This window comes from Pseudomonas sp. 7P_10.2_Bac1 (genome assembly GCF_025465935.1).
In the GTDB taxonomy this organism is placed as follows: Bacteria; Pseudomonadota; Gammaproteobacteria; order Pseudomonadales; family Pseudomonadaceae; genus Aquipseudomonas.
Genome location: NZ_JANLNV010000020.1, coordinates 57,672 through 105,986 on the forward strand (window position 1 = coordinate 57,672; position 48,315 = coordinate 105,986).

Below are 48,315 nucleotides of genomic sequence, written 5' to 3' on the forward strand. Positions count from 1 at the left end.
ACCCGACCCTGACCTTTCTTGAAGAAAGCGAACTGATTGAAGGTGACGCCGAAGGCGGTAAAAAGCGCTATCGCGTGACCGAGGCCGGTCGCCAGTCTTTGCTGGACCAGGCCATTGCGCTGGACGGCGTACGGATGCGCATCGACGTCAGCAAGCGCTCGCTGCGCGGCCATGATCGGCCTGCCGAAATTCACGAGGCGGTGCACAACTTGCGCCATGCCTTGCAGATGCATCACGGTCGTTGGAACCCGGCAGAAATTGCCCGCGTGCGCGACCTGCTCAACAGCACCGCCAAAGCCATCGTCGATGGCCCTGTTACTGCCCAGCCTGCACAGGAGAACGCTGAATGAATACCGCTAATCCCCAGACCATTCACCGCGTCATGCATGAAATCAAACGTCGTAAACTGCAGGTGCTGCGCGTGGTCGACCTGACCCCGCGCATGCGCCGCATCACCGTGGGCGGGCCAGAGCTGGCAGGTTTCATCAGCCTGGGCAGCGATGACCACGTGAAGCTGTTTTTCCCGCAGAGCGCTGACGAACTCAATGCACTGGAAAACACCGAGCTGAGCGCCGGGATCAAAGACAAAGTCATGCCGCCGATGCGCGACTACACCCCGCGCCGCTACAACCTGGACACCCTTGAACTGGACCTGGACTTTGTCTTGCACGGTGACGGCCCAGCTTGCACCTGGGCTGCGCAAGTGGAACCTGGTCAGAGCCTGCACATCGGCGGGCCGCGCGGCTCGATGATCGTGCCGGACATCTTCGACAGCTACCTGTTGATCGGCGACGAAACCGCCCTGCCGGCCATTGCTCGGCGCCTGGACGAACTGCCGGCCAATCGCAAGGTGCTGGTGGTGGTTGAAGTTGAAAATGCCCAGGAAGAGCAGCCGCTGACCAGCGCCGCGTCGGTCGAGGTGATCTGGGTGCACCGCGATGCGCCGACAGAAGATCTGCTGAAAACCGTTGAAGGCTTGAGCATCCCGAGCGGCGAGCTGTACACGTGGGTCGCCACCGAAAGCGCGCTGTCACGCAAAGTGCGTCGCGTCTTGCTCGACACTCACAACCTGAACGAAGAGTTCGTCAAAGCCGTCGGCTACTGGCGCCTGGACGACAGCCCGCAAGAGTAATCTCTCCCCCTGCCCAGGAGCGAGCGTGCCTCGTGATCTTTTAAACGATCAAAAGCTCGCTCCTACGCAATAGAGGATCGGCCGCGCCAGCGGTCAATCCCTACCACCACCAACGCCACTGCAACAAACCCCGCCAGAATCCCCAACGCGTTCACAAATGTCTGCGCATAGCCCAGCATGTAGACATTGATAAACGGGTACGGGTAAACCCCGAGCAAGTGCCCGCGCCACAGCAGGTAGGCGAAGTACACAATCGGGTACAACGCCCACACACCGATATGGCTGAAGCGCAAGGCGCCCTTGGGCACACAAAACCACCAGTACAGCGTGAACAGCACGGGCATGACGTCGTGCAGCAGCTCATTGGCCAGCCATTGCAGGCCCTGGGGTTGCCATAGGTTACGCAGCAACAGGCTGTACGCTGCGCCCACCACAATAATGCTGACGCCGATGCCACTCGTTACCCACGGCTGCAAGAAAAACGCCCTGCCCTTTGAAGGACGCGTATCAGCGGCATAAGTGAGTACGGTGGCGGCCAGGGTATTGGTCAGCACCGTGAAAAAACTGAAGTAATTCATCAGCCCGCCCATCAGGCTCGCGCCCGATGTCCAGCGGGCGATCAACACCAGGTCGAGCTGAATCGCCAACCCACTCCAGCCCAGAATGGCCATCAACGCGAACAGCCGTTGTTTGTGCGCCGCACTCATAGGCGAATCAAATCTGCCGCTTGGTGCGGGCGTATTTCACATAGAGCTTCTCGACCTTTTCCCGCGCCCAGGGTGTTTTGCGCAAGAACGTGAGGCTCGACTTGATGCTGGGATCGCTTTTGAAACAGCGAATATCAATGCGCTCGGCCAGCCCTTCCCACTCGTAATGCGCCACCAGCGCATTGAGGATCTGTTCCAGCGTCACGCCGTGCAAGGGGTTGTTGTTGGGTTCAGTCATGCCGAGCCTTTTTAAGCAGAAGTAGGAAAGCCGCGCACCTTAGCCGAGCCCCTGCCCGGGGGGAAGTCATTTGGCACATGCCAAGTCTAGCCTCGGCAAAGCACTTGCAGAAAAGTTCCGCTTGGCGCAATTAAATGCGATGTTATATTGTAACGATACAAGTCGTTATCCAGAGCGCTCAGCGCCACGCTTTTCATCACCCTTGCCAAGGAACCTGCAATGTCCTCCCCTGCTTTACCTCGACAACTGCGGCGTCTGCGTTTGACACCACTCGCCACCGCCCTGCTTATAGCCTCCCCCGCCTATGCCCTGGAACTGCAACCGCAAGTCATTACCGGCAACCCGCTGGGCAGCAGCCAACTGGCGTCCCCGACCACGGTTTTAGAAGGCGATGACCTCACGCTGCAACAGCAAGGCAGCCTAGGTGAAACCCTGAACAAGCAGCCGGGCGTGTCGTCGTCCTATTTCGGCCCAGGCGCCAGCCGCCCGATCATTCGCGGCCTGGACGGCGACCGGATTCGCATCCTGCGCAACGGCGTAGGTGCGCTGGACGCCTCGTCGCTGTCCTACGACCACGCGGTGCCACTTGACCCGGTCAACGTTGAGCGCGTCGAAATCGTGCGCGGCCCGGCAGCCCTGCTTTATGGCGGCAACGCCATCGGCGGCGTGGTCAATACGTTCGACAACCGCATCCCGACCGAAGCCATCAACGGCATTCAGGGCGCAGGCGAACTGCGTTATGGCGGTGCCGACACCACGCGCAGCAGCGCCGGCAAACTGGAAGCCGGTGACGGCACTTTTGCCTTGCACCTGGACGCCAACGCCCGCACGTTCAGCGACCTGAAAATCCCGGGTTACGCTCGCGATCGCCACGCGCCGCAAGACGAGGATGACAGCGATCAGAAGAAAGGCCGCCTGAGCAACAGCAGTGGCCGACAGGACGGTGGTGCGGTAGGCGGTTCCTACACCTGGGACGACGGTTACGCAGGCTTTTCCTACAGCAACTACGACGCCAATTACGGCTCGCCTGCCGAAGACGACGTCCGTATCCGCATGAAGCAGGACCACTACGCCTTCGCTTCGGAAATACGCAACCTCCAAGGCCCGTTCAGCTCGCTCAAACTCAATGCCGGCTACACCGATTACGAACACCGCGAAATCGAAGACGGCGAAGTCGGTACCACCTTCAAGAACAAAGGCTACGAGGCACGCATTGAAGCCCGTCACGTACCAATTGGCCCGCTCAACGGGGTGATTGGCGCGCAAGTGAATCGCAATGAATTCTCCGCCCTCGGCGAAGAAGCCTTTGTGCCGCAGACCGACACCACCAGCGGCGCGCTGTTTATTCTCGAAGAGTTGCAAGCCACGGATCGCCTCAAGCTCAGCCTGGGCGGGCGCCTGGAACACACCGTGGTCGACCCGGATGCCAAGGGCAATGAACGCTTCGAAGCGGCTGAAGGCTCCAAGCGTTTCACTGCTGGCAGCCTGTCTTCAGGCGCGGTCTATACCCTGACACCCGTCTGGTCACTGGCCGCGACGCTAGGCTACACCGAGCGTGCACCGACCTTCTACGAGCTGTATGCCAACGGCGCGCACGTCGCCACCGGCACTTACGAGCTGGGTAACCCTAACCTGTCAAAAGAAAAAGCCGTGTCCAGCGACCTGGCCCTGCGCTTTAACAATGGCACCCACAACGGCAGCGTCGGCGTGTTCTACAGCCGCTTCTCCAACTACATCGGTTTGCTGGGCACGGGCCGCACCCTGAACGACGAAGGCGAGCCGGATGCCGACGGAATCCCGGAATACACCTACTCGGGTGTTCGCGCTCGCTTCGTGGGCTTTGAAGCCAAGGATCACTGGAAGCTGGGCGAAGGCGCCTTCGGCAAATTTGCACTGGAGCTGTCGGGCGACTACACCCGTGCCACCAACCTCGACACCGGCGAAGCATTGCCACGCATTGCACCGTTGCGCCTGAGCAGCGGCTTGCTGTGGGAGCTGGATCGCTGGCAAGCGCGCATCGATGTCGAACACGCCAGCAATCAGGGCCGCGTACCGGATAACGAGTCGGGCACCAATGGCTACACCACCCTGGGCGCCAGCGCTGGCTACCACTTCAATGTCGGCGGCAGCCAGTGGCTGGCCTTCGTCAAAGGTGACAACCTGACCAACCAGACCGTGCGTTATGCCAGCTCGATTCTGCGCGACATCGCCCCGGCGCCGGGGCGTGGTGTTGAAGTAGGCCTGCGCACGACGTTCTAACCCATAACCCTGCTCGCTCCTACACGTGGAATGTTTTATTCAGCCAGCGCGCGAAGTTCGCTCAACGGGATAAATGCTCTTTGCGCCCGAATTTGATCCGAAATTCATGGCTCTGTAGGAGCGAGCTTGCCTCGCGATCTTTTAAAGATCAAAAAATCGCGAGACAAGCTGGCTCCTACAGTTTTTTTCAAATCGATTCCCGCCCCCATTTCCCCGCAAACGCCGTCGAACATGAGGCAAAAAGCCTCTGAGACGAACAGTCGCAGCACACTGTTGCACAATCCGAAATGATCCATGTCAATTAAAGTGCTGTTTCTAAACGTTTCATCGCTTTATCATTTCCGCACCAAGGGCTGAAACGTTTCACTCATCCCTTTCAATATCGAAGTGTGAGTCCTGCCTACAAAGACAGCGCTACCCACGCCACCGCCATACCAAAAAGACCTTCATCTCGACCTATGTCCACACTCCTGACTTTGCGCAAAGACAGCGCGCGATTGCCTATCGCCGGGCAAAAAGCTCTTACCTTGATCGGTGGTATTACCGCCTTGGGTTTGGCCAGCTTCGTACAAGCCGCACCGGCTTTTGACAGCGACTCAAAATGGATGCTCGGCGACTGGGGCGGCACCCGGACCGCGCTTGAGAAACAAGGCTATAGCTTCTCGCTCGACTACGTGGGGGAAATGGGATCGAACCTGCACGGCGGCTACGATCACGACCGCACGGCACGCTACAGCGACCAATTCGGCCTCGGCACACACCTGGATTTGCAGAAGATCCTGGGCTGGAACGACGCTGAACTCCAACTGACGATCACCCAGCGCGATGGCAACAACATCAGCAATGACCGGATCAACGACCCCAGGGTTGGCGGTTTCACCTCAGCGCAGGAAGTCTGGGGGCGCGGCCAGACCACCCGCCTGACACAGATGTGGTATCAGCAGAAATTCTTCGACCAGAAACTCGATATCAAAGTCGGCCGTTTTGGCCAGGGTGAAGACTTCAACAGCTTCCCTTGCGACTTCCAGAACCTGGCCTTCTGCGGCTCGCAGGTCGGGAACTGGGCAGGCAGCATTTGGTACAACTGGCCGGTCAGCCAATGGGCGCTGCGGGTCAAATACCACCTCACGCCGCAGCTGTATGCGCAGGTCGGCGCTTACGAGCAAAACCCATCCAACCTCGATCGCGGCAACGGCTTCAAGCTCAGCGGCAGTGGCACGCAAGGGGCAGTGTTGCCCGTTGAATTGGTGTGGACGCCGAAACTCAACGGCCTGCCCGGCGAGTACCGCGCGGGTTATTACTACAGCAGCGCCAAAGCCACCGACGTCTATAAAGACGCCAATGGCCAGCCGGCAGTGTTGAGCGGCGAAGCATATCGCAGCAGCTCCAGCAAACAGGGTCTGTGGCTGGGCGTGCAACAGCAACTCACCAGTCGCGCCAGCGATCAGTCCCGTGGCTTGAATGTCTTCGCCAACGCCACGCTGCACGACAAGAAAACCAACGCCATCGACAACTACGTCCAGGCCGGCGTTGTGTACAAAGGCGCCTTTGACGCGCGCCCCAAAGACGACATCGGCCTGGCGGTGGCCCGCGTTCACGTCAACCCGGCCTACCGCAAAAACGCCGAAGCGACTAACCAGGCCCGTGGCGTTTACGACGCCAGCAACCTGGACTACCTGCCGCCTCAGCACACTGAGTACAGCGCCGAATTGTATTACGGCGTGCACGTGACTGACTGGCTGACCGTGCGCCCCAACCTGCAATACATCCGCCATCCGGGCGGCGTTTACACCGTGGATAACGCCCTGATCGGCGGTTTGAAAATTCAAAGTTCGTTCTAAAGAACCAGCGGCAAGTCGATAGACGCACGTCTGCAGCTTGCCGCTCGCAACTAAACCTTGTTTTACGGAGAACCTCACTATGAGCACTGACAGTGCTTTGAGTCGAAGCCGCTTGCTCCCGACATTGCTCGGTGTCTTGCTGGTGTTAATGGGCCTGGCCTTGTTGGTCGGGGGGATCAAGCTGCTGATGCTCGGTGGCTCGCTGTATTACCTGCTGGCCGGTATCGGCTTCGGACTGTCGGGCGTGCTGTTGATCGCAGGGCGTCGGGCTGCACTGGCGTTGTACGCGCTGGTGCTGTTCGCCAGCACCGTCTGGGCGCTGGTAGAAGTCGGCCTGGACTGGTGGCAACTGGTACCGCGACTGGCACTGTGGTTTGCCATCGGTATCGTTCTGCTGCTGCCATGGTTGCGTCGCCCACTGTTGCGCGGTGAGTCGGCACCTGTGGCCACAGGCGCATTGAGCGTGGCCGTAGTACTGGCCGGTGTTGCTGCGCTAGCCAGCCAGTTCACTCACCCTGGCGATATCAAAGGCGAACTGGGTCGCGACGCTGTGCCGGGCATGGCCAACACTGCACCCGACATGCCCGAAGGCGATTGGCAATCCTATGGCCGCAGCGGCTATGGCGATCGTTACTCGCCACTCAAAGACATCACCCCACAAAATGCTCATAAACTGGTGCCGGCCTGGACCATGCGCACGGGTGACATGCCAGGGCCTAATGACCCGGGCGAAACCACTGCCGAAAACACCCCGCTGAAAGTCAACGGCATGCTCTACGTGTGCACGCCGCACAGCCAGGTGATCGCGCTTGACCCAGACAGCGGCAAGGAAATCTGGCGCTACGATCCGAAGATCAGCACGCAAAATGCTGCCAACTTCAAAGGCTGGGCACACATGACCTGCCGCGGCGTGAGCTATCACGACGAAAACGCCTACGCCAAGACTGACGCTCAACAAAGCCCGGCAGAACCTGCTGCGGCCACAGCGAGCAATTCGTGCCCGCGTCGCCTGTTCCTGCCCACTGCTGATACCCGCCTGATCGCCATCAACGCCGACACCGGTAAAGTCTGCGAAGAGTTCGGTGACCACGGTTCGGTCGACCTGCGCCACAACATCGGCAGCTTCACTCCGGGCGGCTACTACTCCACGTCGCCACCAGCCGTGACCAAAGACCTAGTGGTGATTGGCGGCCACGTCACCGACAACGAGTCCACTGACGAGCCATCCGGCGTGATCCGTGCGTACGACGTGCGTACCGGCAAACTGGTCTGGAACTGGGACAGCGGCAACCCTGAAGACACCACGCCGGTGGCTGATGGCAAAACCTACACCCGTAACTCGCCTAACATGTGGTCGATGTTCGCAGTCGACGAAAACCTCGGCATGCTCTACCTGCCGATGGGCAACCAGATGCCCGACCAATATGGCGGCGACCGTACCGAAGACTCCGAGCGTTACAGCGCAGGCGTCACCGCTCTGGACATCACCACCGGTAAAGTCCGCTGGTATCGTCAGTTCACCCACCACGACCTGTGGGACATGGACGTGGGCGGTCAACCGACCCTCATGGACCTGAAAACCGCTGACGGCGTGAAACCTGCGCTGCTGGCTTCCACCAAGCAAGGCAGCATCTACGTTGTTGACCGTCGCACAGGCGAAGACATCGTACCGATCCGTGAAATCCCGGCACCGGGCGGCGCTGTCGCTGGCGACCACACCTCGCCAACCCAGCCGCGTTCGGATCTGAACCTGATTCCACCGCAACTGACCGAGCGCGACATGTGGGGCGTGACCCCGTTCGACCAGATGCTGTGCCGCATCAACTTCAAATCCCTGCGTTACGAGGGCATGTACACGCCGCCGTCGCTGCAAGGTTCGATCGTGTACCCAGGCAACTTCGGCGTGTTTGACTGGGGCGGCATCTCGGTTGACCCAGTGCGCCAGATCGCCTTCCTGAACCCGAGCTACATGGCGTTCACCTCCAAGCTGGTGCCGCAGGCGGAAGTTGCCGCCATGGGCCCGCGTAAAGGCGAAACCTCCGGCGTGCAACCGAACAAGGGCGCACCTTATGGTGTGATCCTGGAACCGCTGCTGTCGCCGGTTGGCCTGCCTTGCCAGGCACCTTCGTGGGGTTACGTGGCGGCGGTCGACCTGACCAACAACAACGTGATCTGGAAACACAAGAACGGCACCGTGCGTGACAGCTCGCCAGTACCGATCCCGTTGCCAATGGGCGTTCCAAGCCTGGGCGGGACCGTGACCACTGCTGGTGGCGTAGCCTTCCTGAGCGGCACCCTGGACCAATACCTGCGTGCCTACGACGTGAACAACGGTAAAGTCCTATGGGAAGGTCGCCTGCCAGCAGGCGGTCAAGCCACCCCAATGACCTACGCAGGCAAGGATGGCACCCAATACGTAGTCGTCATGGCCGGCGGTCATGGTGGTCTGGGCACCCAAAAAGGTGACTACATCATGGCCTTCAAACTGGCCAAGTAAGCTTCAAAGCCAGTTGCAAGAAAGGCGGCTATCGCAAGATAGCCGCCTTTTTTTGTGCCTGCGCTACACCGTTCCTGCACAGGGACTACGCGGTAGTGCGCAACTGGTCCAACCAGGTTTCGAATGCCCGTGCGTCCAGCGGGCGGCTGATCAGGTAGCCTTGCGCCGTGTCGCACTGCCAGCGCTTGAGCAGGTCGAGGCTGTGCGGGTATTCCACTCCTTCTGCCACGACTTTAAGCCCCAGGTTGTGGCTCATCTCGATGGTCGAACGCACGATCACCGCATCATCGCTGGCTTCATCGAGGTTACGCACAAAGGACTGGTCTATTTTCAGCTCCTGGACCGGTAGCCGTTTAAGGTGAGCGAGTGAGGAATACCCTGTCCCGAAGTCGTCCACCGATAAGCTGATGCCGCAGTCACGCAGCCCGTTGAGTACCGTGAGCGAGTGCTCGGGGTCGTGCATCACGGCACTCTCGGTGATCTCGAAAGTCAGTTGCTGCGCCGAGACCTGATACTGCGCCAGCAGGCCTTGAACCTTGGTTGCCAGGCAATCGCCACGCAGATCATCAGCCGAGATGTTGATCGACAGTTGCAGGTGCAGACCGCGCTGGTTCCACTCGGCAATCTGGCGGATGCTCTCTTCAATCACCCAGTCGGTCAGCACATTCATGCTCCCGGAACGCTCGGCCAACGGGATGAACTCCGCCGGTGAAACCAACCCCAGCACCGGATGTTGCCAACGCAGCAACGCTTCGGCCTGGCTCACTTGCCCGGTGCGCAGATCCAGTTTGGGCTGGTAATGAATAAACAGTTCGCCGTCGCTGGCCGCATGGCGCAAGTCGCGAATCAATTGGATTTGACGCTGATGGGCCAGGTCGCGGTCCTGCTGATAGATCTGCAGGTAGCCGGGTGATGCGGCGGCATCGCTGCGCGCAATCGCGGCTCGAGCCATCAGGTCTTCAGCGGTCTGGCCATGGCTTGGGTACACCGAGATGCCCATGCAGATGTCCAGTTGCACGTCATGCCCGTCGATGCTCAACGGTTGGCTCAATACCCCGTACAAGCGGTCCGCCATTGCGACCCCGGCATCGACCTGAGTGTTTTCCAGCAGCAGCAAAAATTCGTTGCCGGCGATACGCGCGGCCGTGCTGCTTTCCGGCAGCGTTTCCAAGAGAACATGGCTGGTCTTGAGCATGATCAATTCCAGCCCTTGCGGGCCGGAGCTTTCGTTGATCAGGCGGTAGTTTTCGATACCCAGGTAGATCAGCACCACGCTACGCCGGGCCATGATTGCACTGCCCAGCCGTTCCATGGCCAACGCCCGATTGGGCAGGCCGGTGAGCGGGTCGTGTAACGCGTTATGCGCCAATTGTTGTTCGCGTTCAGCGATGCCGTTTTGCATCGCATTGAATGCCCGCGCCAAAAACCCCAGCTCGTCGCGGCGCTTAAGCTCTACCGGCGTGGAATAGTCACCGCGGCCGATGCGCTGCGCCGCTTCGGCCAGCACGCTGACCGGGCGAGACACTTCACGCGCCAGCCACAAGGCACCGAGTAGCGAAGCCAGCAGGGCCGCAAGGGAGATCCATAAAAACTTGCGATCCAGTGAGTTGAAGGCCTGCAACGTTTGGTCCAGCGGGCTCTGCAACAACGCCATGACCTGGCCATTGGCTGGGTCACCAGAGTTGGCCATCTGCAACAGCTGCCCCAAAAAGCGCTTGCCGCCGAATTCACTGAAGTGCATCAGAGGCCCCGGCGGATGATCACGCAAAAACGTGACAATACTCTCATCCATTTCCTGCGGCTGGGTGCTGGCCAACGGCCCGGAATGGCCGTTCTTCACCGCTAGAAACGACACCTCAAGGTTGCTCAGGGTACGCAGTTCCTGGGCAAACACTTCGTTCATCGGCATCGCCGATACCACTCGTACCACCGGCAACGGTGCCAACATCACGGCTTGTACCATCATGTACGGGCACTCATCGAGTACCCCGATCAGCTTGGTCTGTGAGTCCCGCCGTGCCTGGCCCAAGGCTTGGGCATAGGGAAAGATTTCGCCTGGCGGCAGGCTCTTCAAGGTACTGCTGATGATCTTGCCTTGCAGATCGAGCACAAACAGGTCACTGCCGCGCAGGCTGGGCTCAAAGGCTTCCAGCGCGTGTTCAATGGTCTGCGGGCGGCCATCGATCACGGCATCGCGAAACTCCGCGTCATTGGTCAACCAGTTCAGGCCGTACTGAATACGGCGGGCACGAAAGTCGATAAAACGCTCGAACACCCGCGTACCGTTTTTCAGTTGATCTTCGGCCTGATCGCTGGCGGCCGTGACGGTGGCGGCCTTCACCGCGAAGTACACAGTGCCGATCACGACCAGCAAAAGCAGCATCAGCACGACACTGATATGAGCCTGGAAGCTATTGCGCAATTTCATCGGCGAGCCTCAATCCATTGACGATGTGCAGCCTGTGTGACGATTCCCTGAGGCATGCGGGCACTCTCTGTCTTCAACTAAAAGTCAAAGAACTGACTTTTAGCTGAGCTTTGATTTTTTTCCACCACAGGTGCCATGGCTTAGAAGATCGCCTAATAAATACGGGGCGTCTAGCGTCAAGTTGTTGGCGACAAAGGCTTAGCATTTTAGCTGCCGGTCACCACACATCACGAGGCCGGAAAGAGCGGGGTCCTTGGCCTATGGTTGGTAGTTAGCTGATTTTCGTGGTGAACAAAACTTCACCATTGAAACCTCTATCACCGTGCCCCATCTAAAGCACATACCCCATTGCGCAGGTGCCCCATGAGCGACCAGCAAGAATTTGCGGACAACGTTACCGAGTACACCGATATAGAGCACAACGAGACAACATCAACCGTTCACAAGGGTGGGACCGAACTGGCCCTGCCGGGGCAGAATCTGCCCGACAAGGTTTACATCATTCCGATTCACAATCGGCCGTTCTTCCCGGCACAAGTGCTGCCGGTCATCGTCAATGAAGAACCCTGGGCCGAAACCCTCGACTTGGTCAGCAAGTCGCCTCATCACTCCCTGGCGCTGTTTTTTGTCGACACGCCCACTGATGACCCCCGCCATTTTGATACCACCAGCCTGCCGGAGTACGGCACTCTGGTGAAAGTGCACCACGCCAGCCGCGAAAACGGCAAATTGCAATTTGTGGCACAGGGCCTGAGCCGTGTACGCATCAGCATGTGGCTCAAGCATCACCGCCCGCCGTACCTGGTAGAGGTCGAGTATCCGCAGGAAGTCAACCAGCCCACCGACGAGGTGAAGGCTTACGGTATGGCGCTGATCAATGCGATCAAAGAGCTGCTGCCGCTCAACCCCCTGTACAGCGAAGAGCTGAAAAACTACCTCAACCGCTTCAGCCCCAACGATCCATCACCGCTCACCGACTTTGCGGCCGCCCTGACCTCGGCCACCGGTAACGAACTGCAAGAAGTGCTTGATTGCGTGCCCATCCTCAAGCGCATGGAAAAAGTCCTGCCGATGCTGCGCAAGGAAGTCGAGGTTGCGCGTCTGCAAAAAGAAATTTCCGCCGAAGTTAACCTCAAGATCGGCGAGCATCAGCGCGAATTCTTCCTCAAGGAACAACTCAAGGTCATCCAGCAGGAACTGGGGCTGACCAAGGATGATCGCAGTGCCGATATCGAGCAATTCCAGCAACGACTGGAAGGCAAGACCCTGCCCGTCCAGGCCCGCAAACGGATTGACGAAGAAATAAACAAACTGTCTATTCTCGAGACCGGTTCACCGGAGTATGCGGTGACCCGCAACTACCTCGACTGGGCCAGTTCCGTGCCTTGGGGCGTGTATGGCCAGGACAAACTGGACCTTAAACACGCGCGCAAAGTGCTCGACGCTCACCACGCCGGGCTGGATGACATCAAAGACCGCATCCTCGAGTTTCTCGCTGTGGGCGCCTACAAAGGCTCGGTCAGTGGCTCGATCGTCTTGCTGGTCGGCCCGCCGGGTGTGGGTAAAACCAGTGTCGGCAAGTCCATTGCCGAGTCGTTGGGCCGTCCGTTCTATCGCTTCAGCGTGGGCGGCATGCGCGATGAAGCCGAGATCAAGGGCCATCGCCGCACCTACATCGGCGCCCAGCCGGGCAAGCTTGTGCAGGCGCTCAAGGACGTTGAAGTGATGAACCCGGTCATCATGCTCGACGAGATCGACAAAATGGGCCAAAGCTTCCAGGGCGACCCTGCTTCGGCCCTGTTGGAAACCCTGGACCCCGAGCAAAACGTCGACTTCCTGGACCACTACCTGGACCTGCGCCTGGATCTGTCCAAAGTACTGTTTGTGTGCACCGCCAACACCCTGGACTCGATCCCAGGCCCGCTGCTCGACCGGATGGAAGTGATCCGCCTCTCGGGTTACATCACCGAAGAGAAAGTGGCGATTGCCAAGCGTCACCTGTGGCCTAAACAGCTGGAGAAAGCCGGCGTCGACAAGGCTCGCCTGAGCATCACAGACAGCGCACTGCGGTTGCTTATCGATGGCTACGCCCGTGAAGCGGGTGTGCGTCAGCTCGAAAAATATCTCGGCAAACTGGTACGCAAGGCCGTGATCAAGCTGCTCGACAAGCCGGATGCGGTGATCAAGATCGGCCCCAAAGACCTCGAAGCCTCGCTGGGCACGCCGGTGTTCCGTAACGAGCAAGTCATCAGCGGCGTGGGCGTGATCACCGGCCTGGCGTGGACCAGCATGGGGGGTGCAACGTTGCCGATCGAGGCTACGCGCATCCACACGCTTAACCGCGGCTTCAAGCTGACCGGGCAACTGGGTGAAGTGATGAAGGAGTCGGCTGAAATCGCCTACAGCTACATCAGCTCGCACCTCAAGCAGTTTGGCGGCGATCCGCGCTTCTTTGACGAAGCCTTCGTGCACTTGCACGTGCCGGAAGGCGCTACCCCCAAAGACGGTCCGAGCGCCGGGGTGACCATGGCCAGCGCCCTGTTGTCACTGGCGCGCAATCAAGCACCGAAAAAAGGGATTGCCATGACCGGGGAACTGACCCTGACCGGCTATGTCCTGCCGATTGGTGGTGTGCGGGAGAAAGTCATTGCGGCCCGTCGGCAGAAAATTCATGAATTGATCCTGCCCGAGGCAAACCGCGGCAACTTCGAGGAATTGCCGGACTACTTGAAAGAAGGCCTGACCGTGCATTTTGCCAAACGCTTTACTGACGTGGCCAAAGTGCTGTTCTGACAAGCCATCGCTAACGCCGGGGCAAGGGGTCAGGCGGGGCATGGCCTCCCTTTGCAACCGGCGACAACGATCATACGAACAGCTGCTGCAGTTGGCTCGGGTTTACACGATTAAACACCTGTAATTTATGACAGTAGACACGCGTGTAATTCCCATCGTTAATAGAGCCCTAGCCGACAGGTATTATCGTTGGAGACCTGCTATATGCCACTTCATCATCCTTCGTATCAAAATCCAGATGTTCTTTGGCGCACCATCAAGAGTTCGACCGTGTTCAACCCTAGAACCAGTGGTGAACTCAAGGCAGAGGTCCTCGATAGAAGCTCGTTTGTGGCCCAGGAAATGACCTTCGCCAGCAGCCACAAAAAAATCATCGTGACCGCTGAATATGATGATTTTGGCTCCAAGGCGTATCGCGCAATTTCTCTGACCCTGGACATCAACATCCAATCGGGGATTTACCTGTTCAAAAAAGGTGAGCCCGGGCCGATTCTGGGAATGTCTTACATCGAATATGTCGAAGTCGATGGGCGCGAGATGTATCACTTGAATCAGGCCAGTGTCGGGACACTGCACCTCAGCGTCATGGAAAGCTGCTACAGCGCACGGCTGTTTACGTTTGAGGGCCTCGACCATAAGGGCGAAGCACTCGAGATGTGCGGCGATTTTATAATCTGCCCTCCGCACGCCAGCTTTTAACGCGAGGCGCCCGGGCAACGACAAAATCGCGCAGCGGCCATCCTGGGTTATGCTGCGCTCTTGTCCTTGTCCGACCGGAGCCTGCAATGTCCCTCGCACGTTTTGTCCCTCTGCTCAGCCTTGGCTTGCTGGCAGCCTGTGCGCACCAACCCGCGCAAAACGTCACTGTAGAAGCACAAAGCGAATGCCCGATACACCTGCATGTCGGCCAAAACCTGATGCTGTCGCTGCCCAGCAACCCCACCACCGGTTACCGTTGGGCGATTCAAGACTCGGCAGGCGGCGTACTGCGCAGCCTTGGCCCCGAGGTTTACAACAGCAGCGATGACGGCCAGTTGCTCGGCAGTGGCGGCCATTCGACCTGGCGCTTTGAGGCCTTTGCGGCCGGCACAGGGCGTTTGCGCCTGACCTCTCAGCAGCCTTGGGAGCCCGAAGCCGAACCTGCGGACACCTTCGATTGCCCTATCACCGTCAACTGACCTTGGGCGACTGATCAGACAGACCGCGCATCCCGGCGCCAACTTGGCTAAAATGCGGCCCCCTTTTTAACTATCCAGCGCCGGAACTGTCGTGAGCAAAGAACCTGACCGTATTTTCGCCCAGCCCCTGGCCCAGGTGCCGGACTTCGCCTTTAACGAAGACGTGGTGCGGGTGTTCCCGGACATGATCAAGCGCTCGGTGCCGGGCTACCCGACGATTGTCGAAAACCTTGGCGTGCTCGCCGCCCAATTCGCACAGCCCAACAGCGTGCTGTACGACCTGGGCAGCTCACTGGGCGCGGTGACCCAGGCCTTGCGCCGCCATGTACGTGCCGAAGGCTGCAAGGTCATTGCCGTGGACAACTCCACGGCGATGGTCGAGCGCTGCCGAGAATACCTCAATGCCCAGGACTCGATGTTCCAGGAGTTGCTGCCGGTCGAGGTGATTGAAGGCGACATTCTGGCCCTGGAGTTCCAGCCTGCCTCCGTCGTGGCGCTGAACTTCACCCTGCAATTTATCGCCCCAGACCAGCGCCTGGCCCTGCTCAGCCGTATTCGTCAATCGTTGCTGCCGGGCGGTGCAATGATCCTTTCGGAAAAACTGCGCTTCAGTGATCCTCAAGAGCACGCGTTGCTGACTGATCTGCACATTGCCTTCAAGCGTGCCAACGGTTACAGCGACCTCGAAATTGCGCAAAAGCGCAGCGCCATCGAAAACGTCATGAAGCCCGACAGCCTCGAAGAACACCGTGAGCGCCTGCTGGCAGCCGGGTTCTCGAGAGTCGTGCCGTGGTTCCAGTGTCTTAACTTTGCCTCGTTGATTGCCTTGCCATGATTGATCTTTCCCCTCTTGCCCGCCGTTTGGCCGGGACGCCTTTAGCTGAATGGGCCAACACCCTGCAGGCGCAACTCGACGTCAAAATGGAGAAAGGCCACGGCGACCTGGAGCGCTGGCAAAGCGCGCTGGACGCCTTGCCCAACGTCCTGCCGACCGAGATTGACCTGCTCAACGGCCTGACCCTGGACACCCAGTGCGACGACGCCACCCGCGCGCAGATGCGCGAGGCCCTGCTGGGTCTCTCGCCGTGGCGCAAAGGCCCGTTTGATTTGTTCGGCGTGCATGTCGACACCGAATGGCATTCGGACTGGAAATGGTCGCGGGTGGCGCCGCACATCGACCTCAAGGGCAAGCGCATCCTCGATGTTGGCTGCGGCAACGGTTACTACATGTGGCGCATGCTCGGCGCCGGTGCCCACAGCGTGATTGGCGTAGACCCGAACTGGTTGTTTTTCTGCCAGTTCCAGGCGGTTCAACGCTTTCTGCGACAAGAGGCTGCCTGGCACCTGCCCTTCCCGTTTGAAGATCTGCCGCCGAACCTGGAAGGCTTCGACACCGTGTTTTCCATGGGCGTGTTTTACCACCGCCGCTCACCCATCGAGCATTTGCTGGCACTCAAGGACTGCCTGGTCAAAGGCGGCGAACTGGTTTTGGAAACGCTGGTGATCGACGGTGATGTGAACCAGGTGCTGGTGCCCGAAGACCGCTACGCGCAGATGCGCAACGTGTGGTTCCTGCCCTCGATTGCGGCCCTGGAACGCTGGTTGCGCCGTGCGGGCTTCAACGATGTGCGCTGCGTTGACGTGAGCATCACCACGGTCGAAGAACAACGGGCGACCGAGTGGATGAAGTACCAATCGTTGAGCGATTACCTGGACCCGAACGACCACAGCAAAACCATCGAAGGTTTGCCCGCGCCGATGCGCGCCGTGATCGTCGCCAAAAAATAAGAGATCCTCTGTAGGAGCGAGCTTGCCTCGCGAGCTTTTAAGATCAAAAGATCGCGAGGCAAGCTCGCTCCTACAGGGTAGGCGGATTATTTGGCCCGGCGGGCCTTGAAGAACTCGCTGAGGATGGCGCCGCACTCATCGGCCAACACCCCGCCTTCAAACACCACCCGGTGGTTCAAAAAGCTCTGGGTGAAGAATTGCCCCTGGCTCTGCACAATTCCGGCCTTGGGTTCCAGCGCGCCGAACACCACCCGCGACACCCGCGAATGCACAATCAAACCCGCGCACATGCTGCACGGCTCCAGCGTCACGTACAGCGTGCTGCCCGGCAGACGGTAGTTGCTGGCAGCCGTGGCTGCGGCGCGGATCGCCACCATCTCGGCGTGGGCGCTGGGGTCGCTGCCGCTGATGGGGCAGTTGAAACCGCGCCCGATGATTTCACCGTTCTGCACCAGCACCGCGCCCACCGGCACCTCACCCAAGGCCGCGCCTTGCGCCGCCAGTATTAGCGCTTCACGCATAAAGTCCTGATCGCGGCTGCGATCAATAATCTGGGGTTGACGCCCTTGTCGCATCAGGAAACCTCAATAGCGGCCATCAGGCCGGTTTCCATGTGGTCAATCACATGGCAGTGGAACATCCACACGCCGGGATTATCCGCCACCAACGCCACACGGGCACGCTCGTTTTTACCCAACAGGTAAGTGTCGGTGAAATACGGGGTAATCTTTTTACGATTGGACGCCAGCACTTTGAAGCTCATGCCATGCAGGTGAATCGGGTGCTGATACTGGGTCATGTTCTTGAACTCGAACACGTAACTCTCGCCCAGCTTGAGCTTGGCAATCGGGCGGTCAGCGCAGGTCTTGTCCTTGATGTCCCAGGCCACACCATTGATCTGCCACAGGCTCGGCGGCTGATCGGAGCCCAGATTCTCGGACACACTACCGACCCACTCAAAGTTGAAGTTGACCTTCTCGGCGTTCTCTACATCAGGCTCGGCAATCGGATTGGCCGGCAGCGCTGGTGGCCATTCACCGGGTGCGTCGTTGTTGGCCACTGACAACAGCGTGCCCAAGCGTACCGGCCCGTCGCGCAACGACAGCTCTTCACCTGCGGGCGGTGCCTTGATCGCCAGGCAAATGCGCATGCCCGGCCCCAGCCAATAATCCTTGCCCAGTGGTCGTGGCTTGATAGGGTTGCCATCCAGTGCATAGATTTGCGCCTCAACGCCCGGAATATTCAGGCGGTAGGTCAAGGTGTTGTCGAGGTTGAGAATGCGCACGCGGGTAATCTGCCCGGCAGGCAGTTCAATGGTCGGTACATGGGAGCCATTGATCGTCGACAACCGCCCGACCGTACCGCCGCGTGCGGCTTCGCGGGTAATGCTGAAGGGCAGAAAATTGCCCTCTTCATCCACGTGCCAGTTTTTAATGCTCAGCGTGCGCTCGTGTTTGAAGCCTGTAGGTTCGCGCTCTTCGACGATCAGCGGGCCGACCAGGCCACGGCCCAGCTCTTCGCTGCTGTTGACATGGGGGTGGTACCAATAGCTGCCGGCATCGGGCACGCGGAATTTGTAGTCAAAGTATTCGCCGGGCAGAACCGGCAATTGTGAGACGTAAGGCACACCGTCCATCTCCAGCGGCAGGCGGATACCGTGCCAGTGGATCGTGGTTGCGACGGGCAGATGGTTGATAAAGCGCACCCGCAGCCATTCGCCTTGGCGCACGCGTAACTCGGTGCCCGGCGCTGAAGGACCAAAAGCCCAGGCTTCGGTCGGGTGGCCAGGCACCAGTTCGACGTCCAGAGGCGCAGCAATCAACTCATAATCGTGACCGGCCTGCTCATCGGCCATCTTGCCCAACCAGTAACGCGAAGCGCCCCCAGCACCAACACCCACCACTACCAGGCCGGCTAAACCACCGAGTATTTGTCGACGGGTAAAGGACATGGAATTAACTACCTCTCGTATCCGGCGCGAGCGCCAGGCTCGCAAAAAAGCGAATACGATACACCTGCAAATGCGAAACCGTAAGCGCGGGGTGACCGCAGGAGCCCTCACCCTAGCCCTCTCCCAGAGGGAGAGGGGACTTACCGCGTTAATCAACGACCTCAGCAATAGAGCCAATTGCGGATTCAGCTGACGCGTTTGAGGTCACCGCACATCTGCAATTTCCCCCAATCTGTCCCCTCTCCCAGAGAGAGAGAGAGGACTTACCGCGTTAATCAACGACCTCAGCAATAGAGCCAGTTGCGGATTCAGCTGACGCGTTTAAGGTCACCGCACATCTGCAATTTCCCCCAATCTGTCCCCTCTCCCTCCGGGAGAGGGCTAGGGTGAGGGGCTTTTGATCTTAAACCCCTACCAAATGCACCACGCCTCCCGCCAGCGTCATCAACCCCGGCACTCCGGCCTGACGCAACGCCTGCGGCTGAATGCGCGAGGCATCGTTGAGCTCAACGCGGATACGGGTCAGCGCCACTCGTTGTTCAGACTTGAGGTTAGCAGCGCCCCCCAGCGCCGCGATCACCGCCGCGTCCAACGTGGACACCTCCTGAGCTGGCGCATCAGGAACCAAGTCCGGGGTCAGTGCCTTCCAAAACGCCTGCTGCAATTTTGCAAACATGTTCAGTTCTCCAACACCAATGATTGAGCGACGTTGACCGATTGCGACGACTGTAAGGCCGCACGCACCTGTTCAGCACTTTCCAGCCCCAGTACGTGCTGCGCCAAACTCTGGCAGGCCTTGTACTCCAGTTCGCGCACCCGCGCTTTGATGGTCGGGATCAACGGCACACTCACCGATAGCTCATCAACGCCCAACCCGACCAGCATCGGCACCGCCAGTGACTCGGAGGCCAGCGCGCCGCATACGCCCACCCATTTGCCGTGAGCATGCGCGGCCTTGACGGTGCTGGCGATCAGGCGCAATACCGCCGGGTGAAAACTGTCGGCCTGGCTGGCCAGGCGCGGGTGGTCGCGGTCCATCGCCAAGGTGTATTGGGTCAAGTCGTTGGTGCCAATCGAGAAGAAGTCGACTTCTGGGGCAAACAGGTCAGCCATCAGCGCCGCCGCCGGGACTTCAATCATGATCCCGAGCTTGGGCAACCGGGTGATGCCCAGACGCTGCGCCTGTTCTTCAAGCAACTGACGAGCCAGGCGCAGTTCCGACACTTGTGTGACCATCGGCAACATGATGTGCAAACGGGTCAGGTCGGCACTGGCCAAAATTGCGCTGAATTGCTCACGCAGCAGTTCCGGGCGCTCCAGGCACAAACGAACCCCGCGCATGCCCAGGAAAGGGTTGGCCTCGTGTTCCATGGGTACATAGGCCAGCGGTTTGTCGCCGCCGACATCCAGCGTGCGCACCACCAGGTTGTATTCAGTACCGACCGCCCGGGCTATGGCCGTGTAGGTGGCGACCTGTTCGTCGTGGCTCGGCGCACTGTTACGTTCCAGGTACAGGAACTCGGAGCGCAGCAAGCCCACGCCTTCTCCACCCAGTGCCATACCCTGCTCGGCTTCGGCCAGCGAGGCAATGTTGGCAGACACTTCGATATGGCGCCCGTCACGGGTGTCCGCACGCAGTTGCGCGTTCTCCAGATCCCGAGCCTGACGCACACGCTGTTGCTCATGCTGGGCGGTGAGGGCTTCAACCTCCGCCGCACTCGGGCGAACCTGCAACACGCCCTGTTCCGCATCCAGCAATACCGGTGTGCCGTTGGCCAGCGTCAGCACGCTTGCCGGCAAACCGCACATGGCGGGCAAGCCCAGGGCCCGCGCCAAAATCGCCACATGGCTGGTAGCGCCACCGCCCACCGTGGCAAAACCGACCACTTTGGCTTTATCGAGCCCAGCCGTTTGCGAAGGGCTTAGCTGGTCAGCGATCAGGATGGCATTGTCCGGCAATGCCTGGATCGAATCCTCAACCCGCAAAATCAATTTGAGTACGCGCAGCCCGACGTCGGCCAGGTCTTGCGCCCTTTCTGCCAGAAACGCATTGCCCAGATTGCGGAACACGTTTTCGTGGGTCTCAACCGCGGCCGCCCAGGAAAAAGCTGCGCTTTTACCGGACGTCAGCAGGGTGTACGCCTGCTCCAGCAGACTCGGGTCTTGCAGCAGTTCACGATGAGCACTGAAGATTTGCGCCTGCGGCCCGTCGCCCAAATCACTGCCCAGCCTGTCCAGCGCGGCATCGGCTTCAAGCAAGGCCCGTTGCAGTTGCGCCCGCTCGAACGCTTCGCCAGCGCCAAATTGCGGATAGTTCAGGGCTTGCTCGGCGATTTGCACCACATGGCCAAACACCGCCCCAGAAGATGCGCACACTCCGCGCAACATGCCGTCATCGGCCACGGCCAACTCTGCAGCGTGCACAGGAGCCGGTGCTGGAGCCGGTTCGGCAAGCGCTGGCGCAACCGGCGTCACGGCTTCGCCGCAGCCAGCCAGCAGCAGTTCGGTCAAGACGCCAATGGCCTGTTCGGCATCCGCGCCGGTTGCACTGACTTGCACCACATCGGCGTAGGTGGTTTGCAGGGTCATGATCGCCACCAGCGATTTGGCGTTGATACGCTGACCCTCTTTATGCAGCTCAATCGTTGCGTCAAAGCCCTTGGCCGCCTGTGCAAAGACAGCAGCCGGACGGGCATGCAGGCCGTTCGGGTTGGGCAGCGCAATGGCCGCCGAGAGCAGCGTCTCACCTGAATTGGCCGCCTCAGATACGGCGGTTTGCGGGGCAGCCGCCCCCAGGCGCAGCACCGCTTGGCCGCTGTCTACCAGCCCTTCATTGCCCGCTAGTGCAGTAAAGCTTTCGCCGCTGATCACCAGCATCAACGTCAGCAAGCTGCGCGCATGTTGGGCGACGTAGTCGGCATCAAACTCGATCAGTGCTTGGCCCGCCGAGACCTGCTGGCCTTCCTCGACCAGGGCGGTGAAGCCCTTGCCGCCAAGGTTCACCGTGTCCAGGCCAATGTGCAGCAACACTTGCACACCGTTGGCATCGGTAATGCTGACGGCATGCCCGGTGTTCTGCAGGTTGCTGATCACACCGGCCAGCGGCGCGCAGAGCACCTGCGACGTCGGGTCGATGCACAGCCCGTCGCCCATCAAACGGCTGGAGAACACCGGGTCAGGCACCTGCTCGAGCGGCATCAGGACACCCGATAACGGCGCCAGCAGTTCCAGTTGTTGGGATGTAACCATGACTTCACCTGCAGTTGATTCGGTTAAATGCCGATGGAGCGCGAGCCCCCGCAGCGTCGCTTATTTCCACCAGTACTCGATTTGCACACCGGCGTTGGAACCATGCAGCGCCGAGCCGTAGGCGCCGCTGTCAGACAGCGCCGAGCCTGCATCAAATTCATTGGCTGCACGCTGCGCGGCTTCGTTCCAGGTCGCATAGGTGTAATACACGCGGATCTCCGGTCGCGCCCAAAAGCTTGGACCATTGGGTGACCAGGTGGGCGCGAAGGTGAACTTGCTCAGCTTGCGCGTGCCGTCTGCGGCCCGGACCTGATCATGGCCAAACTCGGTCACCAGCTTGAACTGCTCGGTGATCGCGTAGGTCGGTCGAACGCCCAGCGAGAGCCACTCCTGGTTGCCGCCATCCGGACGGAAATCCTTTTGATACAGCGCCTCGAACTGGCCACCGAAACGCGGTGTAACTTGCCAGTCGAAGAACTCCACGATCCGGTAACGCTTGCTGCTGCTGTCCAGGTGCGTGTCACCGGTGTAACCCAGCCCCGTGCCGGAACCTTCTCCGTATTGAAAAGCCAGCTTGTTCTTGCCGCCCAAAAACTCGCTTTGCACATGCTGCGCGGTGATCGCCCAGCCGCTGTGGGCATCGGTACGTTCCGGCTTTTCCAGGTAGCTCAGCCCAAACTCCAATTGCCCGCCCGGGTTGGTGTTGAACCCAGAAACGTTGAAGTCGTGACGCGTCACGTAGTCTTCCTGGTACAGGTTGTCTTTGCGCGACAGCGCGTAGCTGTACTTGAGGCCGCCAATCAAAACGTCTTCGATACCCGCGCCGGTAGCGCTCTGGTTCCAGTAGTAAAAGTCGGAAATATGTATGTCGTTACGTTTGTAGTAACGCCGCCCAGCCCATACCGATCCACCATTGAGGCTGGGCAGGTTAGACCACTGCGCGTACAACTGCGGCAAGCGTGCCGAGCCGTTATCGCCCTGAAACGTCAGTTGGCGGTTGTACTGGTTGTACAACGAGGCCATGCCATCAACGCTGAGGACCGAGCCATCATCAAAGTTGTATACATCCTGTCGCAACTCCAATTCGGCGTACTGCTCGCATTCATTCCCCAGCCGATACTTGGCCTCGGCACCCGGTAACTTGAAGCACGATTGCGTGCCACCGTTCAACGAGTTGCCAACACCGCTACGCATATAACCGGCGAATTCCAGGGCACTGGCCGAAAACGGCACTGACAGGCACAAGCAAGCGGTAAAAATGCTGCGATTGAGTGTTGTGTTCATGAGAGGGCCTTTTATTTTTATTTTTGGGTGTGAAGCGGTCTATTTTTTGTAGGAGCGAGCTTGCCTCGCGATCTTTTAAAAGATCTAAAGCTCGCTCCTACAGGGTTATTAGGTTGTCAGGTGCACGGCAAACGACTCGTAAGGGCGCAAGGTGATGCGCTGGCTACGTGTCGGGTTGTCGGGGTAGTTGCTGATCAACAGGCGCTGCGACATGCCTTCGCTGATCACGCCTTCTGGCAGTTCCAGCTCGCATTCCGTGGCGTAGAAGTTGTTGAGTACCAGCACACTTTCGCCCTCGCCCTGGCGCAGATACGCCCAGACTTGCGGATGCTCGGCCAGCAACTTGCGGTATTCACCGTGCGACAGCAGCGGTTCTTCACGGCGCAATGCAATCAGGCGGCGGTAGTGATGCAGCACTGAATCCGGGTCATTCATTTGGGCCTGGACGTTGATCTGCGCGGCGTTGTCCGGGATACCGATCCACGGCTCTGCCGTGCTGAAACCGGCATTGGCCTGCTGGTTCCATTGCATCGGCGTGCGGCTGTTGTCCCGCGATTTCTGCAAAATCGCCGCCATGCAGTCTTCATGGGACACACCGGCTTCGCGTTTGAGGCGATAGATGTTCAGGGTTTCGACATCGCGGTATTGCTCGATATGCTCGAAGCCCGGGTTGGTCATGCCGATTTCTTCGCCCTGATACACATACGGTGTGCCTTGCAGGCAATGCAGTGCAGTGGCGAGCATCTTCGCAGAGGCCACGCGCCATTCACCGTCATTACCAAAGCGCGACACGGCACGTGGCTGGTCGTGGTTACACCAGAACAAGGCGTTCCAGCCGCCCCCGGCCTGCATGCCGACCTGCCAGTCAGACAGGATGCCCTTGAGCGCCAGGAAGTCGAAGTCAGCACGTACCCACTTCTGCATGTTCGGGTAATCAACTTTCAAGTGATGGAAGTTGAAGGTCATCGACAGCTCTTTGCTCTCTGGCCGCGAATAGCGGATGCAGTGCTCAAGGCTGGTAGAGGACATTTCGCCAACGCTGACCAGATCGTGCCCGGCGAAGACTTCGCGGTGCATCTCTTGCAGGTACTCATGCACGTTGGGGCCGTCGGTGTAGAAGCGCCGGCCATCGGTGTCGTCCTGCGGGAAATCCGCGGGCTTGGAGATCAGGTTGATCACGTCCAGACGGAAACCACCCACGCCCTTGTCACGCCAGAAGCCCATCAGTTTGTAGACTTCGGCGCGGACCTTGGGGTTGTCCCAGTTCAGGTCGGCCTGGGTGTGGTCAAACAGGTGCAGGTAGTACTGGCCGGTTTGCGCTTCGTATTCCCAGGCCGAACCGCCGAACTTGGACTCCCAGTTGTTCGGCTGGTCACGCCAGATATAAAAGTCGCGATACGGGTTGTCGAGGCTGCTGCGCGCCTGCTGGAACCACTCATGCTCGATGGACGTGTGGTTGACCACGATGTCGAGCATCAGCTTGATCCCGCGTGCCTTGGCTTCGCTGATCAGCAACTCGCAGTCGGCCATGCTGCCGTAGCTCGGATCGATGGCGTAGTAGTCGCTGATGTCATAGCCATTGTCGCGCTGGGGCGAGCGCAAGAAAGGCGTCAGCCACAGGTAATCCACGCCCAGCCATTGCAGGTAATCGAGTTTGTCGACCACGCCCAGCAAGTCACCGGTGGCGTTGCCCGCGTGGCTGTGAAAACTTTTTGGGTAGATCTGATAGATCACCGAACGCTGCCAGTCTTGCATGAGAGGTTCCTTGCATAATCTTTGTAAAAAGGGCCGCTTCGCAGCCCATCGCAGCCTTCGGCAGCGATTACAGAACGAGGGTCAGGCCACGCGGTAGCCAGGACGGATGATTTTCAGGCTCAGTGCGCAGGTCAGGACAAAGGGCACGATGATCGCGACCAGCATGCCCACCACGAACATCGGGATGTACTGCGGGATGATCGAGATAAAACCCGGCAAGCCGCCGACGCCGATGGCCGAGGCCTGGACCTTGTTCAGCGAGAGGAAGATGCTGCCCAGCGCCGAACCGATCAGAGCGGCGTAGAACGGAAACTTGTAGCGCAGGTTGACCCCGAACATCGCCGGTTCAGTGATGCCGAAATAGGCCGACACTGCCGAGGTAGAGGCCATGCTGCGTTCGCGCACATTGCGACTCATGTAGAACACGCCCAGCGCCGCGCTGCCCTGGGCCAGGTTGGACATCACGATCATCGGCCAGATAAACGTGCCGCCCTGGGTCGAGATCAACTGCAGATCAACCGCAAGGAACATGTGGTGCATGCCGGTGATCACCAGCGGTGCATACAGCAGGCCGAAAATCATGCCGCCCAGCACGGGTGCCAGGTCAAACAACATGACCACGCCTTCGGTAATCAGGATGCCCAAGTGGCGGGTGACCGGACCAATGATCGCCAGCGCCAGCACCCCGGTGATGACGATGGTGGTGATGGGCACCACCAGCAATTGAATGGCATTGGGCACCCGTGCCCGCAGCCATTTCTCGATCACGCTCATCACGTAGGCAGCCAGCAAGATCGGCAGGATCTGCCCCTGATAGCCCACCTTCTCGATTTGGAACACGCCCAGAATGTTGAAGTACGGCAGGGTCTGGCCGTCCAGCCCGGCCACGGCCTTGCCGTAGTTCCAGGCGTTGAGCAGATCGGGATGCACCAGCATCAGGCCAAGCACGATGCCGAGGATTTCGCTGCCGCCAAAACGCTTGGCCGCCGACCAGCCGACCAACGCCGGCAAGAACACGAACGAAGTGTTGGCCATCAGGTTGATCAGGCTCCACACACCGTCCAGCGACGGGTAGGCATCCAGCAGGGTTTTACCGGCAATGAACATGCCCTTGGCGCCGAGCAGGTTGTTAACCCCCATCAGCAGGCCGGCAATGATCAGCGCAGGCAGGATCGGCATGAAGACATCGGAGAACACCCGCACCAGACGCTGCATGGCGTTTGCCTTGTCGGCGCCCTTTTGCTTGACGTCAGCAATGGTCGAGGCGGCGAGACCGGTCTGCTCGCGCAAGGCGGCGTAGACCTTCTCGACGTCGCCGGGACCAATGACCACTTGGTACAGGCCGCCGGTAAAGAAAGAACCTTTGACCAGGTCTATCTGATTGAGGGTTGCGCTATCGACCAGGCTGGGGTCTTTAAGCGCGAGGCGCAGGCGTGTGACGCAGTGCGCGGCTTGTTCCAGGTTGTCGACACCACCAAGGCATTGCAGCAACTCACTGGCAATCTTCGAATAATCGTGGCTCATGCGTTGTCTTCCGCAGGGAATTTTTATTATGGGCGTCGTTGTGGCAGCACGCTGAGGCGAAAAATACTCGTCTGTACGAGTTAAAGCAACAACTGGTACAGACGAGTTCAAAAAAAATGTGTGGCCTCTGCTTTACTGTGCATCTGTCAGCAAATACAGCCATCAGTCGCGTCCGATAAATGCGCTTGAAAGATCCCAAAACATTGCCGTGACCACAGAGCTTGCGCTGCTCCCCCCCTGCCCTTAAGGTTCGGGGCCTGAACACCTACGGCATAGAGCCATCGTTATGACTAAATACAGCCAGATCTACACTGATCTGCTTGCCAACATCACCACTGAGCGCCTGGCGCGCGGTGCGCGCTTGCCGTCCGAAACCGAGTTGATGACCCGTTACGATGCGAGCCGTGGCACCGTGCGCAAGGCGATTGAACAGCTTCAAGAACGCGGTTTTGCACAAAAAATCCATGGCAAGGGCACATTTGTGCTGTCATCGAGCCCGATCGAGTTCCAATTGGGCGGCATCGTCAGTTTCCAGGAAACCTACCCCAGCCTGGGCAATGACGTCAGCACTGAAGTGGTCACGTTCGAACACTTCCCGTTGGAAGGTGCGCTGAGCGACAAGATCGAGGCCGAAGAAGGCAGCCTGATCACCCGCGTCAAACGGGTGCGGCGCATTGATGGCAAACGGGTGATCCTGGACATTAACTGCTTCGTCAGCGAACTGATTCCGGGGCTCACGCCCGAGATAGCGCAACACTCGATCTACGCATTTATCGAGCAAACCCTGAACCTGCAAATCAGCTTTGCCCAGCGCACCATCGAAGCGGTGCCGCGCAGCAAGGACGACCAGTTGCACCTGGACCTGGACGGCCAAAGCCATGTGATTGTGGTGAGCAACCAGACCTTCCTGCAGGACGGCAGGCAATTCGAGTACACCGAGTCGCGGCACACTCTGGACAAGTTTTACTTCTCGGACATTGCCCGGCGCTAAACGTGTAGGAGCGAGCTTGCCTCGCGATCTTTTAAGCAGTCAAAAGATCGCGAGACAAGCTCGTTCCTGCCGTTGGCCGTACTCAGTGCTGAATGCCTGCATGCGTGCGACTGGATCGCCTCGGTTAACCTGCGCGCGGCGTTACTCACAGTTACCCTTCTTCACATTTGCTTACCACAGGCGCCGGTAGAGATCGCAGTATCATCCTGATACCTGATCACCGAGAGCTTTATTCATGCCCACTGCCGCCTCCAAACGCTGGCTGATTCTGATCGCCGTGATGCTGGCCTTTGTGCCCATCGTGATTGATATGACGATTCTGCATATTGCCGTGCCGTCGCTGACGCTGGCGTTGGGCGCGTCGGGGGCTCAGGTCTTGTGGATCATCGATATCTACCCGCTGCTGATGGCCGGTTTGCTGGTGCCCATGGGCACCTTGGCCGATCGGGTCGGGCATCGCCGCATCCTGCTGTACGGCCTGGGCGTGTTCTGGGTGGCCTCGTTGCTCGCGGCGTTCGCCCCCACGGCGGGCATGCTGATCGGCGCGCGGGTGCTGCTGGCGCTGGGCGGTGCGATGATCATGCCGTGTGTGCTTGGCATCATTCGTCGTACGTTCGAAGACGAAAAGGAGCGCGGGTTGGCCCTCGGCCTGTGGGGCACCGTCGGCGCTGCGGGTGCAGCGGTGGGGCCGCTGATCGGGGGCGCGTTGCTTGAGCACTTCTGGTGGGGTTCGGTGTTTTTGATCAACGTCCCGATCATGGCGGTGGTTATCCCGGTGGCGTTCGTGCTGTTGCCCCGGGTCGAGCAGACCACACCCGGCAAGTGGGCCATCGGCCAGGCACTGGTACTCATCGCCGGGATCATCGGCGTCGTTTACGGCATCAAGGCCAGTATTGGTGCGACGCATTCGTTGCTGCTCGCCATGCTGGTGCTGGCTGCAGGGCTGGGGCTGCTGGTGCTGTTCTCTCGCCAGCAACTGCGCTCTGCAACGCCGATGCTGGACCTGTCACTGTTCGCTCACCCGGCGCTGCTGGGCGGGATGATCATGGCCTTGTTGACCATCGGCGCGCTGGCGGGTGTGGAATTGACCTTGGCGATGGAACTGCAGTACGTGCTGGACAAGACGCCGCTGCAGGCGGGGATCTTCATGATTCCGATCATGGCTGGCGCCGCACTGGGCGGCCCGGTGGCCGGTTATCTGTCCAACCGCTTTGGCCTGCGCGCAGTCGCCAGCCTGTCACTGGCCACTTCGGCCGGGGCGCTGGTATTTCTGGCATTTGCCGAGTTCAACGCGCCCGGCTTTGCAGTGCCCGCCGTGCTGGCGGTACTGGGCGTAGCGCTGAGTATTGGCCTGACCGCGTCGTCGATTGCCATCATGGGTTCTGTGGACGCCAGCAAAGGCGGCGCGGCAGGCTCGCTAGAGGCGACGGCTTACGAACTGGGCACGGGCCTGGGCATCACCCTGTTCGGGGTGTTCATGTCCAAAGTGTTTGGCAGCACCCTGTCGCTGCCCAATGAGTTGGCGCCAGCACTTGCCGAACGGGCCACCAGATCCATCGGCGACAGTTACGTGGTGGCCGGGCAACTGCCTGCCGCGCAGGGCAATGCCTTGATTGAAGCGGCCAAGCTGGCGTTTTCAAGTACCCACTCGGTCCTGCTCACCACATCAGCCGTTGCGATCGCCCTGTTGGCGGTGGTGGTGTTTGTTCTTTTCGGACGGCAACGCCAGCAGGTATAGGACCATCGCCGTGGGGTAGTTACAAAAAAGTGCGTACTTGTGGGCTTTTGGCGGCAGCCATAGATTGCACGCCTCAACTCTTGGAGCCCTATAGCATGCGTACGTTGATTATTCTTGCCCACCCCAACCTCGACAAATCGGTGGTTAACCACACCTGGCTCAAAGCCCTCGAAGCCAGTGATCTGCAGATCACAGTGCACCGCCTGTATGAAGCCTATCCCAACGGTGGCCCGCTGGATGTCGAGGCCGAACAGGCGCGGGTCCGTGAGCATGACGCCATTGTCTGGCAGTTCCCGTTTTACTGGTTCAGCACCCCACCACTGCTCAAGCAATGGCAAGACGAGGTCCTGACCCACGACTTCGCTTACGGGCATAGCGAAGGGCAACGCCAATTGGCCGGCAAACCCATTGGCATGGCGATTTCTGCCGGCATCAAGCAAGAGGACTACATGGCCAGCGGGCGCTACCACTACAGTCTGGATGAATTGCTGCGGCCGCTGGACGTCACCATTCGCTACATCGATGCGGTGCCGGTAAAACCGTGGGTGTTTTACGGCGCCGAATACGACATTGATCTACCACAACTGGAGGCAAACGCTCAGGGTTACGTAAGCTACTTGCGCCAATTGGCTCACGCGGCCTGAGTTCAGGCCTCAGACACCTCCTCCGGTACCCCAGCAGACACCGGATGCCCGGCGTGCAACGCGCCCCACTGACACATGGCATCAATGATCGGCTGCAAGGTACGCCCATGTTCTGTCACCCGGTACACCACCTTGGGCACCTTGCCCGGGAACGCCTCCCGGCTGATCAGATGATCATCGAGCAACTCCTTGAGTTGCTCGGTGAGCACCTTTGACGACAAGGGTTGCATCAGGCGCAACAACTCGCCGGTGCGCTTGGGCCCTTCCATGAGGTGGCAAAGGATCGCGCACTTCCAGCGCCCACCGATGGCCTGAATGGTTGCATCGATTGGAAAGTTGAACACCCTGTTGGTCATCGCCTGCGTCTCCGGATAAGGCTGAAAATCGCTCGTTTTTACCGCAATGCAGAAAAATACGCGTCTGAAATTGAAATCGTCGGACGGCATTATTCCTGACTTTTCCCGCCCCCTGATCAATCGCATAAAAAGTTGTACAAATTAATTGACTTGTACAACACACTCCCTATTCTTTGAAAAGCTGTACAAATTAATCAGCATGTACAAGAAAAGAAGGGGGTTCCATGCTCGACATCGGCACACTCAGGATCAGCCCTTCACTCAGGCCGTATGATCTTTTGGGGCGAAGCGACCCGCGCACACTGACCCTGCCCAAGGTCCTGGCCTATCAGGGGAAGCGAAGTGTCTGACTTCCTGCGATCCTTCGCCACCCGCTTTGCAGCCCTGGATGCCAGTAATTTGTACAAGCTCAACGAGCTGTACAGCCATGATATTCACTTCAGTGATCCTCTTCATGAAGTCCACGGCCTGGCCGCCCTGCAAGAGTACTTTACAGAGCTGTACGCCAACGTCAGCGAACTGGGTTTTACCTTTCATGGTTTCGACCAAATTAAAGAGGGCAGCGGCTACCTGCGCTGGACCCTGCACTATCGTCATCCTCGCCTGCGGCGCGGCCAACTGATACAGGTCGAAGGCTGTTCATACCTGCTGTGGCACGAGCAGGTGTACAGGCATCGCGATTACTTCGATGCGGGCGCTCTGCTCTATGAGCATCTGCCGTTAATGGGGCGGGCGATTGGCTGGTTGAAAGGGAGGCTGGCATGAAACGCATCTGGCTCACCGGCGCCAGCAGCGGTATCGGCGCCGCCCTCGCACACATCCTATTGAACCAAGGGCATTGCGTGGCCGTGAGTGCGCGCAATGCCCAGGCTCTTGAGCGCTTGAAGACCACATTCGCGCAACAGGTTCTTCTGTTGCCCGGCGACCTGACGGACCCGGCTCAGGTTCGGGCAATGGGCGAACACATCGAGCAGGCCTGGGGCCATCTGGATCAGGTCATTCTGAACGCCGGCACCTGCGAATACGTGGATGCCAGCCGTTTCGAAGCCGACATGATTGAACGCGTAATGCGCACCAATGTGTTTTCCGCGGCCTATTGTGTGGAAGCTGCCCTGCCACTGTTGCGCAAGGCGCGACGCCCGCACCTGGTGGCCGTGTGCAGCTCGGTCACCTACCTGCCGCTACCGCGATCCGAGGCTTATGGCGCGTCCAAGGCGGCCATGCGTTATCTGTTCCAATCGCTGCGCCTCGACGTGGCGCACGAGGGGATCGACGTCACGCTGGTCAGCCCGGGCTTCGTCGATACGCCGCTCACCCGACAAAATGATTTTCCGATGCCGATGCGCTGGCCTGTGGACAAGGCGGCCGCCTACATAGCCGGACGGCTGGAAAAACGACCGCTGGAAATCGCCTTCCCCGGCCCATTCATTGCTGCTCTGCGCCTGTTAGCAGCACTGCCTCAACGCCTGCAGTGGGCGCTGGGCAAACGCTTGGCGCGTCCCGCCACAGAAGAATCGTCATGAAAATAGCCATCATCGGTAGCGGTATCTCCGGCCTGACCTGCGCCTACCTGCTCAATCGCCAGCACGACGTCCATGTGTTCGAGGCCAGTGACTGGATCGGCGGCCACACCCATACGGTTGACGTTGAAGTGAAGGGCAAACACTTTGCCATTGATACGGGTTTTATCGTTTTCAACGACTGGACGTATCCCAACTTCATTCGCCTGCTGGATCAACTCGGCGTGAGCTCCAAGCCCACCGAAATGAGTTTCTCGGTTCAGGATCTGGACAGTGGCACGCAATACAACGGCAACACCCTCAACACACTGTTTGCCCAGCGGCGCAACCTCTTGTCTCCCGGTTTCTGGGGCATGTTGCGCGACATCCTGCGTTTCAACCGCGAAGTCGTGCGTGACCTGCAGCAAGCGCGCATAGCCGCTGACACCACCCTGGGAGACTACCTGCGGCAACAGCGCTACGGTCAGCGTTTTATCGACCATTACATTGTTCCGATGGGGGCGGCGATCTGGTCGATGTCGCTGGCCGATATGCAGCGTTTTCCTCTTCAGTTCTTCGTACGGTTTTTTAAAAATCACGGTCTCCTGTCGACCACCCATCGACCGCAGTGGCGCGTGATCAACGGTGGCTCACGCAGCTACATCGCGCCGCTATGCGCCAGCTTTGCCGAACGTATTCGCCTCAATTGCCCTGTGCAACGAGTGGAACGGGACACAGCCGGCGTCACCCTGCACAGCGCCGCCGGCCAGGAGCGCTTTGATGCGGTGGTGTTCGCCTGCCACAGCGATCAGGCATTACGCCTGCTGGCGACACCCAGCCCAGCTGAAACAGAAATCCTCGGTGCGCTGCGCTATGCCGATAACGACGTCGTACTGCACACCGACACCCGTGTACTGCCGAGCCGCCGTCTGGCGTGGGCGAGCTGGAATTACCGTCTGGGCGGTTCGACCCAACAACCGGCTGCCCTGACCTACAACATGAATATTCTGCAGGGACTGCAAAGCGACACCACGTTCTGCGTCAGCCTGAACCAGAGCGCAGCCATTGATCCGAGCAAAATCCTCAATCGCTTCCGCTACGCCCACCCGCAATACAGCCTGGATGGGCTGGCGGCACAAGCACGCTGGCAAGAATTGCACGGCGCTCAAAACAGCTATTACTGCGGCGCCTATTGGGCCAACGGTTTCCATGAGGACGGTGTAGTGAGCGCCTTGCGCGTCGCCGCGGCCTTCGGAGAACAGCTATGAACAGCGCGCTCTACAGCGGCTGGGTCAGTCATCGGCGGCTGTTGCCGCGCGTCCATGGGTTTCGCTATCGCATGGGCATGCTGTACCTGGACCTTGCCGAACAAGCGCAGGTGCTGGGCCTGTCGTGGTTGGCCGGGCGTTCGCGCTGGGGCGCTTTTACCTTCCGCGAAACAGACTACTTGCCCCACGCCACGCGCCAGGGCGTGATGCTCAGTGATGCCGTACGCCAGCTTGTCGAGCAGGCCTTGGGGCACGCCCCGCAAGGGCGCATCTGCCTGCTCACCCAGCCACGTACCTGGGGGTTGTCGTTCAATCCGATCAGCCTGTTCTACTGTTATGAAACCGACGGCCGCCTGGCCGCCATTCTCTGCGAAGTCACCAATACCCCGTGGCGAGAGCGCTACCACTACGTGCTGCCGACCCACGCCAGCGGTGAGTCACGCCACCGGGTGGCCAAGAGCTTTCACGTCTCGCCCTTCCTGCCGCGCGACCTGGAATACCGCATGCGGTTCTCTGCGCCCGGGCAAACGTTGAACGTGACCATGCAGGACTGGCAGGGCGAGCAAAAAATCTTTGAGGCAGGCATGGGCTTGAAGCGCACCGAACTGACGCGCCAGAGCCTGCATCGCCATCTTCTGGCGTTCCCCTGGATTACCGGCAAGACCGTACTCGCCATTTACTGGCAGGCCCTGCGCCTGCTGATCAAGCGCATACCACTGTTTTCCCATCAAGCCGCCCACGGTGAACATCGCACCGCCACTCTGGAATCTCGCCATGACCAACCCTAGTCTGAACCCCACCAGTACCTGTGACACTGCTGCCAACGGACTAGGCGCCCGACTGCTTAAAAAAGGCGTCCTGCGCAAGCTCGCGCAACTGCGCCATGGGCATTTGCTGGTCACCGTGGACGGCGAAACGCTGAGCTTCGGCCAGGCAAGCGCTGAGCTTCAAGGCAAGATCGAGGTGCACCATGCCGCCTTCTGGCCCATGGTCGCCCTCAATGGCTCAATTGGCGCAGGCGAGGCCTATATTCATGGGTATTGGAGCAGCCCCGACCTGACAGCGGTGATCCGCCTTTTCGTTGCCAACCTCGACGTTCTGGACGAAATGGAGCGCGGCCTGGCACTGATACGCCGCCCTGTGGCAAAAGCCCTGCACTGGCTCAACCGCAACACGCGCGAAGGTTCGCAACGCAACATTTCTGCGCATTACGATTTGGGCAACGCGCTGTTCGAAAAACTCCTGGACCCGACCATGATGTATTCGGCGGCGATGTTCCGTTCTGCCAGCGATAGCCTTGAACAGGCCCAACTGAACAAACTGGAATGCATCTGCCAAAAACTCGATCTACAACCCGGCGACCACCTGCTGGAGATCGGCACGGGCTGGGGCAGCATGGCGCTGTATGCGGCCACCCACTATGGCTGCAAAGTCACCACCACGACCCTGTCCCATGAGCAGTTTGCCTACACCCGACGCCGTATCGAGGAGCTGGGGCTGCAAAACCGCGTCACCCTGTTGTTGCAGGACTACCGCGACCTGAGCGGCCAATACGACAAGCTCGTGTCCATCGAGATGATTGAAGCGGTCGGCCATCGCTTTTTACCCACCTACTTCAAGCAGTGTGCACACCTGCTGAAAGACCACGGGCTGATGCTCTTACAAGCCATCACCATCCGCGACCAGCGCTATGAACAGGCCAAAAAATCCGTTGATTTCATCCAGCGCTACATTTTCCCGGGAGGCGCTTTGCCTTCGGTCAGCGCCATGCTCAACATTATCGGTCGCGACACCGACCTGAACCTTCATCACATGGAAGACTTCGGCCTGGATTACGCGCGCACGCTGCGCCTGTGGCACGAAAACCTGCGCAGCAACCAGCACAGCCTCGAAGCACTGGGCTACGACCAGACGTTCTATCGCCTCTGGGAGTTTTACCTGTGCTATTGCGAGGGCGGCTTCCTGGAACGCAGTATCGGTACTGCGCATCTACTGCTCGCCAAACCGGGGGCAAGACCGCAGCCATTCGGGTTATCAGCCTGAACGGGCGAGGACGACTGCTTCTCAACGCCGGGCTGTTCGAACTCGGCTGGTTCGCCTGCGTCTTTGGCGCGCAACGCCCCTGGCTGTTGCTGATTGCCATTGCCTGCCTGGCCCTACACCTGCTGTGGGTTGCAACGGCCTATGATGAGTGGCGCGGCCTGCTGCGGGTGGCCGTCTGCGGTTGGGTTCTGGACAGCGCGTTGCTGCATCTGGGCGTCTTCAGTTTTGCCGCAAGCAACGTTGTTCTACCCCTGTGGCTGGCATTGATTTGGCTGCTGTTCGCCAGCACGCTGCCTTACAGCCTGAACTGGACAAAACGACCCTGGTGGGTGGGCAGCCTGCTGGGCGCTGTGGGTGGGCCTTTGTCTTACTGGGGAGGCGCAAAGCTGGCAGGCGTGGGCCTGCCGCTCGGTGTTGCCCCCAGTCTTGTATTGCTCGCAGTCATTTGGGCGATGCTGATCCCTGCGCTGCATGGGCTGGCTGGAGCGCGGGCTCGTTGACTGAAGGCTGCTTGCGGAAGAACAACGTGACCTGACCTACCTCTACGCCGAATTTGGACATGAACGAGCGATTAATCATCGTGTCTTTGTCTATCAGGTACATCCAGTCGTCTAACTGAACTTCATACTCCTTGCCATCCACCGGAAGGTTCAGCACATAGTTCCAGCGCAGTGCATTGCCTGACACCTCGCCCAGCGCCTCACCCACTACATCACCCGCCGTTCCGCGCCATTGGCCTGGGCCTGCGGGGGTTAGCGTCCATACCCGCTTCTGCTTCGTACCATCGCTGTAAGTAAATGATTCGTCGAGGATCAACTGGTTGCCTTCAGATTTGCCGTTGATCTCCACGTGGAAGCGTTTGACCACCTCGCCTGAGCGCTTTTGGAACATACCCCACGCTTCAGTCCGGCCCTCGAAGAACTGACGCAACTCAAGCGTAGGCGTCTCCTGGCTATAGGTGTGCACATCGACCCGGCTGCAACTCGCAAGCCCAATGCATAGCAACAGTATCCATTTCTTCAACATGACCATTTCCTCAGAGTGGGCTTAAATGTTGGGCGCTTCACCATCTGCGGGAGCAGGCTTGCTCGCGATTGGATCAACGCGGTTCAACAGCGATACCGAGTCGTTTGCAACGCGAGCAAGCCCGCTCGCCCAGAAGATTTGAGCCATAGGCAGAAAATTTACACGCTCCATTTCAAGGCTTGGCTTCGCCCAGCAATTGGGCGCGCAGCTCGGGGTTGCGTGTTCGAGGGTCCAGCCAGATCGCAAAGAAAGCTTTGGCGAACGCCTCATCCTTCACCTCATGCTGCAACTTGTCGCCGACGTAAAAGCGCACGCCCTCGCCAGGCGTATACACACCGGTGATGCGGTCTCCCGGGCGCACATCGACGAATGCCTGCTGCATCTCCTGTGTCCAGCGAGCCATCAATTCTGGACTCAATGAATTGAGTGACAGACGACGAATTTCTTTGAGACTCGCCGCGACCAGATCGTCGCGGCTAATCGCGCGACTGTAGGTCAGCTCCAGCGCGAAAGGCTGGTGTGCCGTTAGCGGATCACCGGAAATCGGGCGAGGGCTCCAGAACTGAGCGTTGTAAATGGAAAAACCGAACATGCGCATCTCCCCACTGCCCGACAGACGAGCATTGGGCAAAGCCTCCCGCCAATCAGCCAAAAGCACTGCACTCTGGAGCATCAAAGCAAAACAGATAACGCACCGGGTCAAACGGCCTATCAACATCGCCATGCAAGACCTCCAGATAGTTACGGGATGCCTACAAAAGTTATACGAAATTTACACCTTGTACAGCTTTTGTCTGAAGAGAGGGAAGATCAAAAGATCGCGAGGCAAGCTCACTCCTACAAAGACGCGCAGTGCGCAGAAAGGCAAAAGCCCGCAGTTACGCGGGCTTTTGGGTCCAGCCTCTAAAGGGGCTATGCCGTGGCAGGGTGCTGAGTCATCCGGCCGGCGATGTAGACCATTAGAACAGCGACCGTCATGATTGCAGTGGCGAGCCACATTGAGCTATGCAATCCGACGTTGTTAACCGCGATGCTTCCGGCTAACGACCCCAAACCAATCGAGAGTTGGAACACGCTGGTGTTCATCGCTTGGGCGGCTTCCGCGGCATGTTGTGTGGCACTGAAGAGCCACAACTGGGTACCTACTGGCGCCATACCCCACGACACGGCCCACACTAACAACGCTATGCCCGCCAAAAAAGGGCTGGTGGCGAATACTGCAATACTCGCCAGAGACAGCACGAAGATCCATACAGTCGCCACGACAGTATTATGCAAGTTACGACCTGCTAGCGCCCCGCCGACGAAATTTCCGATCACGGTTGCAACACCATATGCCAATAGCAGCCCGCTAACGATCGCCGTCCCCAGATGTGTGATCTGCTCAAGGTAGGGAGTGACAAAGGTATAGCCGGCGTACTGTCCTGCCACAATGCAGATAACCGTTATAAAGATGGCGCGAATTCTGGCGCTCTTCAGCAAGCTAAAGAAGTCACGAATCAACACGCTCTCATTCATTTTGAGCGAGGGCAGGAAGATTAACTGGAGGACGAAGCACAGCACAGCAAGAACACTCGCGCCCAGAAAGGCTTGCCGCCAGTCAGAATGCGCACCGATGTAAGAACCTGCGGGAACCGCTATCACTGAGCCTATAGAGATGCCTGCAAACACTAGCGAGGATGCCGCGTGAACCTTTTCAACGGGGACGAGTTTTGCCGCTGCGGTGATCGAAATCGCCCAAAAGCCGCCAATACCTATGCCCAGAAGGGCTCGGGCCAGAAGTAGCATGGTGAAATCTTGCGCCTTCCAGGACAGCACGCTTGAAACGATGAGTAACGCAGTCAAACCTAGAAGCACTCGTTTGCGGTCGGCTCGGCCTATGGCGATAGCTGTAACGGGCGCCGCGAGGAACCCCAAAATGGCGGTGGCAGTTACCGCTAAACCGGCGGTCCCCTCGGATATGCCTAGATCACGAGAAATACCTGGCAGCAAACCGACAGGCAGGAACTCAGTAACCACTAGGGAAAGTGCTCCCAGAGCAATGGCCAGAACGCCCAACCACGAATGAGTTGTGGGTTCTTGGATGTCGTTTTGCATACCCATTCCCCCCTTTTACTTGATCAGGTTGTAGCGAGGTGCAGGGGCCCCGACCTGGGTCGCCGCGAACAAGTTCGAACGCGCAGTATCGAACGAGTACCAAAGGCCGGCGTCTGCAACAGATGGCCACGTTACTAACTCTTGCGCCTCAAGCCCGGCCAAAGCCGCATCGACACAGTGCTCCACCGTCATCACGCGTTCAGAACTCAGCGCTGACAAAGGAATACCCGATACGCCTTCTGTCCAGATCTCGGTGTCAGTCGCTGCAGGAAGCACGACCTGTACTTTTATATCGGTCCCGGCAAATTCCTCTTGCAGGCCTCGGCTGAAGGCCAACACATAGGCTTTGGTGCCGCTGTAAACCGCGCTTATAGGAAGAGACTGCACGGCAAGGACCGAGGCAATGTTGATAAGAACGCCCTCTTTTCGCGCCCTGAAACCTTCCAGGGCTGCATGTGCCAATCGGGTCAGCGCCGTGATATTCACGTTGATCTGCGATAGCGAATCTTCCAGTGACGACTCAGCTATCGTGCGAAGGCGAGCAAAACCCGCATTATTGACCAGAAGTTGGATGCCAGGATCGCTAACCAGTCGCTCTTCAACCTTGGCAACGTCGGACTCTTTAGCAAGATCGGCGACCAAAGGCTCTACCCTGACGCCGTACTGGGCCGTGAGCTTTTCGGAAAGAGTTGCGAGGCGATCGCCACGACGAGCGACCAAGACAAGATCATAGCCACGAGCAGCAAGACGATCAGCGTAGCCAGCACCGATCCCAGACGATGCTCCTGTCACAACAGCAGTTTTCGAAGAACGCATAGAACTCTCCAAATACAAAGGTTTTGTACTCAACCTAATAATTGAGTGCTCAAGCTTATGGCGGATAATTTGCCCTTGTCAATAGTGCAGTACTCAAGCATTCTTAATTCATGACAGAATTTGTGAACATCTCAGAAAGCGACGAAGGCACTTCCAAAAAGGAAAAGTCGCCCTTCGAAACACTTGCCTGCACGAACACAGCGGTAAGACGTGCCGCTCGACGTCTTGGCAATCTCTATGACGAGGCCCTGGCCTCTTTGGGCTTGAAAGCCACTCAGGTGGCTTTGTTGTCAGAAATCGAGCGAATGTTCACGGCCGCGGGTGGACAATCCCCTGCCTTGCAAGACTTGGCGTTGAACATGGCGGTGCAAATATCAGCATTGACACATGCCTTGCGCCCTCTGATTCGCGATGGACTGATAGAACTGCAGGGAGATGAGGCTGACAAGCGTGTAAAACGTGCAGTATTGACCAAGACCGGCAGCGAACGACTTCATCAGGCAATCGTCCACTGGGCAATCGTCAATAATCGCGTTGATGAAATCTTGGGCAAAGAAGCAGCTGCACAGCTTAGGGCACTGGCCGATTTCGTGGCTTCGGATGAGTTTCTGACAGCCTATGGAGTGAAACCTGCCGATTCATTCACCCATGATCTGGACTGATGCTCTTAAGCTGGCGCAGCGATCATGGATCCTGACATATGGTTCAAAGCATCCCATCTCTTGTAGTACAAGTTGCGGACTTGGCGAGACGAAAATTTAGCCAGACCGTAAAAGGCAAAAGCCCGCAATTACGCGGGCTTTTGGGATGTTTACTGCTTGAGAGTGGCTTTCGGTAGCGGACAGCCGCTTATTTCTATTCAGCTATCAATGGGAATAGAAGCCTCTTGTCAATCAAGCTAAGGACCTCCATTGGCCTAGTTCACAGCCGAGACCGGAACGCCAAAGAACCGGTCGAACGCCCAGTGGTAGGCGAACGTGAAGAATGGGATATAGACAATGAACACCAAGTCCAGCACAAACGCCTGCAGCAGGGTGATGCCCAGCCACCATGCGATGAGCGGGACCAGGAAACACACTAGGGTCAGCTGAAACCCTACGGCATGCAGGATGCGTCTGAATACGGTGCGTGTGCGGTCGCGCTGACGCCGCTCCCATGCCTCAAACAGGTAATTGAAGGCCAGGTTCCATAACGTGGCTACACCTGTGATCATCAGCGCCAGCGGCCCGGTAGTGGCCGGTGCCTCCCCTGTCAGCAATGTCATCACCACCGTGCCCACTGCGAGCCCCAGAATCTCGTAGCCTCCCACGTAGACCAACTTGCGTTTTATACCTTGCACCAAACACTCCTCTTGAGTTGGTTCGCGAAGGTGCAGATGTTAAATTCAGACATGCTGATCAAAAAAGTCAGTTCATTTCAGAAAAATTGATAGGTCTATGTCCCTTTCCAGCGATGACATCGAATTATTTCTTGCCGTGATCGACCACGGCTCCTTCTCTGCTGCGGCCCGTGCGCTTCGCCGTGTACCGTCCGCAGTGAGCATGAGTATTGCCAATATTGAGGCCGGGCTTGGCTACCCTCTTTTCGACCGGTCGCGCCGCGAGGCGTTGCCTACCCCACAGGCACGCGTCCTGGAACCCCACGCACGTTCCGTCGCGAGCAGACTGCGCATGTTGCAGATCCACGCCGTGGAACTGTCCCAAGATTTGGAGAGCACACTCACCGTCGCCGTCGCCGCCGGGCTTCCGGACCAGGATCTGCTAAAGGCTTTGGGCCAGGTCGGCTGTCGTTACCCTTTGCTGCGCGTGAACGTGCTTCGAATCCCTCAAGATCAGGTTCGCGAGATGCTGCATCAGGAACAGGCTGATCTGGTGCTGCTGCCCGCGTCCACGGATGTAAACCGGGAAGAAGCCTTTACCTACGTGACTGACGTGCTTTTCGTAGCCGTAGCCTCGGCCACTGCTGACACCCTCGGTCTCCCTGCAGACCTGCGGCGCTTGGAAGACCTCAGTGCCAGCCGCCAAATCCTGGTGGCAGGCCCCGAGGACACCGTCGCAGACCGGCGTCTGTTGGTCTCCGATGCACGATGGCACGTAAACACGGTGGAAGCAGCGTTAGGGCTCGTGGAATGTGGCGCGGGCTGGGCCAACCTGCCTCTAGAAGCGGTTGAGGTCGCAGTTTCGGCCGGAAAGTTGAGAGTGTTAGCGTTCGACAACCTGAAGAACGGCGTGGCGATGCCCGTACACTTGGTGTGGCTGCGCAGAAAACCAGTGCAACGGGCCGCAGGGGAAGTGATCGAACTGATGCGCGGCGAACAGCGCTGACTCCACGCCCAAACACGCACTAAACGAGGCGGGATAAACGCCCTACCAAGCGCCATGCGAAAAAAGCCCGCAGTTACGCGGACTCTGGGCGTGTTGCCAGCACACGTCAGTAAAACTCGTCCAGCAAACAGTAAAACGCAACGTTACTTAATGGGCGTCCAACTGGTTCTAGGAAAAACGTCGGTTCTGTACGCGTAACCACAAACTAGCCAGTCGCTTTAAAGCCATGGTCGTACTGGCCTGTATCGAAAGGTGCTTGCGGGCTGACTTTTCAGGCAACCCTTAAGACACGGTTACTGGTCAGTGCTCTGGCCCAGCATGCTGATGCGCTTTACCGTTGGGAACAGTTTGTCCAATGTGGCGCGCGCTTGTGCAGCGTTCAGGTAGGCGTAGAGCAGGTCAGTCAGTCTTTCGAAGTCTAACCGCTGCCCCTCTAGCATCGGATTGAATAGCCAAAGCTTGATCCGCATGCCATTCGCCACTGACCACGCATCCGGCGCGGCCAGGGATTTGAAACTGACAGGGTTGAGCGCTGGGGCCTGGTTTCCAACGCTGACCCAGAAGACTATTGCGAGACTAAAGTGGCTCTGCTCCAGTTCAAACCCTTCAAAGTGATGCCAAGGTGTGGGCCCAATTGCGTTGTTGAACTGCACGGAGTCTGGGGTCAATAGCAGCACCCTTTTTCCATGACGGCGACGAAACGCTTCGCTGCAGAGGAGTGCTGCTAATCCTGCTACAAGGACTATCGTGCCGGGTACCCAGAACCACAGCTGCGCTGAGCGCAGATGCCAGGACGCCGGCAGGCTGATTAACCAACCACCCAGTATCACAAGCAGTACTGCGATCAGCGCGGCCCCCGCCGCTTGCCCCAACGACCGCTCTCGTATTTCGCAGGTGTGAAGCGGTCCGTCGGCCTGGGCTTGCAGTTGCTCAAGCAGGATTTCCTTGTCGGAGTTATCCACGATTTTGCAACGCATCAAGCTGCTGTTGCGCACAGGCGGACTGCCAATAAGCATCTAGCAACGCAGCAATGTCATCACAGCTCAACTTTTTGCCGCCGCACATCAAACCGGCGGAGAGAATGCGAATATGCGGTTCAGGCTTTTTTAACGCCATGGCCTGATTGCCGAAAAACACCCGCACGGGACGGTGGGTCGGCAGGACGGCATCAGGAGTCAAGGTCAGTTTCTGCAGAGTTACCATGCCTTCGTCTTTGACGTAAATATCGACGATATCGACCAGATTGACCGGCGCACTCAGGGAGTCAACGAACAATTGGCGACGCGTCAGGCGCATGAAGACGTGCTTGCCGGCATTACGGTGCTGCCAGGTAACTACCGCGAAGAGTAGAGACAGAAACACGCCACAGACGATCAGTCCGGTGCGCTCCCCATGTATGCCCCACCACAGCACACCCAGCGATACCAATGTCAGCAACGGGCCAAAGACCATATAGCGACGTGTGTTGGTGAATTCGCTTTGCTCTGGCACACGTTCGATCACTTGCCGGAGTTCGCTGATTACCCGTTCATGCTGGGCTTCACGGGATTCGCTGTAATCAGCGCTGAGGGACTCGGACAAGCGATCGAGAGGATCGGGTTGCTGTGGCGTAGTCATCGAAAAATCCTTGTTTGATTGGACAATAAGGTATCGCAGTGAGACTTATTGTTCTCGCATACGAATCTGAAAGTGGCGAAGAGCCTGCTCGAACGTGCCGTTGTCACGTCATTGCCAGGCGTGCGGGTAAACGACCTTACAAAGCGCAAAACGTTCCGCAAGACTCCGTCATTTTGTGCCAGAGCTCAAAGTTTAGAGATGCCGTCAAGCGTCTGACGATCATCGCGCCTTGGCTGCCCCTCTGTGTTGAGGAGGGGGGAAGCAATGGCTTCGATGATCACCCAACACTCAGATGAAATGTCATAACGGCCTGTCAGGACGGCTCTCCTGGCAACGAGAGGGCATTATTTTAGCGAATGCGATTTTTCAGACAATCCCTAAGAGCTCACCCGTGAGCTTTAACAATCGCTCCTATTCACTGGACTGCACCCCGCGCCGCACTTAACCAAGCCAGATACCGGTGAGCATGAGGACGCTCGCGTAGGAAACCAAGAGTTTCACGATGACCCGCAAGCCAGGAACCACCGTGCGGCAGGCTTCGGCCAGGTTGTCGTAATGTTGAGAGTTGTGTTTTTTGTGCGCCCCCATAATGCCGGAAAAAACAGCGCCTAGCAGAGCAGCGAGAAGGTGCACCCCCCACATACACAAAAAGGACATGGAGAGCATGATGGTATAGCGCTTGGCGGTGGCAACGGAAAACAGTGAAAAAGACTGGGCCAACCACTTTAGAACAAAGCCGATGACAACCGGAGCGCATATGACAAGCACCAGCATCAAGCCAGTATGTAGCCATTGCCTTGCAGTGAAAGCTTGCTTGGCGCGCCAGATCTGAACCAATGTCAACGTCAAAAATACTGCAAAGAAAAACGCATTCACTCTCCCGCTCCCTACTTACGCCATTTCATCTCCGCTCGAGGCTGCCACGTCCAGCCGCTACTCTTGCCGCGGACCCAAGCCTGCCAAATGCTCCAGCAGTTACCAACGCCCAGCGCGCTTCCTTTCCGGCGCACCGACCGCGGCGGGCGCAGCGGCGAATCCTTCCAAAGGCCTCGACGACTTATACAACCGAGCGCCGCGGAGAATGCCCACCTCGCTTCACGCCGGCGCCGCACTGCGTGGCATAGGAGCGACGAATACTGCGACATGGTATCGAGTACCCAGCATGGCATTTGGCTCAGTCAATGCCCCATACCATGCCACATGAATACGGCGCCTGGCGATGCAGAACGCTACCCGAACTTGCCAGCCCAAAAAAGCCAAAAGCCCGCAATTACGCGGGCTTCAGGGCATTTTTGCTAGATCGTGCCTGGCAGTGCCGGACGCGGGATCATTCCCACTCAATCGTCGCCGGTGGCTTGCTCGAGACGTCGTAGGTGACGCGCGAGATGCCGTCGATTTCGTTGATGATGCGGCCGCTCACGGTTTCGAGCAGTTCGTAAGGCAGGTGGGCCCAACGCGCGGTCATGAAGTCGATGGTTTCTACGGCACGCAGGGCTACAACCCATGCGTAGCGACGGCCATCGCCTACGACGCCAACGGATTTAACCGGTTGGAAGACGACGAAGGCTTGGCTGACTTTGTGGTACCAGTCGGCTTTGCGCAGTTCTTCGATGAAGATGTGGTCAGCACGACGCAGCAGGTCGGCGTATTCCTTTTTCACTTCACCCAGGATGCGCACGCCCAGGCCCGGGCCCGGGAATGGGTGACGGTAGACCATGTCGTATGGCAGGCCGAGTTCCAGACCCAGACGGCGGACTTCGTCCTTGAACAGCTCGCGCAGCGGTTCGACCAGCTTGAGGTTCATTTCTTCCGGCAAGCCACCCACGTTGTGGTGCGACTTGATGACGTGTGCCTTGCCGCTCTTGGCGCCAGCCGACTCGATCACGTCCGGGTAGATGGTGCCTTGCGCGAGGTATTTGATGTTGTCCAGTTTGCTGGATTCAGCATCAAACACGTCGATGAAGGTACGACCGATGATTTTGCGTTTTTTCTCTGGATCGCTTTCGCCAGCCAGGTTGTTCAGGAACTGGTCGGCCGCGTTGGCGCGGATGACTTTGACACCCATGTTCTCGGCGAACATGGCCATCACCTGGTCACCTTCGTGCAGGCGCAGCAAGCCGTTGTCGACGAAGACGCAGGTCAGTTGGTCGCCGATGGCCTTGTGCAGCAGAGCCGCTACCACCGAGGAATCAACGCCGCCGGACAAGCCCAGCAGGACGTTGTCGGTGCCTACCTGGGCGCGGATGGTGGCGATGGCGTCTTCAGCGATTTTCGACGGGGTCCACAGTGCATCACAACCACAGATGTCGAGGATGAAGCGCGACAGGATGCGACCGCCCTGCTTGGTGTGGGTCACTTCAGGGTGGAACTGCACGCCGTAGTAAGCGCGCTCGTCGTTGAACATGCCGGCAATCGGGCAGCTTGGGGTGCTGGCCAGGACGTGGAAGTCGGATGGCATTTTGGTGACTTTGTCACCGTGGCTCATCCATACATCAAGACCGAACAGGCCGTCTGCGTCGATGTGGTCTTCGATGCCGTCAAGCAGGCGGCTTTTGCCGACTACGTCGACGCGCGCGTAACCGAATTCACGCAGTTCGGAACCTTCAACCTTGCCACCCAGCTGTTCAGCCATGGTCTGCATGCCGTAGCAGATACCGAAGACCGGTACGCCGAGGTCAAATACCGCTTGCGGGGCACGCGGGCTGTCGGCTTCGTGCACCGACTCCGGGCCGCCGGCAAGGATGATGCCTTTAGGGGCGAATTCGCGGATCGCCGCGTCATCCATGTCGAACGGGTGCAGTTCGCAGTAAACGCCGATTTCGCGGACGCGACGGGCGATCAACTGGGTGTACTGGGAACCGAAGTCCAGAATCAGGATGCGGTGGGCGTGAATGTCGAGGGACATAGGAGGAACTCTAGAAACGCAGTTGCAAGCTTCGAGCTGCAAGCTGCAAGTTATCGGAAGCCGTGCGGTAGCTGTACGAAGACAAGTACCGCTTGCGGCTTATAGCTTGTGGCTTATAGCTAGCGGCGTTAGCCGACGCGATAGTTAGGTGCTTCTTTGGTGATCTGCACGTCGTGGACGTGGGATTCAGCCATGCCAGCGCCGGTGATGCGCACAAACTCAGGCTTGGTACGCATTTGCTCGATGTCGGCGCTGCCGGTGTAACCCATCGAGGAACGCAGACCGCCCATCAGTTGGTGAATAATCGCGGTGAGCGAGCCTTTGTACGGCACGCGACCTTCGATGCCTTCCGGCACCAGCTTCTCGGCACCCGCAGAGGAGTCCTGGAAGTAACGGTCAGAAGAACCCTGGGATTGCGACATTGCACCCAGCGAACCCATGCCGCGGTAAGCCTTGTACGAACGACCCTGGAACAGTTCGATCTCGCCCGGCGCTTCTTCAGTACCGGCAAACATCGAACCCATCATGACGCAGGAAGCACCGGCCACGATGGCTTTGGACAGGTCACCCGAGAATCGGATGCCGCCGTCGGCGATCAACGGTACGCCTGAGCCTTCAAGGGCGGCGGCCACATTGGCAATGGCGCTGATTTGTGGAACGCCAACGCCGGCCACGATACGGGTGGTGCAGATCGAACCTGGGCCGATACCGACTTTAACGGCGTCAGCACCCGCTTCTGCCAGGGCCAGTGCCGCAGCGCCAGTGGCGATGTTGCCACCAATGACCTGAACCTCAGGGAAGTTCTGCTTGACCCAACGCACGCGGTCGATCACGCCTTTGGAGTGACCGTGTGCGGTGTCGACCACCACCACGTCAACGCCGGCCGCAACCAGGGCAGAAACGCGATCTTCAGTGTCTTTGCCAGTACCGACCGCCGCGCCTACGCGCAGACGACCTTGGTCATCTTTGCTGGCCAGTGGATAAGCCTTGGCTTTTTCGATGTCGTTAACGGTCATCATGCCCTTGAGCACAAAGTTGTCATCGACGATCAGCACGCGCTCGATGCGGTGCTTGTGCAGCAGTTCACGGGCTTCGTTCTTGTCGGCGCCTTCCTTGACGGTGACCAGACGCTCTTTAGGCGTCATCACTTCACGAACAGTGGCTTCCAGACGGCTTTCAAAGCGAACGTCACGGGAGGTCACGATGCCGACCAGGTCGCCATTGTGCAGGACCGGAACGCCGGAAATGTTGTGCTGGCGGGTCAGTTCGAACAGTTCACGAACGGTGGCGTCTGCTTCGATAGTGATGGGTTCTTTAACCACACCGGCTTCGTAGCGTTTGACCTTGCGCACTTCGTGAGCTTGCTGCTCGATGGTCATGTTCTTGTGGATGATGCCTATGCCGCCTTCCTGAGCCATGGCGATTGCCAGACGAGCTTCAGTAACGGTGTCCATCGCGGCGGAAACCAGAGGAATATTCAGTTCAATGCCACGGGTCAAACGAGTCTTTAGGCTGACTTCGTTCGGGAGAACCTCGGAATAACCGGGGACGAGAAGGATGTCATCGAAGGTGAGTGCTTCTTGGCTGATACGCAGCATCGCTGGGGCTCCCGAGCGGGAAAATGGAAGCGCGCCATTGTACTCAAAACACCTGTGGCGCTCAACGGAAACCTTTAGAGAGTTTTGCGCTAAAAGCCATGATTTATTGACTCCTGAGGCAGAAAACACCCTTACAACTCGACTTTGACCCATGCCACTGGTTGATCCAGCCAATCGGCAAACTCATCCAGAAAGCTCTGCTTGAATCCGGCTTCGGCCCAGTTGTTGAAAATGAACCCCAGGTTGGAGAACGCGCAGGGCTGTAAAAACAGGAAACCGTTGATGTCGTCTTCATGACCACACAGCGGACAGACGAAGTTGTCTGTGTACCCTGGCATCCAGTCTTCGAGGCTCTCGAACAGCGCTTCGCCCACTTCTTTACGGCACTCGGCACAGCCTGCTTCCTCGAGAAAACCTTTGAGCGGCGTGTAGATGCAGCGCTTGGTCACGATCTCCAGACCGTTGATCGGTTGGCCGAAGGGCAACGCCTCAGGGTACAGCACCACGCTGGCCGCACCTGGCGCGATTGCATACGCCATGGCACTGCCGTTACGGCCACAGGTGCTGAGCTCTTGTTCAATAATGTTTTTGCGCACCAGCCAGCGCACGATCGCGCGAGCACGCGGTTCGTGAACCGGCAAGGTGGAGATTTTTGGGACGATGATGCTTTGCGAATTCATGGGTACGGCACATATAGATAAAAAGAAAACAGACACGGTAGGAGCTTGGGGCGCGCTATTTTTAAAAAAAAAAAAAAATACACGGCACA

Annotated in this window: 43 protein-coding genes (1 of these 43 cut by a window edge); 21 read left to right on the forward strand and 22 right to left on the reverse strand. The window is 58.5% G+C overall.

Features of this window, described 5'->3' with window-relative positions; genetic code table 11:
* Both NTD86_RS04240 and NTD86_RS04245 read left to right on the forward strand, forming a co-directional pair.
* On the forward strand, positions 1 to 350 hold the 3' portion of the coding sequence (locus NTD86_RS04240; RefSeq protein WP_262200916.1) for a PadR family transcriptional regulator. Its footprint begins 226 nt before the window's first position; 350 of the gene's 576 nt are visible here — the last part of the coding sequence; the start codon falls outside the window, past its left edge; it ends in the stop codon at positions 348 to 350.
* Positions 347 to 1,132 carry a siderophore-interacting protein gene (locus tag NTD86_RS04245; protein WP_262200917.1) on the forward strand — a complete coding sequence of 262 codons (786 nt, stop codon included), beginning with the start codon at positions 347 to 349 and terminating at the stop codon, positions 1,130 to 1,132. The genes NTD86_RS04240 and NTD86_RS04245 overlap by 4 nt, the downstream gene beginning before the upstream one ends.
* Positions 1,133 to 1,194: 62 nt before the next feature.
* Here the strand turns inward: NTD86_RS04245 and NTD86_RS04250 are convergent, their stop codons facing one another.
* Both NTD86_RS04250 and NTD86_RS04255 read right to left on the reverse strand, forming a co-directional pair.
* The gene (locus NTD86_RS04250; RefSeq protein WP_262200918.1) at positions 1,195 to 1,839 is read right to left on the reverse strand and encodes a Pr6Pr family membrane protein; all 645 of its coding nucleotides are present in this window, start codon (positions 1,837 to 1,839) and stop codon (positions 1,195 to 1,197) included.
* 7 nt (positions 1,840 to 1,846) lie between these two features.
* On the reverse strand, positions 1,847 to 2,077 hold the full coding sequence (locus NTD86_RS04255; RefSeq protein WP_262200919.1) for a VF530 family protein: 231 nt from the start codon (positions 2,075 to 2,077) through the stop codon (positions 1,847 to 1,849).
* A gap of 219 nt (positions 2,078 to 2,296) precedes the next feature.
* Here NTD86_RS04255 and NTD86_RS04260 point away from each other — a divergent pair, with 219 nt between their 5' ends.
* The 3 genes from NTD86_RS04260 to NTD86_RS04270 all read left to right on the forward strand — a co-directional run bounded on the left by NTD86_RS04260 (position 2,297) and on the right by NTD86_RS04270 (position 8,674).
* Entirely contained in the window at positions 2,297 to 4,336 is a 2,040-nt protein-coding gene (locus tag NTD86_RS04260; protein WP_262200920.1) for a TonB-dependent receptor, read from the forward strand.
* 458 nt (positions 4,337 to 4,794) lie between these two features.
* The gene (locus NTD86_RS04265) at positions 4,795 to 6,177 is read left to right on the forward strand and encodes a carbohydrate porin (RefSeq protein WP_262200921.1); all 1,383 of its coding nucleotides are present in this window, start codon (positions 4,795 to 4,797) and stop codon (positions 6,175 to 6,177) included.
* A 79-nt stretch (positions 6,178 to 6,256) separates the two neighbouring features.
* A complete protein-coding gene (locus NTD86_RS04270; RefSeq protein ID WP_262200922.1) occupies positions 6,257 to 8,674 on the forward strand; it encodes a glucose/quinate/shikimate family membrane-bound PQQ-dependent dehydrogenase in 2,418 nt (805 codons plus the stop codon).
* Between the two features lie 85 nt (positions 8,675 to 8,759).
* On the opposite strand, the gene NTD86_RS04275 is transcribed toward NTD86_RS04270, so the two are convergent.
* On the reverse strand, positions 8,760 to 11,102 hold the full coding sequence (locus NTD86_RS04275; RefSeq protein ID WP_262200923.1) for a putative bifunctional diguanylate cyclase/phosphodiesterase: 2,343 nt from the start codon (positions 11,100 to 11,102) through the stop codon (positions 8,760 to 8,762).
* A gap of 363 nt (positions 11,103 to 11,465) precedes the next feature.
* Between NTD86_RS04275 and lon the strand changes: the two genes are divergently transcribed.
* From lon to cmoB, 5 genes are all read left to right on the forward strand, one after another.
* Positions 11,466 to 13,895 carry an endopeptidase La gene (gene lon, locus NTD86_RS04280; protein WP_262200924.1) on the forward strand — a complete coding sequence of 810 codons (2,430 nt, stop codon included), beginning with the start codon at positions 11,466 to 11,468 and terminating at the stop codon, positions 13,893 to 13,895.
* Positions 13,896 to 14,084: 189 nt separating this feature from the next.
* The gene (locus NTD86_RS04285; protein ID WP_262200925.1) at positions 14,085 to 14,594 is read left to right on the forward strand and encodes a hypothetical protein; all 510 of its coding nucleotides are present in this window, start codon (positions 14,085 to 14,087) and stop codon (positions 14,592 to 14,594) included.
* An 86-nt stretch (positions 14,595 to 14,680) separates the two neighbouring features.
* Positions 14,681 to 15,073 (forward strand): protease inhibitor I42 family protein, encoded by a 393-nt coding sequence (locus tag NTD86_RS04290; RefSeq protein ID WP_262200927.1) that lies wholly within the window; start codon positions 14,681 to 14,683, stop codon positions 15,071 to 15,073.
* A gap of 91 nt (positions 15,074 to 15,164) precedes the next feature.
* On the forward strand, positions 15,165 to 15,908 hold the full coding sequence (cmoA, locus tag NTD86_RS04295; RefSeq protein WP_262200929.1) for a carboxy-S-adenosyl-L-methionine synthase CmoA: 744 nt from the start codon (positions 15,165 to 15,167) through the stop codon (positions 15,906 to 15,908).
* Positions 15,905 to 16,861, forward strand: coding sequence for a tRNA 5-methoxyuridine(34)/uridine 5-oxyacetic acid(34) synthase CmoB (gene cmoB / locus NTD86_RS04300; RefSeq protein WP_262200931.1), 957 nt, complete (start codon positions 15,905 to 15,907; stop codon positions 16,859 to 16,861). The genes cmoA and cmoB overlap by 4 nt, the downstream gene beginning before the upstream one ends.
* A gap of 86 nt (positions 16,862 to 16,947) precedes the next feature.
* Here the strand turns inward: cmoB and tadA are convergent, their stop codons facing one another.
* From tadA to treP, 7 genes are all read right to left on the reverse strand, one after another.
* Entirely contained in the window at positions 16,948 to 17,436 is a 489-nt protein-coding gene (gene tadA, locus NTD86_RS04305; protein ID WP_262200932.1) for a tRNA adenosine(34) deaminase TadA, read from the reverse strand.
* The gene (locus NTD86_RS04310; protein WP_262200933.1) at positions 17,436 to 18,812 is read right to left on the reverse strand and encodes a multicopper oxidase family protein; all 1,377 of its coding nucleotides are present in this window, start codon (positions 18,810 to 18,812) and stop codon (positions 17,436 to 17,438) included. Before NTD86_RS04310 ends, tadA begins: the two co-directional genes overlap by 1 nt.
* Before the next feature lie 403 nt (positions 18,813 to 19,215).
* Entirely contained in the window at positions 19,216 to 19,488 is a 273-nt protein-coding gene (locus tag NTD86_RS04315) for a PTS transporter subunit EIIB (RefSeq protein ID WP_262200934.1), read from the reverse strand.
* Positions 19,489 to 19,490: 2 nt separating this feature from the next.
* Positions 19,491 to 22,061, reverse strand: a complete 2,571-nt coding sequence (gene ptsP / locus NTD86_RS04320) for a phosphoenolpyruvate--protein phosphotransferase (RefSeq protein WP_262200935.1) — start codon at positions 22,059 to 22,061, stop codon at positions 19,491 to 19,493.
* Positions 22,062 to 22,121: 60 nt separating this feature from the next.
* The gene (locus NTD86_RS04325) at positions 22,122 to 23,345 is read right to left on the reverse strand and encodes a maltoporin (RefSeq protein WP_262200936.1); all 1,224 of its coding nucleotides are present in this window, start codon (positions 23,343 to 23,345) and stop codon (positions 22,122 to 22,124) included.
* 108 nt (positions 23,346 to 23,453) lie between these two features.
* A complete protein-coding gene (gene treC, locus NTD86_RS04330; RefSeq protein WP_262200937.1) occupies positions 23,454 to 25,100 on the reverse strand; it encodes an alpha,alpha-phosphotrehalase in 1,647 nt (548 codons plus the stop codon).
* 81 nt (positions 25,101 to 25,181) lie between these two features.
* Positions 25,182 to 26,624, reverse strand: coding sequence for a PTS system trehalose-specific EIIBC component (treP, locus tag NTD86_RS04335; RefSeq protein WP_262200938.1), 1,443 nt, complete (start codon positions 26,622 to 26,624; stop codon positions 25,182 to 25,184).
* 286 nt (positions 26,625 to 26,910) lie between these two features.
* Between treP and treR the strand changes: the two genes are divergently transcribed.
* The 3 genes from treR (at position 26,911) to NTD86_RS04350 (ending at position 29,997) form a co-directional block, all read left to right on the forward strand.
* Entirely contained in the window at positions 26,911 to 27,615 is a 705-nt protein-coding gene (gene treR, locus NTD86_RS04340) for a trehalose operon repressor (RefSeq protein WP_262200940.1), read from the forward strand.
* Between the two features lie 235 nt (positions 27,616 to 27,850).
* Positions 27,851 to 29,353: an MFS transporter gene (locus NTD86_RS04345; protein WP_262200941.1), complete on the forward strand. Its 1,503-nt coding sequence runs from the start codon at positions 27,851 to 27,853 to the stop codon at positions 29,351 to 29,353.
* A 95-nt stretch (positions 29,354 to 29,448) separates the two neighbouring features.
* Positions 29,449 to 29,997, forward strand: coding sequence for an NAD(P)H-dependent oxidoreductase (locus NTD86_RS04350; RefSeq protein ID WP_262200942.1), 549 nt, complete (start codon positions 29,449 to 29,451; stop codon positions 29,995 to 29,997).
* A 2-nt stretch (positions 29,998 to 29,999) separates the two neighbouring features.
* Here the strand turns inward: NTD86_RS04350 and NTD86_RS04355 are convergent, their stop codons facing one another.
* Entirely contained in the window at positions 30,000 to 30,353 is a 354-nt protein-coding gene (locus NTD86_RS04355) for a winged helix-turn-helix transcriptional regulator (RefSeq protein ID WP_262200943.1), read from the reverse strand.
* A 342-nt stretch (positions 30,354 to 30,695) separates the two neighbouring features.
* On the opposite strand from NTD86_RS04355, the gene NTD86_RS04360 reads away from it, so the two are divergent.
* From NTD86_RS04360 to NTD86_RS04385, 6 genes are read left to right on the forward strand one after another with little or no spacing between them, the layout of a single operon-like run.
* A complete protein-coding gene (locus NTD86_RS04360) occupies positions 30,696 to 31,118 on the forward strand; it encodes a nuclear transport factor 2 family protein (protein ID WP_262200944.1) in 423 nt (140 codons plus the stop codon).
* The gene (locus NTD86_RS04365) at positions 31,115 to 31,876 is read left to right on the forward strand and encodes an SDR family NAD(P)-dependent oxidoreductase (protein WP_262200945.1); all 762 of its coding nucleotides are present in this window, start codon (positions 31,115 to 31,117) and stop codon (positions 31,874 to 31,876) included. Before NTD86_RS04360 ends, NTD86_RS04365 begins: the two co-directional genes overlap by 4 nt.
* Positions 31,873 to 33,120, forward strand: a complete 1,248-nt coding sequence (locus NTD86_RS04370) for an NAD(P)/FAD-dependent oxidoreductase (protein ID WP_262200947.1) — start codon at positions 31,873 to 31,875, stop codon at positions 33,118 to 33,120. The genes NTD86_RS04365 and NTD86_RS04370 overlap by 4 nt, the downstream gene beginning before the upstream one ends.
* Positions 33,117 to 33,908 (forward strand): DUF1365 domain-containing protein, encoded by a 792-nt coding sequence (locus tag NTD86_RS04375; protein WP_262200948.1) that lies wholly within the window; start codon positions 33,117 to 33,119, stop codon positions 33,906 to 33,908. Before NTD86_RS04370 ends, NTD86_RS04375 begins: the two co-directional genes overlap by 4 nt.
* Positions 33,895 to 35,163, forward strand: coding sequence for an SAM-dependent methyltransferase (locus NTD86_RS04380; RefSeq protein ID WP_262200949.1), 1,269 nt, complete (start codon positions 33,895 to 33,897; stop codon positions 35,161 to 35,163). Before NTD86_RS04375 ends, NTD86_RS04380 begins: the two co-directional genes overlap by 14 nt.
* 32 nt (positions 35,164 to 35,195) lie before the next feature.
* Positions 35,196 to 35,663 (forward strand): DUF2878 domain-containing protein, encoded by a 468-nt coding sequence (locus tag NTD86_RS04385; RefSeq protein WP_410016948.1) that lies wholly within the window; start codon positions 35,196 to 35,198, stop codon positions 35,661 to 35,663.
* Here the strand turns inward: NTD86_RS04385 and NTD86_RS04390 are convergent.
* The 4 genes from NTD86_RS04390 to NTD86_RS04405 all read right to left on the reverse strand — a co-directional run bounded on the left by NTD86_RS04390 (position 35,605) and on the right by NTD86_RS04405 (position 39,102).
* The gene (locus NTD86_RS04390; protein ID WP_262200950.1) at positions 35,605 to 36,189 is read right to left on the reverse strand and encodes a DUF3833 domain-containing protein; all 585 of its coding nucleotides are present in this window, start codon (positions 36,187 to 36,189) and stop codon (positions 35,605 to 35,607) included. The two genes, NTD86_RS04385 and NTD86_RS04390, sit on opposite strands and share 59 nt — an antisense overlap.
* 172 nt (positions 36,190 to 36,361) lie before the next feature.
* A complete protein-coding gene (locus NTD86_RS04395; RefSeq protein ID WP_410016947.1) occupies positions 36,362 to 36,913 on the reverse strand; it encodes a chalcone isomerase family protein in 552 nt (183 codons plus the stop codon).
* A 188-nt stretch (positions 36,914 to 37,101) separates the two neighbouring features.
* Positions 37,102 to 38,286 carry an MFS transporter gene (locus NTD86_RS04400; RefSeq protein ID WP_262200951.1) on the reverse strand — a complete coding sequence of 395 codons (1,185 nt, stop codon included), beginning with the start codon at positions 38,284 to 38,286 and terminating at the stop codon, positions 37,102 to 37,104.
* 15 nt (positions 38,287 to 38,301) lie between these two features.
* A complete protein-coding gene (locus NTD86_RS04405; RefSeq protein ID WP_262200952.1) occupies positions 38,302 to 39,102 on the reverse strand; it encodes an SDR family NAD(P)-dependent oxidoreductase in 801 nt (266 codons plus the stop codon).
* A gap of 110 nt (positions 39,103 to 39,212) precedes the next feature.
* Here NTD86_RS04405 and NTD86_RS04410 point away from each other — a divergent pair, with 110 nt between their 5' ends.
* A complete protein-coding gene (locus NTD86_RS04410; protein WP_262200953.1) occupies positions 39,213 to 39,764 on the forward strand; it encodes a MarR family winged helix-turn-helix transcriptional regulator in 552 nt (183 codons plus the stop codon).
* Positions 39,765 to 40,018: 254 nt separating this feature from the next.
* Here NTD86_RS04410 and NTD86_RS04415 read toward each other — a convergent pair whose 3' ends face one another.
* Positions 40,019 to 40,441 (reverse strand): PACE efflux transporter, encoded by a 423-nt coding sequence (locus tag NTD86_RS04415; RefSeq protein ID WP_262200954.1) that lies wholly within the window; start codon positions 40,439 to 40,441, stop codon positions 40,019 to 40,021.
* Positions 40,442 to 40,538: 97 nt separating this feature from the next.
* Between NTD86_RS04415 and NTD86_RS04420 the strand changes: the two genes are divergently transcribed.
* Positions 40,539 to 41,426, forward strand: coding sequence for a LysR family transcriptional regulator (locus NTD86_RS04420; protein ID WP_262200955.1), 888 nt, complete (start codon positions 40,539 to 40,541; stop codon positions 41,424 to 41,426).
* Between the two features lie 293 nt (positions 41,427 to 41,719).
* On the opposite strand, the gene NTD86_RS04430 is transcribed toward NTD86_RS04420, so the two are convergent.
* The 6 genes from NTD86_RS04430 to NTD86_RS04455 form a co-directional block, all read right to left on the reverse strand.
* On the reverse strand, positions 41,720 to 42,388 hold the full coding sequence (locus NTD86_RS04430; protein WP_262200956.1) for a hypothetical protein: 669 nt from the start codon (positions 42,386 to 42,388) through the stop codon (positions 41,720 to 41,722).
* Complete coding sequence (locus tag NTD86_RS04435; RefSeq protein ID WP_262200957.1) at positions 42,381 to 43,043, reverse strand: hypothetical protein; 663 nt, start codon at positions 43,041 to 43,043, stop codon at positions 42,381 to 42,383. The genes NTD86_RS04430 and NTD86_RS04435 overlap by 8 nt, the downstream gene beginning before the upstream one ends.
* A gap of 441 nt (positions 43,044 to 43,484) precedes the next feature.
* On the reverse strand, positions 43,485 to 43,919 hold the full coding sequence (locus NTD86_RS04440) for a hypothetical protein (protein ID WP_262200958.1): 435 nt from the start codon (positions 43,917 to 43,919) through the stop codon (positions 43,485 to 43,487).
* A gap of 451 nt (positions 43,920 to 44,370) precedes the next feature.
* Complete coding sequence (gene guaA, locus NTD86_RS04445; protein WP_262200959.1) at positions 44,371 to 45,948, reverse strand: glutamine-hydrolyzing GMP synthase; 1,578 nt, start codon at positions 45,946 to 45,948, stop codon at positions 44,371 to 44,373.
* 128 nt (positions 45,949 to 46,076) lie between these two features.
* Entirely contained in the window at positions 46,077 to 47,546 is a 1,470-nt protein-coding gene (gene guaB / locus NTD86_RS04450; RefSeq protein ID WP_262200960.1) for an IMP dehydrogenase, read from the reverse strand.
* 131 nt (positions 47,547 to 47,677) lie between these two features.
* Positions 47,678 to 48,226: a sugar ABC transporter ATPase gene (locus NTD86_RS04455; RefSeq protein WP_262200961.1), complete on the reverse strand. Its 549-nt coding sequence runs from the start codon at positions 48,224 to 48,226 to the stop codon at positions 47,678 to 47,680.
* Positions 48,227 to 48,315: the final 89 nt, after the last annotated feature.

Excerpts from the sequence above, each read along its gene's own strand:
- NTD86_RS04245 (WP_262200917.1), top strand. The coding sequence starts at position 347 with ATGAATACCGCTAATCCCCAGACCATTCACCGCGTCATGCATGAAATC.
- NTD86_RS04250 (WP_262200918.1), bottom strand. The coding sequence starts at position 1,839 with ATGAGTGCGGCGCACAAACAACGGCTGTTCGCGTTGATGGCCATTCTG.
- NTD86_RS04255 (WP_262200919.1), bottom strand. The coding sequence starts at position 2,077 with ATGACTGAACCCAACAACAACCCCTTGCACGGCGTGACGCTGGAACAG.
- NTD86_RS04260 (WP_262200920.1), top strand. The coding sequence starts at position 2,297 with ATGTCCTCCCCTGCTTTACCTCGACAACTGCGGCGTCTGCGTTTGACA.
- NTD86_RS04265 (WP_262200921.1), top strand. The coding sequence starts at position 4,795 with ATGTCCACACTCCTGACTTTGCGCAAAGACAGCGCGCGATTGCCTATC.
- NTD86_RS04270 (WP_262200922.1), top strand. The coding sequence starts at position 6,257 with ATGAGCACTGACAGTGCTTTGAGTCGAAGCCGCTTGCTCCCGACATTG.
- NTD86_RS04275 (WP_262200923.1), bottom strand. The coding sequence starts at position 11,102 with ATGAAATTGCGCAATAGCTTCCAGGCTCATATCAGTGTCGTGCTGATG.
- lon (WP_262200924.1), top strand. The coding sequence starts at position 11,466 with ATGAGCGACCAGCAAGAATTTGCGGACAACGTTACCGAGTACACCGAT.
- NTD86_RS04290 (WP_262200927.1), top strand. The coding sequence starts at position 14,681 with ATGTCCCTCGCACGTTTTGTCCCTCTGCTCAGCCTTGGCTTGCTGGCA.
- cmoB (WP_262200931.1), top strand. The coding sequence starts at position 15,905 with ATGATTGATCTTTCCCCTCTTGCCCGCCGTTTGGCCGGGACGCCTTTA.
- tadA (WP_262200932.1), bottom strand. The coding sequence starts at position 17,436 with ATGCGACAAGGGCGTCAACCCCAGATTATTGATCGCAGCCGCGATCAG.
- NTD86_RS04310 (WP_262200933.1), bottom strand. The coding sequence starts at position 18,812 with ATGTCCTTTACCCGTCGACAAATACTCGGTGGTTTAGCCGGCCTGGTA.
- NTD86_RS04315 (WP_262200934.1), bottom strand. The coding sequence starts at position 19,488 with ATGTTTGCAAAATTGCAGCAGGCGTTTTGGAAGGCACTGACCCCGGAC.
- ptsP (WP_262200935.1), bottom strand. The coding sequence starts at position 22,061 with ATGGTTACATCCCAACAACTGGAACTGCTGGCGCCGTTATCGGGTGTC.
- NTD86_RS04325 (WP_262200936.1), bottom strand. The coding sequence starts at position 23,345 with ATGAACACAACACTCAATCGCAGCATTTTTACCGCTTGCTTGTGCCTG.
- treC (WP_262200937.1), bottom strand. The coding sequence starts at position 25,100 with ATGCAAGACTGGCAGCGTTCGGTGATCTATCAGATCTACCCAAAAAGT.
- treP (WP_262200938.1), bottom strand. The coding sequence starts at position 26,624 with ATGAGCCACGATTATTCGAAGATTGCCAGTGAGTTGCTGCAATGCCTT.
- treR (WP_262200940.1), top strand. The coding sequence starts at position 26,911 with ATGACTAAATACAGCCAGATCTACACTGATCTGCTTGCCAACATCACC.
- NTD86_RS04345 (WP_262200941.1), top strand. The coding sequence starts at position 27,851 with ATGCCCACTGCCGCCTCCAAACGCTGGCTGATTCTGATCGCCGTGATG.
- NTD86_RS04350 (WP_262200942.1), top strand. The coding sequence starts at position 29,449 with ATGCGTACGTTGATTATTCTTGCCCACCCCAACCTCGACAAATCGGTG.
- NTD86_RS04355 (WP_262200943.1), bottom strand. The coding sequence starts at position 30,353 with ATGACCAACAGGGTGTTCAACTTTCCAATCGATGCAACCATTCAGGCC.
- NTD86_RS04365 (WP_262200945.1), top strand. The coding sequence starts at position 31,115 with ATGAAACGCATCTGGCTCACCGGCGCCAGCAGCGGTATCGGCGCCGCC.
- NTD86_RS04370 (WP_262200947.1), top strand. The coding sequence starts at position 31,873 with ATGAAAATAGCCATCATCGGTAGCGGTATCTCCGGCCTGACCTGCGCC.
- NTD86_RS04375 (WP_262200948.1), top strand. The coding sequence starts at position 33,117 with ATGAACAGCGCGCTCTACAGCGGCTGGGTCAGTCATCGGCGGCTGTTG.
- NTD86_RS04380 (WP_262200949.1), top strand. The coding sequence starts at position 33,895 with ATGACCAACCCTAGTCTGAACCCCACCAGTACCTGTGACACTGCTGCC.
- NTD86_RS04390 (WP_262200950.1), bottom strand. The coding sequence starts at position 36,189 with ATGTTGAAGAAATGGATACTGTTGCTATGCATTGGGCTTGCGAGTTGC.
- NTD86_RS04395 (WP_410016947.1), bottom strand. The coding sequence starts at position 36,913 with ATGGCGATGTTGATAGGCCGTTTGACCCGGTGCGTTATCTGTTTTGCT.
- NTD86_RS04400 (WP_262200951.1), bottom strand. The coding sequence starts at position 38,286 with ATGCAAAACGACATCCAAGAACCCACAACTCATTCGTGGTTGGGCGTT.
- NTD86_RS04405 (WP_262200952.1), bottom strand. The coding sequence starts at position 39,102 with ATGCGTTCTTCGAAAACTGCTGTTGTGACAGGAGCATCGTCTGGGATC.
- NTD86_RS04410 (WP_262200953.1), top strand. The coding sequence starts at position 39,213 with ATGACAGAATTTGTGAACATCTCAGAAAGCGACGAAGGCACTTCCAAA.
- NTD86_RS04420 (WP_262200955.1), top strand. The coding sequence starts at position 40,539 with ATGTCCCTTTCCAGCGATGACATCGAATTATTTCTTGCCGTGATCGAC.
- NTD86_RS04435 (WP_262200957.1), bottom strand. The coding sequence starts at position 43,043 with ATGACTACGCCACAGCAACCCGATCCTCTCGATCGCTTGTCCGAGTCC.
- guaA (WP_262200959.1), bottom strand. The coding sequence starts at position 45,948 with ATGTCCCTCGACATTCACGCCCACCGCATCCTGATTCTGGACTTCGGT.
- guaB (WP_262200960.1), bottom strand. The coding sequence starts at position 47,546 with ATGCTGCGTATCAGCCAAGAAGCACTCACCTTCGATGACATCCTTCTC.
- NTD86_RS04455 (WP_262200961.1), bottom strand. The coding sequence starts at position 48,226 with ATGAATTCGCAAAGCATCATCGTCCCAAAAATCTCCACCTTGCCGGTT.